This window comes from Pseudoalteromonas sp. P1-13-1a (assembly GCF_001401875.1).
Taxonomy (GTDB): Bacteria; Pseudomonadota; Gammaproteobacteria; order Enterobacterales; family Alteromonadaceae; genus Pseudoalteromonas.
The window spans coordinates 1-52,077 of sequence record NZ_LKDV01000029.1; the positions used below are offsets into that span (position 1 = coordinate 1).

At 40.7% G+C, this 52,077-nt stretch carries 45 protein-coding genes, 5 tRNA genes and 1 pseudogene; 24 read left to right on the forward strand and 27 right to left on the reverse strand.

Annotation, left to right across the window (positions count from 1 at the left end; all coding sequences use genetic code 11):
* Position 1 precedes the first annotated feature (1 nt).
* Positions 2 to 86, forward strand: a tRNA-Tyr gene (locus tag AN391_RS15655).
* Positions 87 to 148: 62 nt separating this feature from the next.
* Here the strand turns inward: AN391_RS15655 and AN391_RS15660 are convergent.
* A complete protein-coding gene (locus AN391_RS15660; protein ID WP_082429338.1) occupies positions 149 to 799 on the reverse strand; it encodes a M48 family metallopeptidase in 651 nt (216 codons plus the stop codon).
* A 298-nt stretch (positions 800 to 1,097) separates the two neighbouring features.
* Between AN391_RS15660 and AN391_RS15665 the strand changes: the two genes are divergently transcribed.
* Complete coding sequence (locus AN391_RS15665; protein ID WP_055016267.1) at positions 1,098 to 4,430, forward strand: MHYT domain-containing protein; 3,333 nt, start codon at positions 1,098 to 1,100, stop codon at positions 4,428 to 4,430.
* A gap of 9 nt (positions 4,431 to 4,439) precedes the next feature.
* On the forward strand, positions 4,440 to 5,435 hold the full coding sequence (locus AN391_RS15670; protein WP_055016268.1) for a two-component system response regulator: 996 nt from the start codon (positions 4,440 to 4,442) through the stop codon (positions 5,433 to 5,435).
* Here AN391_RS15670 and AN391_RS15675 read toward each other — a convergent pair.
* Both AN391_RS15675 and AN391_RS15680 read right to left on the reverse strand, forming a co-directional pair.
* Entirely contained in the window at positions 5,432 to 5,860 is a 429-nt protein-coding gene (locus AN391_RS15675; protein ID WP_055016269.1) for a VOC family protein, read from the reverse strand. The two genes, AN391_RS15670 and AN391_RS15675, sit on opposite strands and share 4 nt — an antisense overlap.
* Position 5,861: 1 nt before the next feature.
* The gene (locus AN391_RS15680) at positions 5,862 to 6,518 is read right to left on the reverse strand and encodes an HD domain-containing protein (protein WP_055016270.1); all 657 of its coding nucleotides are present in this window, start codon (positions 6,516 to 6,518) and stop codon (positions 5,862 to 5,864) included.
* Positions 6,519 to 6,657: 139 nt separating this feature from the next.
* Between AN391_RS15680 and AN391_RS15685 the strand changes: the two genes are divergently transcribed.
* Positions 6,658 to 7,848: a class I SAM-dependent methyltransferase gene (locus tag AN391_RS15685; protein ID WP_055016271.1), complete on the forward strand. Its 1,191-nt coding sequence runs from the start codon at positions 6,658 to 6,660 to the stop codon at positions 7,846 to 7,848.
* A 97-nt stretch (positions 7,849 to 7,945) separates the two neighbouring features.
* Here the strand turns inward: AN391_RS15685 and AN391_RS15690 are convergent, their stop codons facing one another.
* From AN391_RS15690 to AN391_RS20785, 11 genes are all read right to left on the reverse strand, one after another.
* Positions 7,946 to 8,242: a PilZ domain-containing protein gene (locus AN391_RS15690; RefSeq protein WP_055016272.1), complete on the reverse strand. Its 297-nt coding sequence runs from the start codon at positions 8,240 to 8,242 to the stop codon at positions 7,946 to 7,948.
* Positions 8,243 to 8,251: 9 nt separating this feature from the next.
* A complete protein-coding gene (locus tag AN391_RS15695; RefSeq protein WP_055016273.1) occupies positions 8,252 to 8,632 on the reverse strand; it encodes a PleD family two-component system response regulator in 381 nt (126 codons plus the stop codon).
* A gap of 74 nt (positions 8,633 to 8,706) precedes the next feature.
* Positions 8,707 to 12,594, reverse strand: a complete 3,888-nt coding sequence (gene hrpA, locus AN391_RS15700) for an ATP-dependent RNA helicase HrpA (RefSeq protein WP_055016274.1) — start codon at positions 12,592 to 12,594, stop codon at positions 8,707 to 8,709.
* Positions 12,595 to 12,687: 93 nt separating this feature from the next.
* On the reverse strand, positions 12,688 to 13,722 hold the full coding sequence (locus AN391_RS15705; protein ID WP_055016275.1) for an isoaspartyl peptidase/L-asparaginase family protein: 1,035 nt from the start codon (positions 13,720 to 13,722) through the stop codon (positions 12,688 to 12,690).
* A 124-nt stretch (positions 13,723 to 13,846) separates the two neighbouring features.
* Entirely contained in the window at positions 13,847 to 14,554 is a 708-nt protein-coding gene (locus tag AN391_RS15710) for a SapC family protein (RefSeq protein ID WP_055016276.1), read from the reverse strand.
* A 338-nt stretch (positions 14,555 to 14,892) separates the two neighbouring features.
* On the reverse strand, positions 14,893 to 15,603 hold the full coding sequence (gene pgl, locus AN391_RS15715) for a 6-phosphogluconolactonase (RefSeq protein ID WP_055016277.1): 711 nt from the start codon (positions 15,601 to 15,603) through the stop codon (positions 14,893 to 14,895).
* A 3-nt stretch (positions 15,604 to 15,606) separates the two neighbouring features.
* A complete protein-coding gene (gene zwf, locus AN391_RS15720) occupies positions 15,607 to 17,079 on the reverse strand; it encodes a glucose-6-phosphate dehydrogenase (RefSeq protein ID WP_055016278.1) in 1,473 nt (490 codons plus the stop codon).
* A gap of 267 nt (positions 17,080 to 17,346) precedes the next feature.
* Positions 17,347 to 18,993 carry a glucose-6-phosphate isomerase gene (pgi, locus tag AN391_RS15725; RefSeq protein WP_055016279.1) on the reverse strand — a complete coding sequence of 549 codons (1,647 nt, stop codon included), beginning with the start codon at positions 18,991 to 18,993 and terminating at the stop codon, positions 17,347 to 17,349.
* A gap of 340 nt (positions 18,994 to 19,333) precedes the next feature.
* The gene (locus tag AN391_RS15730) at positions 19,334 to 21,559 is read right to left on the reverse strand and encodes an aminotransferase class V-fold PLP-dependent enzyme (RefSeq protein ID WP_055016280.1); all 2,226 of its coding nucleotides are present in this window, start codon (positions 21,557 to 21,559) and stop codon (positions 19,334 to 19,336) included.
* A gap of 126 nt (positions 21,560 to 21,685) precedes the next feature.
* Positions 21,686 to 22,762: an AI-2E family transporter gene (locus tag AN391_RS15735; RefSeq protein ID WP_055016281.1), complete on the reverse strand. Its 1,077-nt coding sequence runs from the start codon at positions 22,760 to 22,762 to the stop codon at positions 21,686 to 21,688.
* Complete coding sequence (locus tag AN391_RS20785; protein WP_055016282.1) at positions 22,755 to 22,973, reverse strand: hypothetical protein; 219 nt, start codon at positions 22,971 to 22,973, stop codon at positions 22,755 to 22,757. Before AN391_RS20785 ends, AN391_RS15735 begins: the two co-directional genes overlap by 8 nt.
* Positions 22,974 to 23,120: 147 nt before the next feature.
* On the opposite strand from AN391_RS20785, the gene AN391_RS15745 reads away from it, so the two are divergent.
* The 5 genes from AN391_RS15745 to AN391_RS15765 are packed head-to-tail and all read left to right on the forward strand — an operon-like array spanning position 23,121 to position 26,641.
* The gene (locus tag AN391_RS15745; RefSeq protein ID WP_055016283.1) at positions 23,121 to 23,786 is read left to right on the forward strand and encodes a hypothetical protein; all 666 of its coding nucleotides are present in this window, start codon (positions 23,121 to 23,123) and stop codon (positions 23,784 to 23,786) included.
* Between the two features lies 1 nt (position 23,787).
* On the forward strand, positions 23,788 to 25,245 hold the full coding sequence (locus AN391_RS15750) for a M48 family metalloprotease (RefSeq protein WP_055016284.1): 1,458 nt from the start codon (positions 23,788 to 23,790) through the stop codon (positions 25,243 to 25,245).
* Between the two features lie 54 nt (positions 25,246 to 25,299).
* A complete protein-coding gene (gene arsC, locus AN391_RS15755) occupies positions 25,300 to 25,647 on the forward strand; it encodes an arsenate reductase (glutaredoxin) (protein WP_055016285.1) in 348 nt (115 codons plus the stop codon).
* A complete protein-coding gene (gene wrbA, locus AN391_RS15760; protein WP_055016286.1) occupies positions 25,647 to 26,201 on the forward strand; it encodes an NAD(P)H:quinone oxidoreductase in 555 nt (184 codons plus the stop codon). Before arsC ends, wrbA begins: the two co-directional genes overlap by 1 nt.
* The gene (locus tag AN391_RS15765) at positions 26,198 to 26,641 is read left to right on the forward strand and encodes a DUF2069 domain-containing protein (protein ID WP_055016287.1); all 444 of its coding nucleotides are present in this window, start codon (positions 26,198 to 26,200) and stop codon (positions 26,639 to 26,641) included. The genes wrbA and AN391_RS15765 overlap by 4 nt, the downstream gene beginning before the upstream one ends.
* A gap of 113 nt (positions 26,642 to 26,754) precedes the next feature.
* On the opposite strand, the gene AN391_RS15770 is transcribed toward AN391_RS15765, so the two are convergent.
* Positions 26,755 to 28,092, reverse strand: a complete 1,338-nt coding sequence (locus AN391_RS15770) for an ankyrin repeat domain-containing protein (protein WP_055016288.1) — start codon at positions 28,090 to 28,092, stop codon at positions 26,755 to 26,757.
* A gap of 209 nt (positions 28,093 to 28,301) precedes the next feature.
* Positions 28,302 to 28,895, reverse strand: coding sequence for a phospholipid-binding protein MlaC (locus AN391_RS15775; RefSeq protein WP_004589167.1), 594 nt, complete (start codon positions 28,893 to 28,895; stop codon positions 28,302 to 28,304).
* A gap of 246 nt (positions 28,896 to 29,141) precedes the next feature.
* On the opposite strand from AN391_RS15775, the gene AN391_RS15780 reads away from it, so the two are divergent.
* On the forward strand, positions 29,142 to 29,678 hold the full coding sequence (locus AN391_RS15780; protein ID WP_055016289.1) for an acyloxyacyl hydrolase: 537 nt from the start codon (positions 29,142 to 29,144) through the stop codon (positions 29,676 to 29,678).
* 120 nt (positions 29,679 to 29,798) lie between these two features.
* Here the strand turns inward: AN391_RS15780 and AN391_RS15785 are convergent, their stop codons facing one another.
* Together AN391_RS15785 and bamC are read right to left on the reverse strand one after the other, a co-directional pair.
* Entirely contained in the window at positions 29,799 to 31,169 is a 1,371-nt protein-coding gene (locus AN391_RS15785) for a YjiH family protein (protein ID WP_055016290.1), read from the reverse strand.
* 70 nt (positions 31,170 to 31,239) lie between these two features.
* The gene (bamC, locus tag AN391_RS15790) at positions 31,240 to 32,298 is read right to left on the reverse strand and encodes an outer membrane protein assembly factor BamC (RefSeq protein WP_055016291.1); all 1,059 of its coding nucleotides are present in this window, start codon (positions 32,296 to 32,298) and stop codon (positions 31,240 to 31,242) included.
* A gap of 360 nt (positions 32,299 to 32,658) precedes the next feature.
* Between bamC and AN391_RS15795 the strand changes: the two genes are divergently transcribed.
* Complete coding sequence (locus AN391_RS15795) at positions 32,659 to 33,195, forward strand: glycine cleavage system protein R (protein WP_055016292.1); 537 nt, start codon at positions 32,659 to 32,661, stop codon at positions 33,193 to 33,195.
* 10 nt (positions 33,196 to 33,205) lie between these two features.
* Entirely contained in the window at positions 33,206 to 33,685 is a 480-nt protein-coding gene (bcp, locus tag AN391_RS15800) for a thioredoxin-dependent thiol peroxidase (RefSeq protein ID WP_055016293.1), read from the forward strand.
* A 126-nt stretch (positions 33,686 to 33,811) separates the two neighbouring features.
* On the opposite strand, the gene AN391_RS15805 is transcribed toward bcp, so the two are convergent.
* Together AN391_RS15805 and AN391_RS20905 are read right to left on the reverse strand one after the other, a co-directional pair.
* The gene (locus AN391_RS15805) at positions 33,812 to 34,354 is read right to left on the reverse strand and encodes a lactoylglutathione lyase family protein (protein ID WP_055016307.1); all 543 of its coding nucleotides are present in this window, start codon (positions 34,352 to 34,354) and stop codon (positions 33,812 to 33,814) included.
* A 33-nt stretch (positions 34,355 to 34,387) separates the two neighbouring features.
* Positions 34,388 to 34,468, reverse strand: a pseudogene (locus AN391_RS20905) (twin-arginine translocation signal domain-containing protein); the annotation flags it as partial.
* Between the two features lie 524 nt (positions 34,469 to 34,992).
* Here AN391_RS20905 and AN391_RS15810 point away from each other — a divergent pair.
* Positions 34,993 to 35,913 (forward strand): hypothetical protein, encoded by a 921-nt coding sequence (locus AN391_RS15810; protein WP_055016294.1) that lies wholly within the window; start codon positions 34,993 to 34,995, stop codon positions 35,911 to 35,913.
* On the forward strand, positions 35,907 to 36,461 hold the full coding sequence (locus tag AN391_RS15815; protein ID WP_055016295.1) for a hypothetical protein: 555 nt from the start codon (positions 35,907 to 35,909) through the stop codon (positions 36,459 to 36,461). The genes AN391_RS15810 and AN391_RS15815 overlap by 7 nt, the downstream gene beginning before the upstream one ends.
* A 262-nt stretch (positions 36,462 to 36,723) precedes the next feature.
* Here AN391_RS15815 and queE read toward each other — a convergent pair whose 3' ends face one another.
* A complete protein-coding gene (gene queE, locus AN391_RS15820; protein WP_055016296.1) occupies positions 36,724 to 37,389 on the reverse strand; it encodes a 7-carboxy-7-deazaguanine synthase QueE in 666 nt (221 codons plus the stop codon).
* A gap of 145 nt (positions 37,390 to 37,534) precedes the next feature.
* On the opposite strand from queE, the gene queC reads away from it, so the two are divergent.
* Entirely contained in the window at positions 37,535 to 38,191 is a 657-nt protein-coding gene (queC, locus tag AN391_RS15825) for a 7-cyano-7-deazaguanine synthase QueC (protein WP_055016297.1), read from the forward strand.
* A gap of 70 nt (positions 38,192 to 38,261) precedes the next feature.
* Here queC and AN391_RS15830 read toward each other — a convergent pair whose 3' ends face one another.
* Positions 38,262 to 38,711 carry an isoprenylcysteine carboxylmethyltransferase family protein gene (locus AN391_RS15830; RefSeq protein ID WP_055016298.1) on the reverse strand — a complete coding sequence of 150 codons (450 nt, stop codon included), beginning with the start codon at positions 38,709 to 38,711 and terminating at the stop codon, positions 38,262 to 38,264.
* A 197-nt stretch (positions 38,712 to 38,908) separates the two neighbouring features.
* Here AN391_RS15830 and AN391_RS15835 point away from each other — a divergent pair, with 197 nt between their 5' ends.
* The gene (locus AN391_RS15835; protein ID WP_024034198.1) at positions 38,909 to 39,151 is read left to right on the forward strand and encodes a hypothetical protein; all 243 of its coding nucleotides are present in this window, start codon (positions 38,909 to 38,911) and stop codon (positions 39,149 to 39,151) included.
* On the opposite strand, the gene AN391_RS15840 is transcribed toward AN391_RS15835, so the two are convergent.
* The 5 genes from AN391_RS15840 to AN391_RS15860 form a co-directional block, all read right to left on the reverse strand.
* Entirely contained in the window at positions 39,148 to 40,185 is a 1,038-nt protein-coding gene (locus AN391_RS15840) for a hypothetical protein (RefSeq protein WP_055016299.1), read from the reverse strand. The genes AN391_RS15835 and AN391_RS15840 overlap by 4 nt on opposite strands.
* A 101-nt stretch (positions 40,186 to 40,286) precedes the next feature.
* Positions 40,287 to 40,958, reverse strand: a complete 672-nt coding sequence (locus AN391_RS15845; RefSeq protein WP_055016300.1) for a tRNA (adenine(22)-N(1))-methyltransferase TrmK — start codon at positions 40,956 to 40,958, stop codon at positions 40,287 to 40,289.
* Positions 40,959 to 41,897 (reverse strand): class I SAM-dependent methyltransferase, encoded by a 939-nt coding sequence (locus tag AN391_RS15850; protein WP_055016301.1) that lies wholly within the window; start codon positions 41,895 to 41,897, stop codon positions 40,959 to 40,961.
* Positions 41,898 to 43,892 carry an excinuclease ABC subunit UvrB gene (uvrB, locus tag AN391_RS15855; RefSeq protein ID WP_055016302.1) on the reverse strand — a complete coding sequence of 665 codons (1,995 nt, stop codon included), beginning with the start codon at positions 43,890 to 43,892 and terminating at the stop codon, positions 41,898 to 41,900. It lies immediately after the preceding gene.
* A 4-nt stretch (positions 43,893 to 43,896) separates the two neighbouring features.
* Positions 43,897 to 45,267, reverse strand: coding sequence for an MATE family efflux transporter (locus AN391_RS15860; RefSeq protein WP_055016303.1), 1,371 nt, complete (start codon positions 45,265 to 45,267; stop codon positions 43,897 to 43,899).
* Between the two features lie 1,061 nt (positions 45,268 to 46,328).
* Here AN391_RS15860 and AN391_RS15865 point away from each other — a divergent pair.
* From AN391_RS15865 to rsxC, 8 genes are all read left to right on the forward strand, one after another.
* Positions 46,329 to 46,405 (forward strand) — tRNA-Asn (locus AN391_RS15865).
* Between the two features lie 21 nt (positions 46,406 to 46,426).
* A tRNA-Asn gene (locus AN391_RS15870) sits at positions 46,427 to 46,503 on the forward strand.
* A 21-nt stretch (positions 46,504 to 46,524) separates the two neighbouring features.
* Positions 46,525 to 46,601: transfer RNA gene (locus AN391_RS15875), tRNA-Asn, on the forward strand.
* Positions 46,602 to 46,627: 26 nt separating this feature from the next.
* Positions 46,628 to 46,704 (forward strand) — tRNA-Asn (locus AN391_RS15880).
* A 148-nt stretch (positions 46,705 to 46,852) separates the two neighbouring features.
* Positions 46,853 to 48,796 (forward strand): EAL domain-containing protein, encoded by a 1,944-nt coding sequence (locus tag AN391_RS15885; protein ID WP_055016304.1) that lies wholly within the window; start codon positions 46,853 to 46,855, stop codon positions 48,794 to 48,796.
* Positions 48,797 to 49,009: 213 nt separating this feature from the next.
* Complete coding sequence (rsxA, locus tag AN391_RS15890) at positions 49,010 to 49,591, forward strand: electron transport complex subunit RsxA (protein ID WP_055016305.1); 582 nt, start codon at positions 49,010 to 49,012, stop codon at positions 49,589 to 49,591.
* A 1-nt stretch (position 49,592) separates the two neighbouring features.
* Positions 49,593 to 50,147, forward strand: coding sequence for an electron transport complex subunit RsxB (gene rsxB, locus AN391_RS15895; protein ID WP_004589479.1), 555 nt, complete (start codon positions 49,593 to 49,595; stop codon positions 50,145 to 50,147).
* An 8-nt stretch (positions 50,148 to 50,155) separates the two neighbouring features.
* On the forward strand, positions 50,156 to 52,077 hold a 1,922-nt coding region (rsxC, locus tag AN391_RS15900; RefSeq protein WP_055016306.1), incomplete at its 3' end, for an electron transport complex subunit RsxC.

Consider the following 52,077-nt stretch of genomic DNA (forward strand, 5'->3'; position numbering starts at 1 on the left):
TGGAGGGGTTCCCGAGCGGCCAAAGGGATCAGACTGTAAATCTGACGGCTCAGCCTTCGCTGGTTCGAATCCAGCTCCCTCCACCACTTCTTATCTTAAGTATCTTTTTCTATCTCTTTTTCATCACTATTTAAATTTCATTTTTAGACTAATTATCAAATACCCACTGTAATGTTGCCCCATGGTTTTTAAGCCATGCTGATGCCAATTTATAATCGGGATAGAATTTAGCTACGCGCTTCCAAAAAGCGCTGCTGTGGTTTAAATGCGTTAAATGAGCCAATTCGTGCACAATAACATAATCAATTATATGATGCGGTGCCCCAACAAGGTTTAGGTTAAAGGTTAGTTCTCGTCGAGAATTACAACTCCCCCACTTACGTTTATAACTTCCAATCGTCAATTTAGTCGGTAATGCTTCTGACATCTGTTGGCAATAATAAGCTAAACGCATTTCAATGTAGTTTGTTAGCATTTCTTCAAGAGCAAGGCAAAGTAGCTGCTTACGTTTTTCGAGCTGTTTTTTTACTCGCTTAGAAGTGTAAATAATAAACTCGCTGTCGGACTGCTGAACATATGAGCGTGTCCCTTTAGCGAAAGTAATAGTATATGGTTTATCAAACACCGTAACTTTCTGACTTTTAAATGGGTATTGCTGAACATCAATAGCATTAAGTTGTTTATGTAATTGCGCAGCTACCCACTCTTTTTTACTGAGCAGCCATTGTTCTATATGTATTTTTGATACGTGCGTAGGTGCATAAACAGTAACTAATTGTTGGCTCACTTTTATTGCCACTGTTTTACGCCTTGTACTTCGCTTTAACTGATACTCAAACAAGGTGTATGCTCAAAATCTAAAAAAGCCTATTATAAAGCCTTATCTATTCAATGTAGTTATTTAACGATAAATAAATAGGTTCAGTATTTTTTACTAACTCAAAATAACGTTTTATTAATGAAGTGCACTGCGTATGTTAATATTTTTACAAGAAAAAGTAACCTCACAGATTTATAGTATAAATTATTAGATTAACAGTTTATTTATATAATAAATCTATTAAACTAGTTTAATAAAGATACTAATTTGAGTCGTTATGCTCTCTGCATTTTTTATAACCGATCAAGATCCGAGCCTTATTATCAATGGTGCATATAACCCTATACTGGTTAGTTTATCGGTCGTTACCGCTATTTTTGCAGCCTTTTTTACCGTATGGTTAGTTGATGTAGCTAAGCAAACACAGTTCGAAAGCTATAAACGCCTAGCCAATATAACCGGAGCCACTGTTTTATCGGCCGGCATATGGAGCATGCACTTTATAGGTATGTTGGCTTTTTCGCTATGCACAGATATAAGTTATGATCCGCTGATAACCCTTTTATCTTTTTTACCTGCATTTATTGCATGCCAATATGCCTTTTCGATTTTAGTAAAATCGCAAGGCTCTTTCAAACACCTTATTATTTGCTCTATTTTACTTGGCTCAGGTATTGGCACAATGCATTACAGTGGCATGGCTGCTATGGAGCTGGCACCGTTACTACGTTACGACCCTGCCATGTTTGCTTTATCGATTGTAGTCGCTGTTGGTTTATCGTTTATAGCACTTTTTACCCGTTATTATTTAACGCGTTTGCTACCTAATTTATCACAGATACAAGCGCGTGCTATTACCGCTATTATTTTAGGTTCAGCAGTGGCAGGCATGCACTACATGGGTATGGCCGCTACTCGATTTGTTGCAACCACACCGCTTTTACCTGATTATCAAGAGTCAACCACTGAGCTTGCTTTTGTGGCTATTGCCGTAGCTACCGCGACGGTTGCTATAACTTGTGTTATTGCAGTTATAAATGGCATGGTTAGATACCGCTTATTGCTTGAGGAGAAATCGGCGGATGAATCGCGCTTAAATGCTATTTTAGGCACTGCTATTGATGGCATTGTAACTATAGATCACACCGGCATTATATTGAGCTTTAACGAAGCTGCCAGCAAAATTTTTGGTTGGCGAGAAAGTGACGTTCAGGGGCAAAATGTAAAAATGCTGATGGCCGATGAAATCGCTCGCCACCACGATGGCTATTTGTCTAACGCCAAAAATGTAGATCTTGGTAAGGTAATTGGTATAAATAGAGATGTCTCTGCTAAGCACAAAGATGGCCACCTCTTCCCAATACGCTTAGGCATAGGAGAAGTTAACCAGCCCGACCAGATGCCATTATATGTTGGTTTTATTACAGATTTAACCGAACAACGCGCCTTGCAACAAAGCCTTATTGAAAAAGAGCAAAAGTACCGCTCTTTGATGGATAATATGCCTGGCGCTGCTTTTCGTTGTAAATACGATGAAAACTGGAGCATGTTATTTATCAGCCCGACCATAACGGAGCTCACTGGCTACACGCCAGAAGAGTTCACAGAAAGCTGCATTGAATTTAATGATCTCATTTTAAAAACAGATCAACCAACGGTTAACGAAGCCGTAGCACAAGCCATGACCTCAAGCTTAAAATACTCGGTAGAATACCGTATACGCCACCGCAACGGTAAAGTCGCCTGGGTACTCGATAAAGGCAGTATAACCCTTGATAAAGAGAATAACCCGCAGTGGATAGATGGGGTATTAGTAGATATCACAGAGCAAAAAGAATACGAAGACAAACTAGAACAAGCTAAATTGCAAGCTGAAGAAGCTGCGCACGCTAAGCAATCGTTTATGGCTAATATGAGCCACGAAATTCGCACACCAATGAATTCTATTATCGGTTTTAGCGACCTACTCATGGACACACCGCTAAACCAAGAACAGCAAAAACATTTGGTTACAGTCAATAATGCGGCGCGTTCATTATTGAGACTCCTTAATGAAGTGCTTGATACCGCAAAGCTCGAGCGCGGAAAGTTAACGATTGAACCAGTACACTTTAGTTTGAAACAGGTACTCGATAGCATTATTTCGACATTTTGGCTTGAAGCAAAAAAGAAAGACCTACGCTTAAAGTTAAACATTAAAGACTCTGTTGCCAGCACCTACTATGGCGACCCAGATAGATTAAGGCAAATTTTAACCAACCTAATCGGTAACGCTATTAAATTTACCGAGCAAGGATCGGTTGAGCTCACTGTAAGCACCACACAAACCGAGCAGCTCTTTTTTGAAGTGCAAGATACCGGTATAGGTATTGCTAAAGACCGTGTTAAAGCTATTTTTCAGCCGTTTGTTCAGGCCGATGGCACCACAACTCGTCGCTTTGGTGGTACAGGACTTGGCACAACCATTAGTAAACAATTAGTAGAGCTGATGGGCGGCACCATAAACCTAGTCAGTGAAGAAAACAAAGGTACCTGCTTTTATTTCTCTTTACCTCTTAAACAAGGCGATGCAGAGAAAATAGATCATTTCGATGGCCTACACACCCAGCTACCCTCACTAAGAGTGCTGGTGGTGGATGATATCGAGCAAAACACCGAGTTACTCTCTTTGTTACTTTCTAAAGATCAGCATTTAGTTACCAAGGCAAGCAACGGTTTAGACGCTGTGGAAATATTCGAAAAGCAAAGCTTTGATGTCATCCTGATGGATATTCATATGCCTGAGTGTGATGGCATAGAAGCCACCACGAAAATTCGAGCTATCGAAAAACAAAGACAGTTGAAATTCACCCCTATTATTGCCCTAACGGCCAGCGTCCTACAACAGGATAAACTTACAGCTAAACGAGCTGGCATGAACGGCTTTGCTAATAAGCCTATAGATATAAATCAACTTAACCAAGAAATTGCGCAGGTGCTTGGCTTAGGTATTGCAAAAGATATGGTGATTCGCCAATCAGACCCAGAGTCTAAACACATCGACTTTGAAAAAGGTGTGATGCTTTGGGGTAATAAATGCAAGCAGTTAACCGAAATTGCCAAATTTATAAATGACAGTAGTAAACGATTTGATATTTTATTTAATACTAAATTATCGCAGATTAAAAACGAGCATAGCCTGATACACACCCTTAAAGGAGTCGCAGGTAATTTAGGCCTTACAACATTAATGACTTTATTAGCCAATTTAGAACGCGAGCAAATACCTGAGCAATCTCAAGCGTTAGTTACACAAATAAAAAATGAATTAGAGACAATAACGCAATTAATTTCAGGCGATGAATGCACACAAATCACACCTACTGAAAGTGAAGATATTGAGCAAAAAAGCACGCTAAGCACAGCTGAATTAAAGTCACTGTGTGAAACGCTGCACCATGAAGCGCAAAGTGCTGAGCTCAACGATGATTTACTTGCACAGCTTGAAAATAACGCACCTGCACACTTACAAACTAAAATTAGTGAGGTTGTAAACGCATTTGATGAATTTGATTTTGATCAGTCGCAACACATACTAGACGATTTAATTAAAGAGTTTACCGAAGAATGAGAATATTGAATGGATTTTAGCAAAGACAAGCCACGTATTTTAATCGTTGATGATGAACCTGCTAACTTAAAAGTTATGCGAGAAGTATTAGGTAATCAATACCGCATGTCTTTTGCTAAATCAGGCGCTGCAGCACTTGCCCTACTTGAGAAAGAACAGCCTAAGCTCATATTACTCGATATCATGATGCCCGATATGAATGGGTTTGAGGTATGCCAAATACTTAAAAGCACACCCACGCTTTCCCATATCCCGATTATTTTTGTAACGGCTCTTGGCGATGAAAGTGATGAGTTTAAAGGGTTTGAACTTGGCGCTGTTGATTACATAACTAAACCTATTAGTCCTGCGATTGTACGCGCACGTGTTAAAACACATTTATCGCTTGTACAAGCTGAGCAATTAAAGCAAGCCCATGTTGATTTAGTACATCGCTTAGGCCGCGCTGCAGAGTACAAAGACACAGACACTGGTGAGCACATTGCTAGAATGAGCCAATACAGTAAATTATTAGCATTAGAGTTTGGTATGGATGAACACCAAGCCGAGCTACTTCGCCAGGCTGCCCCCATGCACGATGTAGGTAAAATAGGTATTCCGGATGCTATTTTATTAAAGCCTGGGCGATTAACCTCTGAAGAATTTGACCACATGAAACAGCACGCGGTTATTGGTGCACAAATTTTAGCAAATTCTTCATCTCCGCTATTACAACTTGCCCATAAACTAGCTATAGAACACCACGAAAAGTGGGATGGCAGTGGCTACCCTCATGGTTTAAAAGGCGAACAAATATCGGTTGAAGGGCGTATTGTAGCTATTGCTGATGTATTTGATGCCCTTACCTCAAAACGCCCGTATAAAGAGGCTTGGAGTGTAGAAGAAGCACTTGAGCATATGCAAGCACAAGCGGGTAAACACTTTGACCCCCACCTTATCAATTTATTTGTAAATAAGCTCGATGCTATAATCGCAATTAAAAATACATATCAAGAGCAAGACTAAGTATTGCGCTTGTGCGAGCCTTGTTTTACATCGCCATATACCGCTTTTATGTGCGGGTAGTCACGAGAGGTTATTTCGTGGCTATTCCCACTGTTATCTTTAAAATAAAGTGAAAACGTAACACCGTGATCGGCCAGTACTGTTTTTATATTTAAGCCATTTAAATAATCAACCCAGCAAATAAACTGTGCGCCGGTGGCAGCAAACGCAATCCCTTTACTCCGACCTTGTGCTTCAAACAACGCTAAACGCGTTGTTTTTGCGGTATCTTCAAGTGTGAGTGGCCCCTTGCCATTTTCATTCCAAAAGGCAAGCTCTTCAACTACGCTAAAGCCTAGTACCCGCTTATACCATTTTAGCGCTTCTTGGATGTTTTCAACATTTAGGTGGCAGTGATCTATGCCCGATAATAATGGAGCGCTCATACTATTGGCCAATTTCTGATTTTAACTGCTCTAAAAACGCATACATATACGCTGTGCGTCGCTCTGCCTCAGCTTTAGCTGAGGGCGTATTCATGCTCTTAGCAATATGAAGCAATTTAATAAAAAAATGATCAAGGGTATAGGTTTTATCATCTGCTTCGCGGTTAACACAAAACGGATCATCAGGGTTGTACAGTAAGCGACTGATAGAACCCCCTACTTTCATACAACGGCTGACACCTATTGCACCGAGTGCGTCCATCCTATCGGCATCTTGCACGATTTGAGCTTCTAAAGTTTTAACCGCTATATTGGCGCTAAAGCTATGGGCGGCAATAGCATGATGAATATCATCAAACAAACTCGCGTCATAGTTAATTGACTTTAAAAACGCAATGGCTTTATCTGCCGCCATGGTTGACGCTTTTGCTCTGTTAGGATGGTTTTTTGCCACTGCAACACAGTCATGCATCCATGCAGCGGGCAAAACAATATTCATATTGGCTTGCTCGGCGTGACACAATTGAATAGCAACACGTACTACGCGCTCTATATGTGTTATGTCGTGAGCTACATCAGCATGTATTAGCGAAGTAATAAATGTACGACATTGAGAGTCTAGTTGTTGTAACTCAGGGGTTAAAACAGAGTTGGCCACAGTTATGTTCCAAAAACAAATTAATATAAAAATTGTTCATACTTTACCGTGCTTTACACCTTCCTTGCAAAACATTCATTGTATGTTGCTCTTTGCTTGACTAAAATACAGCGCTTATTTATTACTACTGAGAAGCCTTATGTCATCTGCCGTTTACCTCCAAGCTGGTCGCGAAAAATCATTAAAAAGAAAACACCCATGGTTATTTTCTAAAGCCATCAAAAAAATTAAAGGTAAACCAGGCCTAGGTGATACGGTAACAATACACGACAGTGAAGGTAAATTTCTTGCCACCGCAGCTTATAGCCCTCATTCACAAATAAGAGCGCGTGTGTGGAGTTTTGATGAAAAAGAATTAATAGACCAAGAATTTTTTGAGCGCCGCTTACGCCGTGCTTTACACGCGCGCGAGCATGCAATCGCCGAAGGCGGTTTAACTGGATTTAGATTATGTGCTGCTGAGTCTGACTATTTACCTGGTGTTACTATCGATAAGTTTGATAACACCTTAGTATGTCAACTATTAAGTGCTGGTGCTGAGCGCCATAAAGGTGAAATTGTAGGCGCATTAATGGCTATTTTTCCTGGTGCAAATATCTATGAGCGCTCTGATGTAGACGTGCGCACCAAAGAAGGTTTAGAGCCCATCAAAGGCGTTTTGTGGGGAAACGAGCCTTCAGCACCTGTGCTTATTGAAGAAAATGGCCTAAAGCTTGAAGTGGATATTTTAGAAGGTCACAAAACAGGCTTTTACCTTGACCAGCGTGATAGCCGCGCAGCACTTGAGCGTTTTTCAAAAGATAAAACCGTATTAAATTGCTTTAGCTACACGGGTACATTTTCATTGTATGCCTTACGCGGTGGTTGTAAACACGTTACTAATGTTGATGTATCGCAACCAGCGTTAGATACCGCTAAGCGTAATGTAGAGCACAATAACTTAGATTTAAATAAAGTCGATTTTGTAAAACAAGATGTGTTTAAACTATTGCGCCAGTATAGAGATGAAGGCAAACAGTTTGACACTATTGTGATGGACCCACCAAAGTTTGCAGATAACAAAGCACAGTTAACTGGAGCGTGTCGTGGGTATAAAGATATAAACATGATTGCTATGCAAATTTTAAAGCCAGGCGGTACATTACTTACCTTTTCGTGCTCTGGATTAATGGAGCAAAATTTGTTTCAAAAAGTGGTAGCAGACGCTGCGCTAGATGCGGGTAAAGAGCTATTGATTATGGAACGTTTAAATCAAGCGGCCGATCACCCTATTGCGGGCAGTTACCCTGAAGGCTTTTACTTAAAGGGCTTAATTTGTAAGGTTTACTAAAAATTATTGTAATTACCTACAAGGACGTAGGTAATAAAAATCGAACGTAATTTAACTCCCGCAATAGCAAAAGCCACCAGCTAGGTGCTTATTTAATTTAGTTAAACTGGACTATTTCTAATCCTGCTGTAATAGTGCCATCGTCCTCTTTGCTAGCACGTATAACCTTGGCCGTTGCGTTTAAAGAGGCAATACTTGGGTGAGTTGACTCTATATTAACCTGTAGCAAAGTATCGAGTTCAAGTAAATCATCTAAATGAAGTGATAAACCAGTGGCACTTAAATCCACACATTCTGCGGTATAATTTAGCCCTGCAATAGGCTCTATTGTTGTTAATTGCGCAGGCGTATTAACCTGCATACGTCTAAAATTGCGCTTATCTTCAGTAAACATTCATCACCTTTAAACAACCGTGTTTATTTGCTCAAATAAAGTACCCATCGAAAACGGTTTTACCACATAGGCATCACACCCTGCATCAAACCCCGCCTGCTTTTCCGAAGGCGACTCTAATCCCGATACCATAACAACGGGTATATTTTTAGTCTCAGGCGTGTGCTTAAGCATCCGACATGTATCATACCCATCTAGGCCTGGCATACATACATCAAGCAAAATAATATCCGGCGGGTTAGCAATGGCAGACGCCAAACAGCTTTTGCCTGAGTCGGCATAACTAACTTCAAATTTTGAAGTCAGCGCAGATTTAAGCATTTCATAATTAAAATACTCGTCATCTACAACTAACAACCGCTTAATCTTATGTTCAACCGATGAGGACATAGGTATGTCGCTTCCTTCTCAACCAAAAATAAATCCTTCTATTAAGGTACTAAGCTTAATAGAAAATGCAAGTTTTATTCTATCTCTTTTATCGCATTCATAACGCGTTTTGCAGAAATAGGATATGGGGTACCTAAGGTTTGCGCAAACAGTGATACTCTAAGCTCCTGCTGCATCCAAAAAATAGCCTCTACCTCTTGCGGGATAGGTAAGCCTTTTGGAATTTTATTTACGAGCTTTTTGTACTCTTGCGCTACTTTTTCAAGCTCTAAAACACACAGTCTATCGCGGTTAGGATCAACAGGCAGTTTTTCTAAACGTTTCTGAATCGCTTTTAAATAACGAATTAGGTCAGGCATTTTATTTGCACCGTGAGCACTCACAAACCCTTTGAAGATAAGAGACTCAAGCTGCGATTTTATATCGCCATGGGCAGTTATCATAGTTAAATCGACGCGCCCTTTCATTTTTTTATGTAACGCGTGAGCAATGCTTAAAACTTGTTCAACCTGTGTGGCAATTTCTACCACAGCATCGCCTAGTTCGCCCCTAATATGCTCTTTAACTTTATCAAAAGCCTCTTCATCGCGTATATCACCATGCTTTAATAATAAGCTGTCTACACCGGCTGCAATACAATCGTCAATTAAATCTGCAATTTTACCAAACGGATTAAAGTACAAGCCCAGCTTAGCTTTATTGGGCAAGTTTTGCTGAAGGTACTTTATTGGTGAGGGTACATTTAATAATACTAAACGACGTAAACCTTGCTGATGTGCTTGCTGTGCTTTTTCTTCGCTATCAAAGAGCTCAATTGCCGCAGTGGATTTTTTATCTACCAGCGCTGGGTAAGCTTTTATTTCGTATTGGCCTTGCTTTTTAACGTATGAGGCAGGCAAAGCGCCAAAATCCCAGTGTGTTAAATCGGCTTTTTCAATGCCTTTATCGGCCACTTTTGACAGCGTATCGGTTACTTTGCCTTGCAGCTGTGCTTTTAGTTTTGCTAAATCGAGACCGCGTGCAAGCAATTTATCGTGCTCGTCACGTACCTCAAACTGTAAGCGTAAATGAGGCGCCAGTGCGTTTAAATCCCACGCTTCTATCTCTACTTTTACGCCTGTCATTCTTAGTAAGCGTGTAGTAAGTGCATCGAGTAAGCTGCCTTGCATAGGCTCAATGGCTGCCAGTACAGCATCAGCGTAATTAGGAGCAGGTACAAAGTTACGACGTAACGACTTAGGCAGCGATTTTATTAAACCACTTATTAGCTCATGCCTAAAGGCGGGTATGTGCCAATCAAACCCAGTTTCTTGCACTTGGTTTAAAAGTGCGACCGGTATTTGTACAGCCACCCCATCAACGGCTTGTCCAGGGTCAAAATGATAGCTCAGCGGTAAAATAATATTATCTTGCTGCCATGTATCTGGGTAATCAAACTCAGTTATATTACTTGCACCGTGTTGCATAAGCTGTTCACGGGTCATGTATAGGTAGCGTTTGTCTTTTTGTTTTTGCGTTTTATACCACTTTATAAAGGCTGCACGGTTGTTGATTTCTTTAGGTATTTTTTTATCGTAAAATTCAAATAACGTTTGCTCATCAACCAAAATATCGCGACGTCGCGATTTATGCTCAAGCACCTGAATATCTTCTATTAGCTCGCGGTTGTACGCTAAAAACTGCTCATTTAAGCCAAGCTCTTGCTCTACCAAGGCGGTGCGTACAAACAGCTCACGGCTAACTTTAGGGTCTATATTGCTATACACACAGCGGCGTTTATTAACCACTAATAGGCCGTATAAAGTTTGTTGCTCGAACGCGATAACAGCGCCTGGTTTTTTCTCCCAATGCGGCTCAGAATAACTTCGTTTTACTAAATGCTGTGCAAGGGGCTCTACCCAATTAATATCTATTTTGGCATTAATACGTGCGTATAGTTTACTGGTCTCTACCAGCTCTGCCGACATAATCCATTTGGGGCTCTTTTTAAATAATCCAGACCCCGGAAAGATATGAAATTGGCTATTACGAGCGCCTTTATATATTTGCTTTTCGTCTTTAAAGCCAATATGACTTAACATGCCGCTCAGTAGCGCTTTGTGAATTAGCTCAGAGTCAGCCACTTGGGTGGTGGCTTTAATTTTCATTTCGCTGCACACAGTGCTTATTTGATAAACAATGTCTTGCCACTCACGAATACGCATATAAGCTAAAAAGTCTTTTTGGCACAACTTTCTAAATTGGCTATTGGTCAGCTCACTTTGCTGCTCTTCTAGGTAATTCCAAAGGTTTAAAAAAGCAATAAAATCCGAGTAAGGGTCGTCAAAGCGGCTGTGTTTTTCGTTCGCAGCGGCACGTTTTTCTTGCGGGCGCTCTCTAGGGTCTTGAATCGACAGCGCAGCCACAATAATAATAACTTCTCGCAGTGCACCGAGCTTATTAGCCGTGAGCACCATTTTAGCTAGGCGCGGGTCGACCGGTAAGCGGCTAAGCTCACGACCTGATTGCGTTAAACTCGTTTGATGGCGTTTTTTACTCGGCTTAATCGCCTGTAGTTCTTCAAGTAGAGTTAAACCATCGTTAATATTGCGACTATCTGGCGCTTGTACAAACGGAAACTCGCTCATATCGCCAAGCCCTAATGCCAACATTTGCAAAATAACAGAGGCTAAATTGGTACGCAGTATTTCTGGGTCTGTAAATTCTGGGCGAGATATAAAGTCATCTTGCGAGTATAAACGTATACAAATACCCGCTTCAACACGGCCACAACGCCCCATACGTTGGTTGGCACTTGCCTGAGAAATTGGCTCAATAGGTAAACGCTGTACTTTAGTACGATAGCTGTAACGGCTAATACGCGCTGTACCTGGGTCTATTACATAACGAATACCTGGCACCGTTAATGAGGTTTCGGCCACGTTGGTTGATAAAATGATATGGCGGCGCGAATGCGGGGCAAATATACGGTTTTGCTCTGCGTTAGATAAGCGCGAGTAAAGTGGTAGTACGTCGGTATGCTTTAAATTACGTTTAGAGAGCGCCTCTGCGGTATCGCGTATTTCGCGCTCGCCATTTAAAAATATAAGGATATCCCCAGGCCCTTCAGCGCACAGTTCATCTACCGCATCAAAAATACCTTGCAATTGGTCGCCTTCGGCTTCCATAGCGTCTTTATTTATATCGCTTATTGGGTTATAGCGCACCTCAACGGGGAATGTACGTCCCGATACTTCAATAATGGGCGCATCATCAAAGTGCTTTGAAAAACGTTCAGGATCAATGGTCGCCGAGGTAATAATAACTTTTAAATCGGGGCGCTTTGGCAGTAAGTTTTTTAAATACCCTAAAATAAAATCGATATTTAAGCTGCGCTCATGGGCTTCATCAATAATGATGGTGTCGTACTGATTTAAAAAACGGTCTTGTTGTATTTCGGCGAGCAAAATACCGTCGGTCATTAGTTTTACATACGTATTATTAGAAACCTGATCGCTAAAACGTATTTTAAAACCAATTTGTTGGCCGAGCTCACATTTCATTTCCTCAGCAATGCGATTAGCTACACTGCGCGCGGCTAAACGCCTTGGCTGAGTATGCCCAATAAAGCCATCAACCCCACGGCCAAGCTCTAAACACATTTTTGGTATTTGCGTGGTTTTACCTGAGCCTGTTTCACCAGCAATAATCACCACTTGATTATTCGCAATGGCGTCTTTAATGACGTCCTTTTTTTGACTTACCGGTAATTGTTCAGGGTACGTTACAGCGGGCAGCTCAGCTAAACGTTTTTCACGTAGCTGCTGGCTGCGGGTAATATCAGCCGCTATTTTTTCAAGGACATTGGCCTGCTTAGTCTCGTCTTGTATTTTTTTTACGCCATGTAAGCGTTTTTTAAATATAAACTGATCTTTTTTTAAGCACGTTTTAAGCTCGCCAAACAACTGACCTAGGTTTACCACCCGCACACCTTATAAATTTAATAAATGAGGGCTAATAGTATCAAAATAAACGCGCAGCGTTAATCCTACAATCCCTATAAGGCTTATATATCGCTATTGGTTTTTAAAAATTCCTACAAAGGTTGCTTGCGTGTTCGATTTGCTCGCTCGGTACATACCCGAGGTATTAAATGGCATACTAATATGACCTTTAGCATTCACAATAATAACACCACCTGTACCACCTATAGGCGCAAGCACTTGGTTAATAACCTCATCCCCTGCCTGCTCAATGGTTTTATTTTGATATTTAACACGTGCACAAATATCACTGGCAACACTGTAGCGAATAAAATACTCACCGTGACCGGTGGCCGACACCGCACACGTCTCGTTTTCAGCAAAGGTACCCGCACCAATCACAGGGGCATCGCCAATACGGCCAAAGCGTTTTGCGGTCATGCCACCTGTAGATGTACCTGCCGCTAAATTACCATTTTTATCCAGAGCCACGGCCCCTACTGTGCCCATTTTATAACTTGTTGGCAGGGCTTTATGTGCAGCTTGGTAGTTTTTGCTGGTTGCTTGCTCTTTTTCTAATTTTTGCTTCGCTTTTAAAAGCGCTTCATAACGATGTTTAGTATCAAATATATTGTTTTCTATCAGTTCAACGCCCTGCTCTTTGGCAAATTCTTCAGCCCCTTGGCCACTAAGCATTACGTGTACTGAGTTATCCATTACTAAGCGAGCCAATTCAATTGGGCTTTCTATGTGTTTTACACCAGCAACTGCACCTGCTTGACGGTTTCGTCCATCCATTATTGAGGCATCTAGTTCATGGCTGCCATCATAAGTGTACACGGCACCGCGCCCGGCATTAAAATAAGGTGACTGTTCTAATACTTTAATGGCAGTGGTTATTGCATCTAAACTTTCGCCGCCTTTTTCAAGCACACTGTAACCAGCCTCTACTGCTTCGGCTAGTTTAGCTCGGTAGGCTTTTTCTTTCTCTGGGGTAAACTTGGCTTTTTCAATTGTGCCTGCGCCACCATGAATCGCAATGGCAAACGGGGCTTGTTCACTTAACGCTAGTGTACTGAATGTTAAGCAACTGCTGGCTAAAACCGATAATAAGACTGTTTTTTTCATCGTGGGCTCTTTTTACATATAGGTTAAAAACAATGTGAATGGTCACAACAAAAATTTCAACTAAAGCAAGATTAATGGCATAAAAAAAGCGCCATTAGGCGCTTTTTATTAAACGTGTATGTAATTACGCGCTTTGCTTTGCTTTTAAACGTGCTAAACGTGCTACTTGGTGAGTAGATGTTAAGAACGAATAAATAGGTGCTAAGTAACCGCGCTTACGAAGCTCTAAAAAGTCTTCATCGCTTAGTGAGTTTAGTTTTTTCTCATCGATAAGGTAAATACCGTTGATGTCTTTTTTCTCACCTTTAATGTCTACGGTTAGCGTTTGCGCTACTAGTAGCTCTTTATCAGCTAAGTATTTAGTGAATGCTTCTGTTACTTGAGAAAACTCAATGAAAGACACTAAAGACTCTTTACGGCGCTTTAAGTACTCTGTTTCTTCACCGTTTTCAAATAATGCGTTGCCTTCCTCTTCACCCACAAGCGAGCTTGCTTCATCAATAACAATACCGTACTGATCTTGCTCAGGGTGCTTTACTAGACCTAATGGGTAACGTGTAGATGCCATAGGTGCAAAAGCTGCTGTCCATTTACCATCTTCTACAAACAGGTTTTCACCTGGCTCTAGGCCAAACATTGCAACTGCTTGAAAAGTACCGTTTTCGTTGTTTTTAACAAAAGACATTGGGAATTCATTTGCTACGCGTGCAAACTCATGTGCAACGACTGGCACTAAATGTTGAGTTTTCATAAATTCAACGTTGATGCCGTTTTGAATTTTAGTGTTGGCATGCTTTTCGTTGTGTAAAGGCTGTACTTGTTGCTCCGCCATGTTACTGCTCCGTTTATTTTTAATATATATGTTTCATTGTTAATGCCTTTAGGCTAATGCTTTTGAACGAAAAAAGGAAGGGAAAGTTTTATGACAACCGTCATGAAAAAATAAAGTTTAACTAAATCTGTGCGTTGCTAAAAAACAGACAATAAAAACTTAGAAAATACGCTCAAAAACAGTACAAATAACGAGTAATTTTAATACAATCCCATAAAACCCATTAACATTGGTTAACAGTTTAACCGTATTTTTTGAATAGCTTTAGTACGTTATTTAAGCAAATAAAAAGGCAGCTTAATTAAGCTGCCTTTTTAAACTGTAAACAAGTGGCTAAATTAAGGCGCCCAATACACTTCAATATTTATGCTTGGATGGTTTAGCACAGCGCGAAGTGGCATGTCGTTTACATCGCCCCCCGCTTTAGCCTGCTTGTAAACCGCTAGCTTTTCTTCACCACTGATCAGGAGTTTAACCACTTTAGAGTTAGCTATTGCATTTAACGTAAGTGTCATACGCTCTGTGATGCTACCCGTTACTTCACTTTCAATTGCATTAATAGCGCACACAGTTTGCTGTGTTGTTAAACCGTGCTCAAGGCCCTGTGCATGCGGAAATAAAGACGCTGTATGGCCATCTGGGCCCATGCCTAAAATTGTTACATCGTACGGTGCTTTTAAAGCGCTATAAGCGGCTTCACATACTTGTGTGCCCTGCTCGGCCGTTGCTGCATCATTTTTCATGGTAATGAAATTTGCGGCCCTGCCATGATTTTGTAACAAGGTGCTTTTTATAAACGCTTCGTTACTTTTTTCGTGGCTTGGCTCAACCCAACGCTCATCAACCATGGCTACATCTATATTTTGCCAATCTAAATCAAGCGTTGATAAGTGCTTGTACGCCGGCGCCGGAGACGAACCGCCCGATACCATAAGCACGGCTCGGCCATCACTTTTTATGCCATCGCGTAAAGACTGCTCAAGCGTCTGAGATAGCTCAGCGGTTAACTCATCTTTTGAGTCAAAAAATTTTTCAACAAGTGTTGCCATACTTTACGCCTTATCGCCTGTGTTAAACCACACGTGATTGTTTTCAGCTAATAATTCATCAGCATCATCTGGCCCCCAGCTACCAGCACGGTAAAGTGCAGGTTTGCCTTTGGTTTGCCAGCGCTCAATAATTGGATCTATCCACTTCCACGCTTGACGAACTTCGTCACGGTGTATAAATAACGATGGGTTATTAGCGGCAGCATCAAGCATTAAGCGTTTGTACGCATCAGAATGGAAACCATTACTATATGCTTGAGAAAGCTCAATATTCATCGTTACCGGCTCTAATTGCATTTCCAAGTTATCAAGGCGCTTAGACATAAGCGTTAATTGAATTGTCTCTTCAGGTTGCAAGCGAATAACAAGGCGGTTTGGCTCAATATTACCCACGTTTTCTTCATAAATATTGTGCGATACTTTTTTGTATTCAACCACAATTTCTGCACAACGTTTAGCCATACGCTTACCAGTACGAAGATAAAAGGGTACCCCTGCCCAGCGCCAGTTATCAATGTGTGCACGAATAGCCACAAAGGTTTCTGTTTTGCTTGAACCTTCGTTAAGCTCTTCTAAGTAACCCGGTACAATTTTACCGTTTAAATCCCCTGGTACGTATTGACCGCGAACGATATTTTCATCTACGTCACCTTCAAGTAGCGGACGAAGAGCTTCTAATACTTTAAGTTTTTCAGTACGGATGCTATTTGCGTTTAGTTTATTAGGTGATTCCATGGCCACTAAGCACAATAGCTGTAAAAGGTGGTTTTGCACCATGTCACGCAATGCACCGGCTTTATCGTAAAAACCAGCACGGCTTTCAAGACCTACTGTTTCAGATAAACTAATTTGAATATTATCAATAGATTTAGCATCCCACATGTTTTCAAACAGTGAATTTGAAAAACGCAGCGCCATTAAGTTTTGTACTGTCTCTTTACCTAAGTAGTGGTCAATACGGAAAATTTGCTCTTCGTCAAAAAACTCTGCAATTTTACCATTGATAGCTTCTGCTGATTCGCCGCAGTAACCAATTGGCTTTTCAACAACCACACGTGAAGTGGGTGTGATTAAACCTTTCGTTGATAAAATTTCACAACATGTGCCGTAAACAGCAGGCGGAAGTGATAAATAAAATACGCGAGATTTATTGCTGTCGTGCTCATCTAAAATGCCTTTAAGTACATCCCAGTTGTCGTCAGCTTCAGTTACGTTGCTTACTACAGGCACTAAGTAAGTAGAAAATGCTTTCCAATCTTTAGCGTTATATTCGCCTTTACTTAAAAATTCTTTCAGTGCGTTGTGGGCTGTTTCTATGTAGTCAGCGCGCTTACTTTCTTCACGCACTGTAGGCAATATGCGCGAGCCTTCTGGTAAGTTGCCTTCTTGATATGCTCTGTACATTGCAGGTAGCAATTTGCGTAACGCAAGATCACCACCGCCCCCAAAAATTATAATATCAAAAGGATTAAGCATAGTTACTCTCTACGTTTGTAATACCTAAAAGCGACTTCCATAAGCCACTTGGTATGCAGGTTTAGTGCTTGAATGACAGTGGCTCTTAGTGTTAATAAAAGCCTATTGAATGTTTTACGCTAAGTTGTTGTGTTTATTATTTGACTCTTTGCACAATTAAATGAGTCTTAGGAGCCCTGTAAATCCTCTCACAAAAATACAGGCCCTAAGAACTCCAGCGCTACCCGTTCAAAGGTACTCGGTTTGCTTATTACATAAGCGAATATATTACTGCGTACGGTGCTGCTTGTAGTACGCAATTAAGCCATTTGTTGAACTATCGTGCGCATGTTTTACGCTGTCATCGGTTAGTTCGCTTTCAATTTTAGAGGCAAGCCCTTTACCAAGCTCTACACCCCATTGATCAAAAGAGCAAATTTCTAAAATTATGCCTTGGCAGAAAATTTTATGTTCGTACAGCGCAATTAAGCGTCCTACTGTTTTTGCATCAACTGTATCTAGCAGTATAGATGTAGTAGGACGATTACCCTGATGAATTTTATGATTTAGTAACTCATCAATTTGTGCTTGTGTTTTACCTTTAGCGGCTAAATCTTCTGTAACTTGCTGTGCATCTACACCGCTCATCATTGCTTCTGTTTGCGCTAAAAAGTTAGATAATAAAATATCGTGATGTTTATCTACGGCTACCTGCGGCTTAACTGAGGCAATAAAATCAGCTGGTACAATTACATTACCTTGGTGTAAACACTGATAAAACGCATGTTGGCCGTTAATACCGGTCATACCCCAAATAATAGGTACCGTTGTATAAGGTACCGTTTCGCCTGCAAAATTGACGTGTTTGCCGTTACTTTCCATCTCACCTTGTTGTAAATACGCAGGTAACATATGAAGCGCTTGGTCGTACGGTAAAATAGCTTGCGACGTAAAGCCTAAAAAGCTGGTATTCCAAACACTTAATAGTGCCATAATCAGCGGAATATTTTGCTCAAATGGCGCTGATTTAAAGTGCTCATCTACTTCAAATGCGCCTTCTAAAATAGCTTCAAACGCGTCATAACCTAGGTATAACGCAATAGGTAAGCCTATCGCACTCCAAAGTGAAAAGCGACCCCCTACCCAATCCCACATAGTGAATACGTTTTCATCGCTAATGCCAAAGGCTGCAGTTTTTTCTAAGTTTGTGCTAACAGCAACAAAATGCTTGGCAATGGCGCTGTCATCTTTTGCTGTTTGTAAAAACCAATCAACGGCCGTTTTGGCGTTGGTCATGGTTTCTGATGTGGTAAATGTTTTCGATGAAATAACAAACAATGTTGTTTCTGGGTCAATTGCTTTTAATACAGAGGCAATTTGAACACCGTCAGCATTAGATACGTAATGAACATTTAAAGTGTCATCAGCAAGTGCTTTTAGCGCTTCGGTAGCCATTTGTGGACCTAAGTTTGAACCACCTACACCAATGCTTACCACATCTTTTACTGTTTTACCTGTGTAACCAAGCCACTGACCACTGCGTACTTTTTCTACAAAGGTTTTAATTTTTGCTAATTCATTATCAACCGCTTTGGTCACATCTTCGCCGTCAACAACTAAAGGTGTATGGGCGCGATTACGTAAAGCAGTATGAAGAACAGAACGCTCTTCTGTAATATTAATTTTTTCACCGCTGAACATTTTGTCGCGCCAAGAGGCGATATCGCACTCTTTAGCAAGCTCGATCAGTTGTGCAAAAATAGTTTTATCGATACGTTGCTTTGAATAATCAAACAACACACCTGGAATTTGAGTAGAGAATGCATCAAATCGTGTATCATCTTGTGCAAATAACGTTTTTAGATGGGTGTGTTTCATCTGCGCGGCACTATTTTGTAGTGCTTGCCAACTTGCTAATTGCGAACGATTAGACATGTAAATATCCTCTAAAATATTTAAACTAATGATTTAAAAACAGTTTTAGGTAAAAAGACTTCGCTTATTGCGCGTAGTGCTAGTAAAAAAGCAAGCGCCTAGTATAACGAAAAAAGCAATAAAAATGCTGTTTTTATAATTTATGATGCAGATAATAACGCAATTTTTTACTTTTGACACCGGTATCATAAAAATTTTATGAATTAATTACCCACAAATTTTAACCATTTAATAGTTTAATCAACATTTATTAAATATTCATGAATTACGCATAAAATGCATCAGCTACACTCGCCTCGCTTTATAGGTGGTTAAAACACCCACAAAACTAGGCCAATAATTAGCTTACCAACGCCAAGCCACCCGCTACGTTATAAATATTCGCAAAGCCTAATTGCTGTAAATTTGCCGCTGCAATTTTAGAACGATTGCCACTTCTGCACAGTAATATATAGGTGTGCTGCGGGTTTAATTGATTTTGGACTATAGCGTTAGCCATACGACTCAGTGAAATATTAAGCGTATTAGCTAAAGGCGCAGCAAAAAGCTCCGCTACATTAATAACACCATGTTCATAAGGCTCACGGGTGTCAATTAAATACACATTTTTTTGCGTTAGCAACATTTTAGCATGCGCAAAGTCTAGCTGCTTAATGTCAGATTGAACCGCCGCTTGAACATAGCCACACAATTGGTTACTGGTTTGCACATGCACCTGATCGTGTTGCGCTTTTAGCTGTGCAAATTGCGTCGTACTTATTTCTTTATTTAATAATGGACTAAGTAAAGGCGTTTGTGCACGTACAGTTTGCCAGTTAATGGCAAAGCATTGCTGATAGTCATGCCCCGAACAAATAACCGTATCGTCACTTATTTGCTCGCCAAGGCTAATAAGTGAGTGTGCCATTTGCGTTGCACTGCCCCCTTCAAGCGAAGTATTGCCAAGCCCTGCAGGTAAAATTAAATCTCCGCAAAAACAATAATCGATATGATCTGTGGAGCGCTCTTTTAATAAATAACTCACGCTGTCTATACTGTGCCCTGGGGTTGGCACTGTAATTAATGTTTTTGTGCCCAGGTCAATGCTATTTTGCATCACATGCGTTGTGCCCAGTACTTCATTTAATAAAGCCACTGCGCTTGGACGGTCTTGGTGCTTATGCGTATCTAAAATTGCTTTTACATTGAGCTGTTGTGTGCTCACTATTTTTTCAAAGCGCGGTATAAGCTCTAATACGGGGTCAATAATAACGGCGCTATTGTCGTTACTTACATACAACCAGCTACACGCTCCTTTATGCCTAAATTGTGTTAATCCCAGCGCGCACACTTCTTGCTTTGGCGACGCACTGTCAGAAACAATTAAGCAGTTAGCCTCTAGCACGGCTTTTAAAGAGCTAATACGTGCACACGCTTGATCTATTTGTGCTTGAGTAGCGGCTGGGCCAAACGAAAGTCTAATCGCATTTTCGCTTTGCCAATCGGTTGCGCCCATTGCATCAAGCACAAAACTGCGTGTTGCGCCTGTGCTACACGCTGAACCACCACTGACTCTAATGCCAGCTGCGTCAAATAAATCAATCACCTCTTTAGAGGTAAGCGTATCGACAGCAAAATTAAGGGTGGTAGGGACAGACTGAGAAAAGTCATGATTAAAAGTAATACCCCCAAAGGTACTTTGCAGCGCATTAAGCAGTTGCGCTCTGTAGTTATTTAATACCTCCATCGATTTAAACGTGTCGTCGTTTTTATCTAGCAGCAAATCAAACAGTTTATTAAGCCCTGCTATGCCTGGTAGGTTTTCGGTACCAGAGCGCATGCCGCTTTCTTGCCCGCCCCCTGCAATAAATGGTGTGTAGGCACTGCCATTTTTAATGTATAAAAAACCGATACCTTTAGGTGCATACAGCTTATGGCCCGAAAATGGGGCATAGTCTATACTGGTACTACTAAGTTTAAGTGCTTGTTTACCTAAAGCTTGTACACAATCAACCATCCACGAAACCGATTTATTACGACTACGAATAGCATGCTCAATAGCGTTTAGGTCTTGATAAACTCCGGTTTCGTTATTAACCGCCATAGTGCAAATCATCAGCGCGTTATTAATGTGCTTACTAATAAACGCTAAATCTAAAATCCCTTTGCTATCCACAGGGATAGCTAATAATTGGGCGTTAATGCCTAAAACGCTATTCCAATGTTTTAACGTGTTAGGTACCGCTTTGTGCTCTGTGGCTCCGTACAATAATACGGGGTTTTGGATAGTATGATTTTTAGCATGAATGAGCGTTGAAACAATGGCTGTTTGTATGCCTTCTGTCGCGCCTGAAGTAAAAAGAATATCCCCCTTAGGCGCTCCAATAACATTTCGTGCATTTTGTCTTGTCTGTTCCAATAAATACTTAGCTTGTATTCCGCTTATATGGGGGCTTGAGGGGTTACCAAAACAAATTTGCATGGTGTGCGACACCACGTCGGCAATACAGGGTAAAACAGGTGTTGTAGCGTTTGCATCAAGATAAACCTGGGCTGCTTGTTCATCGTGCAATAAAAACTCAGACATTAAAAACGCACCTTTATTACTAAAAAATATATCTTATACCCAATAGTACATAAGTTTGTTCACATTGGGTAATAATCAATTAGTAACTTAGGTGCGTTTACTATGCTTTTTTAAACTAAAAATACGTTACTCTGGCAGCTCTTTTGTTATTTCTCCATGGGTGGATGACCATGCATTTATTAGCGCTTTTACGAGCGATGCGAGCGGAATGGCAAAAAACACGCCCCAAAACCCCCATAAACCGCCAAAAAATAGCACTGCAACAATAATAAACACGGGGTTCAAATCAACGGCCTCAGAAAACAACAAAGGCACTAATACATTGCCATCGAGCGCCTGAATGATCCCATAAATTACTAATACGGTCCAAAACTGTGTTTCGATACCAAATTGAAATAATGCCACCGCTGCAACAGGTATGGTAACCAACGCCGCCCCCACAAACGGAATTAACACCGAAAACCCAACCAGCACGCCAAGTAATGCTGCATAACGTAAATCAAGTACGGTAAAGGCAATAAACGAGGTGCCACCGACAATTAAAATCTCGAATACTTTGCCTCGAATATAATTCATTATTTGCTGATTCATTTCGTGCCACACTTGCAAAATTAACCGTCTCTGTCGCGGAATAAGCGTAGCGGCACTGCTGGTAAGCTCAAGCTTGTCTTTAAGCATAAAAAATACCAGTAAAGGGACAAGTACCAAATAAATAAGCCAAGCCACAACATCTTTTAACGAAGTGAGTGAAAACGAGACAATAACTTGGCCAAATTCGAGCGCCTTGGCCTCTACACTGGCTACAATAGCTTGAACCTGCTCGGCATTAATTAAACTGGGGTATTGCTGTGGTAGGGCCATTAAAAATGACTTACCTTGCTCTACCATGTGCGGGGTTTCTTGTACTAAATTACTGGTTTGCTTCCAAAGCACAGGGCCAATAACCAAAATAAGGGTAAGCATAACCCCGGTAAATATCAGCATAACAATGACCGTGGCGCCAAAGCGTTTTAACCCAAAGCGCTCTAAGTGTACAACCGGCCAATCAAGTAAATAAGCAATTACCAATGCCACTAATACAGGAACAATTAACGCGCCAAAAAAGTACAGCAATGCCACTGAGGCAATAAGTAAAAAAAGTAAGGTGACTGAATGAGGATCTGAGAACTTCCTTTCGTACCATGTTTTAACGTATTCAAACATGCAATGGCTCCACTCGTAATAGTCCTAGGTGTTGGTCAAATTTATATGTATATGCATTTTTGCTTAAAAAACGCGTAATATCATCAGCGCTCTCATTGTTATTAATACTAAACGTTATTGCCTGATTTGATGCCTGCGCATTTCGAAGCGCTAATTTAAATTGTACAAACTGTTGTGGGCATTTAAATTTTTTTAAGTCGCACTCTAACATAACTACTTTACTCGCCAAGTAAAATGAATAATAAGTCGTATACTGTCGGTCATTCTATTTATAAAATGTGAACAGCAGTAACTTTTTCTTAAAACCATTCCAGCAATGGTTTATCCTTATAACATAATTAGCAGTAAGGATAAGTTAATGCCTGGCACGCATAATAAAGCGCAACTACCGAGTAATCCAACTCTCAAAGAGATTAATTGGTATAAAAAGCAGATAAACTGGGGAGAGCTTCCGCCTTTTTATCACCTCGTTGCTTCTTCGGTCAGCGAAGCTGAGGGAATATTGGAGCACGGGTTTGATAACGCTGTAAAAAGCCTGCTCAATAGACGCAATTGGAACTTAGACTTACTTGAAGGCTATGAAGATAACTTTGGCGAAATACATACCAAACATAAGCCCCGTATTGCACTACACCAAGTATTTACTGACCGCGGGTTTGAGCTGTGGGCGCAACCCTATGCTAAAGATATTATTATTGATCAATACGTTAAAGATAACCGCTTTATGGAGTTTAAAGTATGGGATCCGCATTCAATGAAAAATCTGATCCGCATAAATCAGCTCCATAAGTTTATTGGCTTTTATTTTGAGCGCGGTGACAAGGCCGATAAAGCCATTATTTTACATGCACATAAGGTAGTACATAAAATTATTAAATTTTTGCAGCAGGAATTGAACGTTGTAAAGCTTGATGGAGTCACAATAAAAGAACTCTACCAATTGTGCGAAAAAGACAGCCGTGCAAGCAGCGACGAAATTGACATAGCAAAAATTGCCATTGGTGAACAAATAAACAAGGAATAAAATGCAGCTAAAATCAGCCTTTATCACTTTATGCAGTGCCGCGCTTACCTTTAGCCTACTGGTTAGTGAGCCGTTAAAGGCACAAACAAACTTTACGCTACCCGATTTAGGCACGTCTGCGCTACAAGTTTTGCCACTTGAAAAAGAACAAGCCATTGGCGAAGTGATGATGATGCAAATAAGAGGCTCATCACCGGTAGTAAACGACCCTGTTTTAGACGAATACTTAACCACACTTGGCCGAAAACTAGTCGCTAATGCAAACGACGTGCGTTTTCCTTTTTCGTTTTTTTGGGTCAATAACAACGAAATTAATGCCTTTGCTTTTTACGGCGGACATGTAGGTGTGCATACTGGGCTTATTGCGCAGTCAGACAACGAAAGCCAGTTTGCCTCTGTACTTGGGCACGAAATAGCGCACGTAACTCAGCGCCATTTAGCGCGTCGTATTCAGCAACAACAAGACAACAGTGCACTGACTATTGCAGGTATGATAGCCGGTATATTAGCAACAGTGGTGGCCCCTGATGCGGGCATTGCTATTATTTCGGCTAACCAAACCCAAGCTGCGTTTAGCCAACTCACACACAGCCGTGCCGCCGAGCAAGAAGCCGACAGAATTGGTATGCAAACCCTTAATAACGCTGGTTTTGATGCGCGTGCTTCGAGTGAGTTTTTAACTAAACTTGCAGCACAAATAAGGTATAAGTACAAGCCACCCGCTTTTTTACTGACCCACCCATTGCCAGAGAGCCGTGTGTCTGATGTACGCTTACGTGCAGAGCAATACCCTGTGCGTCACTTAAACCCAAGCCTTGAGTTTAATTTAGCAAAAAGCCGTGTACTCGCCCGTTATGCCAATAAGCCTGAAAACGCCGAGGCGCTATTTAGAAAGTTAATGCGTGAAAACACTTATAACAACACCGCGCTTAAATATGGCTTGGGTATAAGCCTGCTTGACCAAGACAAACTCGATGAAGCCGCAGAAATATTAGAGCCACTGCTTGCGCAAAACCCTAAAAATTTATTTTATATTGATACCCATACCGATTTACTCATAGCGCAAAAAAAAGCCGACGAAGCTGTAACGTTTTTGGCTGAACTAAACGACTATCGCCCTAACAACCAAGTTATTACTTTAAACTATGCAAATGCGGCATTAGAGGCTGAGCAGTTTGAATTAGCGGAAAACATTTTAAAAAGTTTTTTACTTGAAAAGCCCGACCATAACTTAGGCAAACAGCTTTTAGCCGACGCCTACAAAAAACAAGACAAGCTCGCTGCTTATCACGAAGCCAATGCAGATGTGCTTGCCCAATATGGTGCTTACATTAAAGCCGCAGACGAAATCCAAAAAGCGCTTAACTTCGTAGAACCCACAGAGCTGGTTAAACAGCAACGTTTAAAAGCCTTGCTTACTCAGTATCGCCGTTTACAAAAAGAGCTTGCAAGACTTTAAGTCTGCAAGCGCTTGCCCTAAAATAGTGGCAAATTACATTTTGGAATTAATTGTATGTCAGTGACTATTTATCATAACCCGCGTTGTTCAAAGTCGCGTGAAACCTTAGCATTACTTGAGCAAAATAATGTAACTCCCAGCGTAGTAGAGTATTTAAAAACACCGCTTAACCATGAACAAATTACAGAGCTTTTAGGACAACTAGGCTTTAGCTCAGCACGCCAGCTGATGCGCACAAAAGAAGATGCATACAAAGCGCTTAACTTAAAAGAAGAAAACAGCGAGTCTGCATTAATCGCTGCAATGGTAGAAAACCCAAAATTAATTGAACGCCCAATTGTTGTAAACAACAATAAAGCCGCGCTGGGTCGCCCACCTGAAAACGTATTAAGCGTATTATAATGAGCACCCAAATTGTGGTGCTATACCACTCAAGCCATGGGTCGGTTGAAGCCATGGCCCATGAAATAGCAGAGTCAATAGAGCAACAAGGTGCAACCGCTTTGCTGCGCACTTTTGTAGCTAAAAACCCGCACGATATTGTTATCACCAAAGATGATTTAATAAATTGTGACGGCCTTGCTTTTGGCACCCCTACCCGCTTTGGCATGATGGCATCGCAGGCAAAAACCTTTTGGGAAACCACCAGCGATCTGTGGCTAAAAGGTCAATTAATAGATAAGCCAGCCTGTGTATTTTCGTCCTCAAGCAGTATGCATGGCGGAAATGAAGCCACCTTACTTAACTTATCATTACCACTACTACACCACGGCATGATGTTATTAGGGGTACCTTACGAAGTACCTGAGTTACTAGCCACGCAAACCGGTGGTACTCCTTATGGAGCAAGCCATGTCGCTGGCAGCAGTAATACAAATACATTAAGTAAAGATGAAATTAAAATATGCCAAAGCGTTGGTAAACGCCTTACTCACATTGCGAGCAAACTTCAATGAATACTGCAAACACCCCAGCTAAAAAGCCAATTACTGTAAAGTTTCAGCGTACTGCTATTTTTGGCTATGTGGGTTTATTACTTTTATTACCTTTGTGGATGTACTTTGTCCCGCCACTAAACGGCAACGCAAGTTTTGTATCGTTGTTTGTGCCTATTATACCTTTACTATTACCCCTTAGAGGCTTTATTAAAGACAATACTTACACTTACGCTTGGGCCAACTTTGTTGTTATGCTGTACTTTATACACGGTTTAACCATGCTATGGGCTGCGCCTGATGAGCTAATATGGGTGTTATTAGAGCTTGTGTTTGCCTCAGCGATGTTTGTAGGCTGCACCTATTACGCAAGGCACCGTGGACAAGAACAAGGCTTAAAAATACGTAAGCTTAAAGAAGAGCTCGCAGAAGAAAAAGCCGCCAACGAATATACTAAATAATACTAATTTCGCAAAATAAATTATTTAAGCTGAAATAACAGCTTATACCTACAAAAAACGCGCTTAACATAACAATGTAAGCGCGTTTTTTTAAGCTTTTAGTTTGCTAAGCCTTATACCAATTCGCTCAGCGCAGCAAGTGCAACAATACTGGCTAATCCAAGCTGAGCTATTAAGCTCAATAACGAAAAAACACGCAGAACAAATAATCCCCACGGGTGCTTTATATGAGGATAAAGCGCACAGCGTTTTAAGCTTGCCGCAAAGAAAAAACACACCGATGCAATCAGTGTAAAAATTAAAGTCAACTCACTTTTAATAGCAATGCTTTCATCAAAAAAGAAATAGAGCTGAAGTGGGAATAAAATAGTCACAATGGCGTGTAAGGCATGCACCTTTTTAATGCGGTTAAACTGCCCTTCAGGCGAAAGCTCTTTTATACCAAAGTCGCGCTCAAGGCATTTAACTAAATTGGTTGCTTTAACACTTACCGCTAACCGATAACAACTTAGGCCCTCGTTATTTCGTGCTCTAAAGTCGTAACCTGCTTTTAGTAATAGCACCATAAGGGTTTCATTTTTGGCTAACACCGCATAGTGCAAGGCTGTATTGCCTAACGTATCTTGCGCTTTTAGATCCTGTTTTGCCAGCAGGGTTTCTATTACGTTTACATAGCCTTTTTCGGCCGCCCACATAAAGGCTGTTTTATTGTTTTCATCGGCCAAGGTACCGGTAGCGCCTTGCTCGATAAAACGCATAGCCATGGTTTGCTTAGCACCTTTTTGGCTTAAATGAGCTAGTAATGCTTTTTCAAGCAATACTATAGAATCAACCTCAGGCGACACTTGCGTTAACAGCGTAAAATAGTCTTTACCGTTTGCTACTTTTTGGCTGGCAAGTTCTGTAAGCTCATTTAAATCCGCGACCGATTCGGGTAAAAAAGCGCTTAAACGGTCTCTAAAATCGACCTCTTGCCACAGTGCCAGTGTGTCGTGTGCACTTAATTTACTGCCACTGTTTAGGGCATGTTCAATTAATGAAAAATAACGTTTACTAAATAATAAGCTAAACAAAGAAAGCGGCGTATCAAGAGCATTTTGCGCCGCCACACTGGCGTATTTTTCTAAGCGCTGGCACAGCATTAACGCCATGGATTCGTTGGTGTATTCGTTATCTAAATAATGATTTTTAACAGCAGCAATGTAAGCATGCGCATCTTCATCATATTCACTAATATGCTGAAAATAACACTCTTCAAAGGGTTCAAGCGGGGTTAACCATATCAAATAGTAAATGGGTGGTAGCACAGTGGTGCATACACCGTCATCTTCAATAGTAGAACGACATGCAGGCCAAGCTTCTAAAGCATCTAAAATAAAGGCACCGTTTTGTTCTACAAGTCCTTTAATAAGTAATGGGTATTCCTTTGGCCAAATCAGTACATTTTCCATTAAAACAGCACAACTCCAGTGTAGCTTGATGAGGGGTCAGTTATAGCAGTTTTTAGCTGACACCACGCTTAATCGACGTGGTGATATTCTATCACACCTTTTTTTTGCTGTGAGCTTAAAGTAGATGAATATTAAGAAAATATAAAAGCAGCCAATACACTCAAGTGCGGCTGCTTTTGTGGTTGGAGGGGGTCTTAATCAGCGAGGAACTATTTATTTTTTAGTTCAGTAATTACTTGCTCTAAACCGACATCAGAAATACGTTGAATGATCTCTTTTTGCTTAGCACTTAATAGCGAAATACCTTCGGCAACAATGTCGTATACTTTCCATTGCTGGTCCTTACCTTGGCGCAGCTTAAAATGCAGATCAATCACGGGCGCATTTGGCTCAATAATTTGCGTTTTAACCGTGGCGTACTCAGAGTCGCTTTTAGCGGTATCTTGTTCAAAGACTACTTGTTGTCCGGTGTACTTCATAAGCGCACCTGCGTAAGTACCTGTTAAATAATGCTCTACTGCATCAATAAAGCGTACAGCTTGCTCACGCTCAATGCCTTTTATGTGTTTTCCAAGCAATTTAAACGACACAAACTTAATATCTATGTTTGGCATTAAACGCGTCTCTACAATGCGCGCCATATCGGCTTTGCTTGCATCACCTTGTGCATTTACTTTTGCAATATCGCTAAAAAGCGTATCGGCAACACCCTCAAGCATATGTTGAGGTGACTGCGCAGTTTGCGCAAATAACGCGCTGCTAAAAAAAGCAGCAGCAATAAAAATAGTGTTAAAAAGTTTCATGAGCGTGACCATGTGTGTGATTAAGATGTGGCTAAATTACGCGATTTTAACTCACAAAAAAAGGCACAAAAATGCACCTTATTAATGCCAAAACAGCACCAATAAAATAAACTATTTAATTTCAGTCAGTTAAGCATCCCTTGTTAACACCCCATAAACAAGCGGTATTTTGTCCTCATTGAAAATGTAAATACCCCGCCCTTATCATTTAATTACTCATTCGACTCACACACCAATTTGGCAGTTATGAAAACGGTATATAAAACTTTCACTATTACTTTATTTTTAATTATTTCTGTATGGGGTAACTCTGTATTTGCGCAGTCTAATCATGGTTACGCCGTAGATATGCTCAAAGGCGAAGGCAACGTAAATGGTATTAAGCTAGCTTATCAATATCACGCTCCTAGTTTGCAAAACTTAGTGGGCGATGCGCGCTTTTATTTTGAAACCAGCGTTAATATGTGGCAGTACCGCCATGGTGACAACTCGCAATCTAATCTTGTGCTGGCTATGTCGCCTGTGCTGCAGTTTCCTGCTTTTAGTTTTCACAATACCCCGTTTTATATTGAAGCAGGTATTGGTGTATCGCTTATTGATGAAACTAAATTTGCGGGCAAAAACATTAGTACTCACTACCAATTTGAAGACCGCATAGGCCTAGTTGCAGACTTTGGCCACACTAACGTAGCGCTTCGGGTTATTCATTACTCAAACGCCGGATTTAAAGCCCCTAACCCGGGTTTAAACTTTTTAACTCTTTCGGTGGCAAGGCGTTTTTAACCTTCATTCGCATCTAGTATCAATTTGCCACTTAATCATGTTAAGTATTAAGCTAAATTGAAATAACTAGCCACAAAAAAGCCCCGATAAATCAGGGCTTTTTTTGATTAAAATACGCTACTAGCCAACTAACCAATGCGCCATTAAGGCAATAACCGGCAGTGTAATAAGCGTACGCAAAATAAATATAACGAACAGCTCAACAATGTTTACCGGTATTTTACTACCCAGTAAAAGTGCGCCAACCTCAGACATGTAAATTAGCTGAGTTACGCTCATTGCAGCAATAATAAAGCGCGTTACATCACTTTCAATGGTGCCTGCTGCCAAAATTGACGGAATAAACATATCGGCAAATCCCACCATAATCGTTTGTGCCGCGGCCTGTGCCTCGGGGACGTGTAACCATTCTAAAAATGGCACAAACGGCATACCTAAGTACTGAAATACCGGCGTGTACTCTGCAATAATAAGTGCAAATGTACCCACCGCCATAACTACAGGCAGTACACCAAACACCATATCAAGGGCATTATGTACGCCCTCTTTCAAGGTACCTTTAAAACCTGATGAGTTATTGGCTTTAGCTAATGCAACATCGAGCGAGTGCCCTACTAAGCTTTTACCCGTTGGGATAGTCTCAGCATCGCGATTTGGCTCACTGCCATCAATAAGCAAATCTTTTTTAAAGCAAAGTGGTGGTAAGCGCGGCACAATAATAGCGGCAACCACACCCGCTAAACATACGGTGGCATAAAATGGGGCAAATAAGTGCTCTAATTTAACTTGGCCTAAAACCACTAAGCTAAAGGTAATTGAAACTGCCGAAAACGTAGTACCAATAATAGCGGCTTCGCGTTGCGTGTAGTGCTTTTGGTCGTACTGCCTTGCGGTCATTAAAATACCGACACTGCCATCACCTAACCATGACGCAGTACAGTCAACCGCACTTCGCCCAGGTACACCAAATACAGGGCGCATTACCTTGGTAAGCATGGTGCCAGCAAGTTCTAATAACCCAAAGTTTATTAGTAAAGGCAGTAATAAACCGGCCAGTATAAATACCGAAAACAAAACAGGTAATAAGTCGTTTAATACTAAAGCGCCTGTGTTTGCTGAGGTAATAGCCTCGCTACCTAACCCTAAATGGGTCATTAGCACAAACGCCATACCAAATAAACGCACCACTAACCACACGACACTTACATCAAATAAATGTTTTAACAGGGGTGATTGGCAAATAGCGGCGGGTTTAAATACTTTAGTGATCACCGACATAACGCCAGTAATACAAATAATTAAGGTAATAATTGCTTGCGCTGAACCAGACATCAACGCTTGCACGCCTTTAGCCATTAACGCAATAGGAATGGTCATTCCGTCGGCGGTAGGAATGGGTGTCATAAATAAAAACACACCAATTAACGACGGTACTAAAAAAGTAAACCAAGTGCGCCACGTATAGTGCCCGCGAGGAGGTAACTGAGACATATTTTTTAATCCATAAAAACTACAAAAAGAGCAAAGCGCTCTTTTTGTAGTAAAAACTTATAATTAATTATTAAATTTTGATGCCGCGCTGAATAAGTGCTGCTTCTAACGCTTGTTGTAAGCCATTCATGGTGCCAGGTTCGAGTGTTTCGCCTTTATCATCCATCCAGGTTAAGCTTGTACCGCCTTCTTTGGTTTTGCTGACTAAAATTTGGTATTGGCCTTCTTCAATAGGAAGCTGCGCAACGTCATCGCCCCAAATAGAATCCCATACGCTGCTCTCTGGCTTGTTGTAGTCGGCAGTTATTAAGCCGGTATCGGTTTTAATCTCAACAATAGTAAACGATAGGCGCTCTAAAAAGCCTGAGAAGCGATCGAATACTGCATCGTATGATTGCTCAGTAACAAGTGCAGCATTGCCCTTATTATCAAAGCCCATTTCTAAAGAAATAATACCTTGGCGCTTACGGTTTTCTACTTCTAGTTGACGATAGCGATAGTCAAACTCAGCCACAACTTGGTTAAGTGCGCGTACTTCTAATTGCTGCTTAAGTAAATCAGTTAATGTGTCATCACCTTTAAAATCAATAAGTTCAGCACGTAGCGAAGCAGTACGCTGATGCGATTTTTCTTCAATTGTGAACCTAAAGCGCTCCAGGTTTTCGCTTACCTCATCATCCCACAACCAGCTTTCTTCCGCTTTAATTATGGCGTACCAATCGGTTTCGATAATACCTAGTAGCTTATCTTCTTTTGTGGTCGTTGCATTATTTTCGGCAATAACCGCTTTAATTGAATCCCATACAAATTCATCTAAATCAACAATGCCATCGTTTTTATCAAAATAAATACGCGCTTGTTTGTCGCCTTCTTCTACCCAGCTACCTTTAGCAACAGTTAAAACCTGTGCTGGTGGACGATAGTTTGTTGCCTCTGGGTTGTTATCGTATTGGCCCACATCCATTTTATAAACAGGATCTTGCGCTGGTTGAGATAACGATGGCGGGGTTTTAACACCTTCATGGGTGCGATAATTGCGTTCGTTGTGCGCTTCATTAATAAAAACATTACACCCTGATAAACTTACCAATACACTCACTGCAAGTGCTTTTGGGATCCAATACTGCACAGATATTTCTCCTTAGCATACCCTTTAATTGTTTTACACGTATATGAGTGGGTAATACCGAATTTGGTTCAGTGTAAAATCAACATTAACTTTACATTTATTATTTGGCTGTCTAATTGCAATAAAGTTCACACCTAGGTGTTATAAAATCAATCACAGCAAAAAGACAAATTTAAGCTATGGTACTTTCCTGTGCCAGTAAAAACAAGGAACACAACGTTTTAAAGCGCCTTTAATTAAGCACCTATGTAGTTTAGGCTGTTTTTTGTGTTAAACTTCGCCGCCGTGCATCGTATTGTAGGTGTAACGGGCTATATCAACTCGGTTGTTATAATTCAAAAAACGTAGGTATTAAACTTCATGACTGCATTTTCAAATCATCAAATTGTTTTAACCGCTATTGGCGAAGATAGACCGGGAATTGTAAGTGAACTTACACAACTTGTAAGTGATTGTCATTGCAATATTATAGATAGCCGAATAGCCATTTTAGGCAGCGAATTTACCTTCACCATGTTGCTAAGCGGCGATATGTCGGCCATTAGCCGCATAGAGCATACCTTGCCCACTAAAGGCATGGAGCTCGGCCTACTCACCATGATGAAGCGCAGCACCACTCGCCACACCGAGAGTGAATTTTGCGCAGGCTACACCCTTGAATACACAGGGATAGACACACCTGGCACACTGAGTAAAGTAACGCGTTTTTTTGCCGATCACCACATTAGCATTTGCTCATTAAAGTCAGACACCTACGATGAAGAAACCGACACAAAAATGCGCTGCGAAATTGAGTTTAATATCCCTGTTGAAGTTGATATAGACCAATTTAAAGTGACCTTTGAAAACCTTTCGCACACTCTTAACGTAGATTATATTTTTAAACGTATTCGCTAAGGAGCACAGCATGAACAAAATTAGCCCTCTACAAGCCGGTGATACTGCACCCGCTTTTAGCTTACAAAATCAAAACGACGAAACAGTCACATTAAGCGAGCTGCTAAAAGAGCAACAGGTACTGGTGTACTTTTACCCAAAAGCCTCTACACCGGGCTGTACGGTACAAGCCGAGAACTTACGTGACCAACAGAACGAACTTGCTAAATTTAACACCCGTGTTGTCGGTATTAGCCCAGACCCAATTAAGCGCCTTAAAAACTTTGAAACTAAAAAAGAGCTTAATTTTGATTTATTAGCCGATGAAGATCACGCCATTGCTGAAGCATTTGGTGTATGGGGCTACAAAAAGTTTATGGGTAAAGAATACGATGGTATTCACCGCCTAACATTTTTAGTAGGCCAAGACGGTAAAATTAAACACTTATTTGATAAGTTTAAAACTAAAGATCACCATCAAGTGGTTTTAGATTACTTAGCAGCAGAATAAGTAAGCTATCAGCTATCAGCTATCAGCTATCAGCTATCAGCTATCAAAAAATAGAAAAAAGCGTTGCTCTTGAGCAACGCTTTTTTATTGACGTTTTTTAAGTACGGTTGCACGTTACATAATTAATTAACCATAAGCGCCACTCGAATATATAAGCTCGTAACTGTGGCTATAAATTTCTAAAATATTGCCAAACGGGTCTTCCATGTAAATCATGCGGTATGGTTTTTCCCCTGGGTAATAATAGCGCGGCGCTTTCATACGCTTTTTACCGCCCGCAGCCACAATTTTATCAGCAAGCCCTTCTACATCAGGGTCTTGAACGCATAAATGAAATATCCCTGTTTTCCAATACTCAAAATTATTTTTAGGGTTTTGCTGATTTTTAAATTCAAATAGCTCAACGCCCACCCTATCACCTGTTGATAAATGGGCTATTTTAAAGCTGCCCCACCCCGCACCAAATACATCTGTGCACATTTCACCTATTGGTGATTTATCTTCTGTTATTTTTGTAGGCTTCATAATTAAATACCAGCCCAACACCTCAGTGTAAAACTTAACGGCTTGCTCTAAGTTTGGTACTGACACACCTATATGCGAAAACGTACGCGGATAAGGCATGCGTGAAGCAGGTAAGCCATTTGCTTGCTCACCCTTGCCACTCATTAGCGAATTTGCATTAGCATTTAAACTAGTAAACAGCATAGGCAGCGCCGCAGCACCCAACCCTGCTGCCGATAACTTCATAAAATCTCTACGGTTTAACTCTTTTTTATTCATGGCGTGTTCCTTAACGGCAAGGACGTTAAAAGTAATTAAAGGGGATTAATTAGCCATAATAAATGAATGTAACGAGGACAAAAAATTATCAAATATGATATTTATGATTACGTTTTGTGATGATGGTATGAGTTTTTAATAAGCCTAGCCACTATAGTTGAGCGGCTTATCATAGGCTTGGTATTCAAGAGCAATATAAAAAGGGATTAAAATATTTATATCAAAAAAAATAAATTACTTACTTTAAAAAGTACCATATGAGTTACTCATCACTTAAATTATTTTAGTAACTATCAACCAAGTTCCTAAACTTTTGGAAATGGTCACATGAACAACTTTAGTGTTTAATAATATATTATTAAACAGATACTTATCTATTGAGCATTGTTGATGTGGCCATTGTATTTCATGTGGATGGTAAATTTTGACTATTATTATACATTGGGGTTGTTTTAGACAATGCATCTTTTTATAATGGGTACTAAATTAAAGGATTAAATTAATTACTTAAAGGATGAAAATGCATGCCAGGTCCATTTCTGAATTATCAACCTCACAATCACCCAAGTATCAACAAAGATAAACTGCGTTCGAATCTAGAGAGTGACTTTAATAAATACCAAACAGATATTTTTGTACTTACCCACGAAGAGTTTTTAAAACTCTGGGTGGCAGTTCAATCTGCGCGTGGAAAATCTCAAGCGGAAATTGAACAGTATCTTTCAGAAGTTACAGGTTTGTCTCTTGCTCAAATATCGTTAGCAAATGCTGCTACATTTGGCTCTGCAATAAAAGACACACCTTCTTTTTTAGCTATATATAACGACTTTAAGCGTTCAGGAAACATCTTTGGTAAATACGAGCCCATTACTCGCAATGGAAAGAAATATATCGTTTTTAAAGGTAATCACAAAGTTAGGACTATCCTTAGAGGAACAAGGTATCTTGCTAATAATACACAAGTAGTAAACGTTGGTGTAGGTAAAGAGGCTTTGAAACAAGGAGCTAAAAGCGGTTTTTATATTTCAGTATTTTTTTCTGTGACTCTGAATAGCATCAATTGGCTTTTTGAAGAGGATTATCGTTGGACAAACTGGTTGGCAACAACGAGTACTGATATCGTTAAAGCTGTTATAGGGGCACTGGCTGGTATTTTGGCAGGTATAGCACTTGCTAGTGGAACAGTAGCTGTTGTAGCTATTGGTTCGGGGATTATTATAGGGGTTATTGTAAGTATGGGACTAAATTCAATTGATGAAAGGCTTAAAATAACCAAATCATTCATAAAATATCTAGAGTATAAAGAAAGACAGTTAATGAAAACTACTGGAGAAGAAATTCATAGGGTTTATATAGCCACGGTAAATTCATTCCTGAAATCTATAAAGATCAAAGCAAGAAAAGATCTCAACAGCTTTTTAAGTGAGCTAGTTAACCCATGGTAGATTCATTTAAGTTACGATTAAATAGTTTAGATCCTACTTTTATATTTGCCGTTGTGTTTACAATTCTATTAAGTGTTGGTATTAGTTGGCTAATGATTTCTTATCTTTTTAGCGAAATAATACAAGGGATTTTATACCCATATAGTATTTATCCAATAATTGTTTCGTCTACCGCTGATATTTTAATGATTCCAGGCAGTATAGTTTTATGGCTGGGGTCATTTATCGGTGTTTTTGACATTTTATCGAAGTTATTTAAAAAGCCTATTTATGAAAAAGTAAAAATGAAATTGGGACAAGCTGTTGGTGTAATGCTAGTAGCTTCAATAGTTATGCTTATTACGAATTATGTTACTTGGCAAATTGCAGCTCGCGCTAATGGTTATACCCAATGCGCAAGTGGCAGTAAACTCTTAGTTGGGAGCAAAACATCTTCAGCGTGGAGTAAAGAAGAGTACTTATGCTACGACTACAATGTAGACAGACTTTTACCAACAGGAACCCATGAACAAGTGCTTGCGGTAGCTGAATATCTAAAGAGAGATTAAATTAAAAGCCTTGCTACCCTTGCTGAGCTTTTAGCAGAAACCAATTTATTTTTACGGTATTCAATTTTTTGTGTCGGATGGCGCTTCGCTTATCCGACCTACGTGTTTAAATAAGCTGGTGTGGTGGTTTATATAAAGAGTGAGTAATGGAGTTGTGGTGTAGGGTTTCGTTTCACTCAACCCAACCTTGCATCTACGTAATATAACTTAACGCCGAGCAGCTTATCGCTTACAGCTAAGCACTTACAGCTGCTCTTTAAGTTTAGCTAATTCCTAAATATTTATGTACTTGTATTGATAGGCGCCAGTTTTTGGCAATACAGGTGTCGATGGCTAATTTGGTTGCTGATACTTTTTGGCTTATTGGCTGTAAATAAACAAGCTTCGGGTTAACACCTGTTTTAGTAAATAGTTCTTCTAGCTCTTCTACGTGCTTTTGCATGGCAACGGGGTGTTTAATTTCGTTTGCGCGCTTCATGGCGCTGGTAAGTACTTCGTAGCCGCCGCGCATGTTAATTTTAGGCGATACGGTCACCCACGTTTGCTCAGGGGCGAGTATTTCAAAAGTGCCGCTGGTTTCTATTTGCGTAGTAAAGCCTTGTGCATGTAATAAGTTACACACTGGGTTTAAATCGTACATGCATGGCTCGCCGCCGGTAATGACAACATGCTTTGCCGTATAACCACGCGATTTAAATAGCTCAAGCACTTGCTCAGCGCTGGCATCGGCCCAATGATCTGAATCGGCTTTTTTTTCTACAGTTTCATCAAGTGATACTTTGTACACGTTATCGACTTCCCAAGTTTGTTTAGTATCACACCATGCACAGCCCACTGGGCAGCCTTGCAAACGCAAAAATATTGAGGGTGTACCGGTAAAACTTGCTTCACCTTGGATGGTTTCAAACACTTCATTAATTTTGTACAAAAGAGATCTCACTTACTGCCTAGCTGCAACATTGCTACTATAAAAGACGAAAAAGCGCTGCCCAAAAATTGTTATTTAAGCTGCGGCCGTGTAGTATATCGCGCCCTGATATAAACCTCTATTAAAACTAAAGAGCAATCCAGATATGACGCAAAAAGTAGTTGTTATTTATTCCGGCGGTATGGATTCGTTTACCGTATTAAATAAAGCCTTGCAGCAAGGCCATGATGTTTATGCCCTTTCATTTGACTATGGTCAGCGTCATGTTAAAGAGCTTGAAGTAGCTGCACAAGTGTGTGAGAAGCTTAATGTGCCGCATAAAATTGTAGATATATCAGCAATTAATCAGCTTATTGGAGGTTCATCCCTCACTGATGATATAGATGTACCTGAAGGCCATTACGAAGAAGAAAGCATGAAAAGCACCATTGTGCCGAATCGTAATATGATTTTGCTTTCGCTTGCGGTTGGTTACGCAGTATCACTTAAAGCAAGCCAAGTATATTACGGTGCTCACTCGGGCGATCATGCTATTTACCCTGACTGCCGCCCTGAGTTTGTGAAAAAAATGGATGATGTATGTCGTATTGCAAACTACGATGCAGTAGAAATTTTTAGCCCGTATTTAAATAACACCAAAATTGATATTTTAACCGACGGTATAAAAATGGGCTTAGATTACAGCCAAACGTGGACCTGTTATAACGGCCGTGAAAAAGCCTGTGGAAAATGTGGCGCCTGCCAAGAGCGTTTAGAAGCATTTAAGCTTAATAACGTTACTGACCCGTTAGAATACGAATAGCGTACACTAACGCATGCGTAAAACGCAAAAAGGCTATCATTTCGATAGCCTTTTTTGTTATTGCTTAAAGTTAAAGCCAGCGTTTTACTTTGTTTTTATACTCAGTGAATTCTTGGCCAAATAATTTAGTTAACGCCCGTTCTTCAGGAATTATTTGAAAAAGCGTTAAATACACAATAAAACCAATGATGCATAAAAGTGCCCACAGCGAACTCAGCCATATACCCCACCCCGCTAAAATAAATGCAAACCCAACATACATAGGATTGCGCGAAATTTTATAAATGCCACTGGTTACCAACTTTGATGCCTGCTCGGGCTTATTAGGGTTTACTGTGGTTCGGGCAAGCTTAAAGCTAACAACGCCGGCAATACAAAACACGCAGCCAATGATTACTAAGCTTGCCGCTAAATAGGTAATAAACGCTGTAAAATCAATAACACTATAATGCGCGATTAAAGCCATAACGCCTGCAAAAAACAGGACCACTATAACCGGTGGAATTTTATTATTTAACATAGCAACTCACTGTATTAATTATAAAATACGTACTTTAATGTTTTATCAGTATTAAACAATAAACCGTATGTATCAATGATGAACACCGCTTCATGCAGCCACAATCGACAAATAAAGTTACAATTGTCAGGTTTAACCACTTTAAAATACGGTTATACTTTACACAACTAAAGCGATGAATATAAAAGGAAGTGGTTATGTCAGGCACTACAATGATAGTACTTATTGTGCTTATTTCGGTTGGCTCTGGGGTTATTTACGATATGTACAAAAAGCACCTTGAGTTTAAACACAAAATGCAAGATAGCAACCAAGATGCGAATAAACAGCTTGCCGAGGTAAGTGCGCAAGTGGTTGCTTTAAAAGAGCGCGTGCAAACGCTTGAGGCCATAGTGACAGATTCAAGCTACACCACAAAAGAAGAAATTAACCGCCTTTAAAAACGATATAAATGAGCGTTTTCTGGCTGCTCTATGCCATGAGCAGCTAAAAACCCATCAATAGCTTGGCCGCAGCCCTGCGGCGCACGAGAGCTGTCTATTTCAAAATTAAGTTTATTAGCATGTTGTTTGCCAAGCGAACACAAGCCCAATACTTTAGGCGAGCGCATTGCGACACTAAGCTCCCCTATTTTTTCTACACAGTTGTGTTTACTAAATCGGGCAAACCCTTGGTATTTAAATTGCTCACTCACATACTCATTACTTATATCAACCAGCGCACTGATAAGACTATGTAAAAAGCTATTTTCGCTGCTATCACTGGTTAAAAATGCAAAAGTTTTGTTATTAAATTCAGCAAGCTGGCAAGTGTTGCAGTGTAATTTTAAGGTGTATAAACACTGCTGCGAGCTTATTTGCTGCATAGCACTTAGCGATACCTTAGCACTTGCAAATACCACCCGTTTTAATAACTGTTCAATAGTATGTCTTTGCCCGGTGCCCGGCGGTGCATGCGCAGTAACGAGCTCTGCATTTTGTGCCATAACCGGTAAATCATGATGATTATTAAACGGGGTGCTGGTTGTATTATCGCTGTGTGTAAGTTGAAACAACTCTCTTACTTCGTGCTCTCGCGCTATTTTAAGCGCTAAAAACGCTGTTTGAATAAGTTCTGAGGTCGGTAAGTTATCCTCTACTATCCAGCGCCTACCAAACAGGAGCTTTTTGTCGGTGCCCTCGCCCGCATAACTACTGGTTTTGTAGTTATCGGGGCTAAGTACGGCAACTTGCAAATAAAGTTGTTCATTTTTTTGCGCAGCAAGCACCCTAAAGTGCGCCGAAAAATCAATATCTTCAAGCACCTGATTAACGCTTGATAAGGTGTGTTTATAGCGTAAAAAATGCTGTGGAACTATCCAGCTTTTATTCGCAAGTTGCACTAATGGCGCATACGAAATTGGTTGCTCGTAACTGTTTTGCCACTTTTGCTCTGCACTGAGTAACGGCTCAATGCGACTTTTTTTATCTGACATACGTAAACCAAATAAGCTCGCGCAAGGCGATATAATCTATGTTGATATTACGTTTTAGCGCCTTAAATTAGATCACACAATTAGCCCTAAATAAGTCATTTTTAAGCGCCGCTGAGGTTTTTATAACCTGTTATAACTTTTTGATAATAAAGCTCATCTTTATTAAGCATATTATTATAATGAGTGAGTAACTGTTTAAGGTATTGTCTGTGCAATGCATTGTTTAAATCCCACATGCTGTTGCCAGTAGATGTAAGCAATGTGGCGCTACGTTGACTTATCTCTATAAGCTCATAATAGCGGTTGTTTTCAGTGATCAATTGCTCGCTTTCAAGGCCAAAGCCTAATTTGGCTAAGCCACTGCGCAAATGATAAGTATGGTGTATAGGACAAACTATAAAGCGGGTGCTTGCCACTGATGCAGCGCAATTGTTTTTAATAATGCCGGCGACAAGTTTTAGCATTAATTCGCCGCCAACTCCGGCGATAACCACGGTATTTAATTCATTAGGAACCAGTTTTATTTCTCTAACATCTTGGCAAAATACTTCGTATTGCACATCACTTGGCAGTGTTTGGCTAATATTTACTAGGTGCTCGCTCAGCTCTGCCATTATTTTATCTACCACATCAACAAAATTAACCTGTTTTGCAGCGCGGCGCTTTAATAGTGCAATGCCTAAGTAACCATGGTCACAGCAGCAATCCCAAATAACATCTACTGGGTTAGTAATTAACGCATTAATTGCGTTTAAACGCTTACTCAGTTTCATTTAAGTTAAAGTGTGCGCGGTTTTATACACTAACGCTTTTAGGCTTTTATTACTGTCTACTTCTACAAAACGGGCTGTGGGTGCAAGGCGCTCAACAAATTCTATTGCGCCTTGGGTGTGCTCGTTGATTAAAGCCTTAAACGCATCTTCGCTAAGCTCTGGGCTATTAGCGCATAATAAAAGCTGTGTGGTTTCGCATAAAAGTTCTGGTAATCTGCGCAGTACCTTTTGATAATCTTTAGTTAGAATAAAGCTGCCCTTTTGAAAGCTTGGCGGGTCTACAATAATTAAATCAAACGGCGCTGCTTTTTTTAATTTACCAAACGACTTTAAAATATCATGAGGTAAAAAACTCACTCCACGCTCAAAACCGTTGAGTTGATGGTTTTGCTTACCAACTTTAAGTACGCCTTTGCTCATATCCATGTTCATTACATGATCAGCCCCGCCTTGCATTGCCGCAAGAGAAAAACCACAGGTGTATGAAAACAAATTAAGTACTTTTGCATGTTTACTATTGGCAGAAACAAACTCACGGCCGCTGCGCATATCGGGGAAAATTCCGGTATTTTGGCGGCTTGTTAAATCCACTAAAAAACTGATGCCGTTTTCTTTTACCACATGTGGCGAGGGAAGATTGCCATGCACTAAACGATTATTGCTTTGTACACCCGCGCGCTGTTGATACACAAGCCCAGTAATAAGCTCGGGGTGATGCTGCTGCGCCCATGTCCAAAGGGTATTGGTCAGTGTATTTAACGTGGCGTCGTCAATTTCATCATACGAAATTAAAAATAAGCTCGGCGGGTAAAAATCTAAATTAATATGGCTTAGCGATGCCACGCTATGCCCGCGGCCATGGAATACGCGGCATAGTTCGTTTTGTAGTAATGGCGCATCTTCAAGCGCACTTATTAGAGGCGAAAAATCGGGTGTCATTTAGTTAATCAACTGTTGTTGTAGTTCGTGTATTTCGTCGCGTACCGACGCGGCTTTTTCAAATTCAAGATCGCTGGCATAAGCATGCATTTTGCTTTCAAGTTGCTTAATTTGTGTGGCAATTTCTTTAGCACTGAGTATTTTTTTAGACTCTTTACGCACTAGTTTAAGATTATCTTGTGGTGCAGCTTCTTCACCCACATCCATAATATCGGTGATCTTTTTAACCAAGGCTTGTGGCTCAATGCCGTGCTCTATGTTGTAGGCATGCTGTTTTTCACGACGGCGCTGCGTTTCACTAATCGCTTTTTCCATCGATTTAGTTACTTTGTCGGCGTATAAAATGGCGCGCCCATCAAGGTGACGTGCAGCACGGCCAATAGTTTGAATAAGCGAACGTGCCGAACGTAAAAAGCCTTCTTTATCGGCATCTAAAATGGCCACTAGTGCCACTTCAGGCATATCTAGGCCTTCTCTTAATAAGTTAATACCTACTAGCACATCAAACACACCGGCGCGTAAATCACGAATTATTTCAACGCGCTCTACGGTGTCTATGTCTGAGTGCAGGTAACGCACTTTTACGTTATGCTCGCTTAAGTAATCAGTTAAATCCTCAGACATGCGTTTAGTAAGCGTAGTTACCAGTACTCGCTCACCTTTTTCTACACATTTATAAATTTCTGAGAGTAAATCATCTACTTGGGTGCTTACAGGGCGTATTTCTATTTCTGGGTCTAACAGGCCTGTTGGGCGTATAACTTGTTCAGCTACTTCGCCTGCGCTGCGCTCAAGTTCAAAGTCGCCGGGCGTTGCCGATACATAAATAGTTTGCGGTGCTATGGCTTCAAATTCTTCAAACCTAAGTGGGCGGTTATCCATTGCCGATGGCATTCTAAAGCCATATTCAACTAGGTTTTCTTTACGGCTTCTGTCGCCTTTATACATGGCACCAATTTGCGACACAGTGACGTGCGATTCATCAATTATCATTAATGCATCGTCAGGGAGGTAATCAAGCAATGTGGGTGGTGGATCGCCCGGGGTACGCCCCGATAAATAACGGCTGTAGTTTTCTATGCCCGAACAATAACCAAGCTCGGTCATCATTTCTATGTCGTATTGAGTGCGTTGCGCTATGCGCTGCTCTTCTACCAATTTATTGGCACTTAGTAGTTGTGCTCTGCGTTCTTTAAGTTCGGCTTTTATTTTTTCTATGGCATCAAGAATTTTTTCGCGAGGCGTTACGTAGTGCGTTTTAGGGTAAATAGTGGCACGAACTATGTGTTTTTCAACCGCACCGGTAAGGGGGTCAAAAATACTGAGGCGCTCTATTTCGTCATCAAACATTTCTACACGCACTGCATAGGTGTCTGACTCGGCTGGGAATATATCTATTACTTCGCCACGTACACGGTAAGTACCACGGCTAAAGTCAATGTCGTTACGAGTATATTGCAGCTCAGCTAAGCGGCGTAGCATATCCCGTTGGTCGACCTGCTCGCCTACTTTTAAAAGCAGCATCATTTTCATGTATGAGTCGGGGTCGCCCAAACCATAAATAGCCGACACAGACGCCACTATTATGGTATCGCGTCGCTCAAGCAGTGCCTTAGTAGCACTTAAACGCATTTGCTCTATGTGCTCATTAATAGAGGCGTCTTTTTCTATAAATGTATCGCTTGCAACCACGTAGGCTTCTGGCTGGTAGTAATCGTAGTAAGATACAAAATACTCAACTGCATTATTAGGAAAAAACTCTTTCATTTCTCCATACAACTGCGCGGCTAGTGTTTTATTATGCGCCATTATTATTGTTGGGCGATTTAAATCGCTAATAATATTGGCCATGGTAAATGTTTTACCTGTACCTGTGGCACCGAGTAAGGTTTGATGCGCAAGCCCGGCTTCTAAGCCTTCTTCAAGCTGTTTAATCGCTGTGGGTTGATCGCCCGCGGGTTTAAATTGTGACTTTAGCTCAAAGTGATCACTCATTTATTTACTCCGTTACCGTGTTACTGCATATTGCATCTAGCTCTTTTACAAACCATTTGTACGCGACTAACCCTGTGAATACATTACCGATTGCGGCGCCTATAAATAAACCAATTAAGCCACCTAGCATACTGCCTATATAAGCAAAAGGCAGGTAAAAAACAAACAAACGAATAATACTTAAAAACAATGCATTCATCGGTTTGTGTAAAGCATTAAACGATGAATTTGATAAAATGATCACCCCTTGAAAACCATAACTTAGCGGTATGGTGTATATAAAGAGCTTAATAACATCAATTACAGCTTGCTCTTTACCAAATAATTGGCTTATTACCCCTGAAAGCGCAATGAGTAAAATATAATTAGCAAATTGCCATATCATCACAAATTTTAACGTACCAATGTACGCCTCTTTTACGCGACCTAATTTACCCGCCCCAAAGTTTTGGCTAACAAAAGGAGGCAACGTCATCGATAAGGCCAGCACTAAAATACAGGTAATTGATTCAATACGGCTGCCCACACCAAAAGCGGCAACCGCTTCGGGTCCATGATTAGCAACGAGTGCGGTCATTACAGCCATTGCCACTGGGGTAAGCATGTTAGCCCCCGCTGCGGGTAAGCCGATTTTAAGCACTTTTGTTATTGCACTTAGCGCTGTTTGATTACCCGCTTTTAAGCTCAATAGTCGTTTTTTAACGCCCAACACGTATAGAATAATAACAACAGCAACGCCCCAAGCGATAACACTGGCAATAGCGGCACCTTGAATGCCTAAAGCCGGTACTGGGCCCCAGCCAAATATTAAAATAGGATCGAGTATGGCATTAATAAGCCCTGCCCCACCCATTACTATACTAGGGGTTTTAGTATCGCCACTGGCTCGTAATACCGAATTACCTATCATGGGGGTAATTAAAAATACGCTGCCAATAAACCAAATATTCATATACTTATGAATAAGTGGCAGCACTAATTGTCCGGCCCCTAATAAAGTGAATATTGGGTCGATTAGTAAATATCCAACAAACGAAAGTAAAATAACTAATAGTAACGCCACAATAAGCGACACACTGGCATCAAAACGCGCCTCTTCTATTTTATTACTGCCCAAAGCTTTAGCTATAACCGCTGATGTGCCAATACCTAAGCCTATGGCTAGGCTTATTACCGTAAAGGTTACCGGAAACGTAAAGCTTACCGCCGCAAGCGGCTCTGTGCCCAACATACTAATAAAAAATGTATCAACAATGTTGAACATCATTAGTGTAATCATGCCAAAGATCATCGGAATGGTCATTTTCTTTAATGTAGGCAAGATGGGATCGTTAAGTAAATCTGGGCGTGACTGAGAATGTGAAGTTTCGCGCATGGAATAAATAAGCCTCTTTTACTGAGCTTGCCATTTTAAAGCATCATAGCAATTCAAGCCACGGATTTATCAATGGATTTTGTACTATTAATAAAGCAGCAATATAGAAATTAGGTAAAGTCGAACTTTTAAGCATTTGTAGATAAATACACTCTTAGAGCGCTAAAAAACAATAAGTGAACATTTTTATCACTTTTTTAACATTACCCCCTGCTAATTCGCTGAATTTTTACACAGCACAGTATTAATCATTATTGCAATAAATTAATTTACTCATCACCGCATGGTAATTCAGTATGTATTTATAAGCCTATGTTTTTAAATGTAATAAAAAAATTGATTTAAAAGCTTGAAATCGTTGTAGTGCCCATAAACTCTGGTCGGAACACTGTTCTTAAAGTTTCATAAACAGAGTTATCCACAGAAACCGTGGATAACTCAGTCCAGCCCGCATTTATAAAGGCTTGCACGCTGACTATAATTTAGCTTTAGCTTACCTTTTGCTAAATGCTAAAGTTAAAAACTTATCAATGCTTGCAAACAAAAAATTAAGATAAGCAAAATTTTGCCTCGGATGCTTCCATATATCACTTATTTATCTTAGCTAATTGTTTAGCAACTTATTGATAATTTTGTTTTTGTGTAGCTTTTCAAAATAAACTACTGAGAAACGTGTTTACTCGATTGGCTATGTTAAAACACTGCAGTAGAAGAAAAACCCATTACTGGATTTCTAAAAAACTTCTGCTAGCTAAATTTATACTTGGTTTTATGACAATAGGATTAAATACAAATTTACTAATTAGCTGCGATAACTTTTACTTCACTGGCATTTTTTACACATAAATTAAACAATGACTAATTCATGAGCGCTGTTTTTTTCGTATTGATGTAAGTTTAAATACAGATTTATCTCTATGATTTGCATAAATAGAGTTATAAAATGCGCAGATCGAACATAAAAACAACGAATAAAGCACTTTTTTAAATTTATGACTTTTATATGTTGACACTTTGCGGCTCCATCATTAATATTTCGCCCCGTTGAAAGGCATGACGCTTCCCCCTTAGCTCAGTTGGTTAGAGCGACGGACTGTTAATCCGCAGGTCCCCCGTTCGAGTCGGGGAGGGGGAGCCAAGTTTTTCAATCATAAACGTTTCCCCCTTAGCTCAGTTGGTTAGAGCGACGGACTGTTAATCCGCAGGTCCCCCGTTCGAGTCGGGGAGGGGGAGCCAAGTTTATGTTTATGATGTAGTTCCCCCTTAGCTCAGTTGGTTAGAGCGACGGACTGTTAATCCGCAGGTCCCCCGTTCGAGTCGGGGAGGGGGAGCCAAATCATAAAATTACATCTCTATTTGTTCCCCCTTAGCTCAGTTGGTTAGAGCGACGGACTGTTAATCCGCAGGTCCCCCGTTCGAGTCGGGGAGGGGGAGCCAATCATAAGAATTTCATAGACATTTCAGTAATTTTCCACTACTCTTCTGCTTTATAACTAAAACATAATCTCTATTCTAATGTGTTGCTATTAGTTGAATGATCAAGGACTTGATTCCTTTCCTTTTGAACTATTAAAAGATTGATAACATGGCTGGCTTTAAAAAACTTATTTTTATACAAATCCTGTCTTGGCTTGTATGTGTTGCGGCTGGAAGCTACTTCATATCTGTAAGCTTTAATAATGCAGTAAGTGAAGCACAAACTTCGGCACAAACCAGTGTAACACACTACATTAACAGCTTAACAAGCGACGAGATTTCGCCTGAAAGTATAAAAAAAGCGATTGCCGATGGTAAAACGTTTTCAAACTTTATACTAAGAGACTACCAAGGGGCTGAAGTATTTTCAGTTAACTCCCCTACCCAACTTCCCATGTTTGCTGAGTTTATTCAATCTAGCTTTAATTCAGTTCGCCCGCAATTTGCAGTTAACGACGCCGCAGACATAAAAGTAGAATTTACTCTCAACATAGAGCGTTTAGCACAGCAACTTCAAACTTCACTGTTTATTGTTATTTTTATCTCAGCGTTGTTAGTGATTATTCCTATCATATTAATGAAGTCTATTTTTCATAGCTTAAATAAAAATATCAGCATGACCGTTGCCGATGTAATAGACATTTACATTAACCAAAATCAAATTGGTGACGACTTAAACACCGCGCTCGATGCCAGTAAAATGAAAAAGCTAGGTAAAGATTTGGTCCCTAGCTTTAATCGCCTTTCGCATTTTTTAAAAAATAAAAATGATGATATTCAAAACGCTGCCCTAAGCATTAAGCAAGAAGCCTACAAAGATGTGATTACAGAATTAGGCAACCGTAATATGTTTGTTGAATATTACGAAAAGCACATCGAAAACAGTGAGCGCAGTACCTTTGGCTCGCTAGCGCTTGTGCGCTGTAGTGAGCTGCAATCGATAAACCAAAGCCGTGGCTATCAAAAAGGTGATGACTACGTTAAAGGTGTGGCCGATATAATTAAACATATAAGTGGTACCTACACAGGTAGCCAAGTATTTAGGCTAAATAGCTCAGACTTTGCCATAGTATTACCTAATACCCCACTTAAAGAAGCAGAGCGTTTTGGTGAAAACCTGCAATCGCGCTTTACCCAATACCAGCAAAATCAAGAGCTCAGCTCTGTGGCTAATACGGGCATTGTGGGCTACGAAAAAGGCAAACCGCTGGGCGAGCTATTATCGGTTGTAGATAACGCAATGAGCATGGCGCAATCTAAGCAGGTAAATGCTTGGCATGTGCAGCGCGAAACCGATTTAGTTAATAATGTAAGTGCTGGGTTTGGTAACCAAAACTGGCGCAAAGTGATTAACGAAGTAATTGAATCAAAACGTGTTCACTTAGTAATGCAAAATATTATGCCGCTGGGTAAAAGCATTAAGGCTTATGCAGAGATACAAGTACGTTTTAAAACCGAAGATAACCAAGTGCTTCCTACGGCCTCATTTTTAGCCATGGCTGAAAAGCTCGACATGGCCATAGAAATTGACCGCTTAATTATTGACTCGTCACTTGAAAAAATTAAAAGCCGCAACCTGTCTGAAAAGTTTTTTGGCCTGAACGTGACCGCCTCAAGCGCACATAACGACCAATTTGTTATTTGGTTAGAACGCCGCTTATTAAAAGATACGCATATAGCCTCTAAATTAGTATTTGAAGTAAGTGAGTTTGGCCTACAGCAAAATATTAAAGCCAGTAAACGCTTTATTGATATGGTACACCGCGTAGGGGCCCGCGTAACGGTTGAACGCTTTGGTGTAGGATTAACCTCGTTTAAGTTTTTCCGTGATTTAAAACCCGACTTTATTAAAATGGATGCTAGTTACACGCGCGGCCTAGAAGATGATAAAAACAATCAATACTTTATGCGCCTAATGGTTGATTTAGCTCACCGCATTGGTGTGAGTGTGTTTGCAGAGGGCGTTGAAAGCCAAGAAGAAAAACACATAGTAGAAACCTTATGCCTAGATGGCGTGCAAGGTTATTACATAGAAAAACCAAAAGACATTTAAGCTCTGCTTAAAAAAACACAAAAAGAGCACATGTTGCTCTTTTTGTGTTTTAACTGTTTAATTTTTCACTTACTTTAAAATCACATAAATTTTACAGCTTTGTGATCGCTTAATTATTTTACCGTGTTTATTTAACTGATAACGACTCGCATATGTTGTTTATCGGGGCAGAAAAAAGGATAATACACGGGATTTTAATAGCGCGAGGCACACATGACAGAATATGTCTTGTTATTGATTGGAACCGTTCTAGTTAATAACTTTGTATTAGTACAATTTTTAGGCTTATGTCCATTTATGGGTGTATCAGGCAAGCTTGATACCGCAATTGGCATGTCTTTAGCAACCACGTTTGTGCTTACTCTTGCCTCTGTTACAAGCTATTTAGTTAATCAATATATTTTAGCGCCGCTAGACATCGAATTTTTACGTACCATGAGCTTTATTTTAGTGATTGCCGTTGTGGTGCAATTTACCGAAATGGTTGTGCGTAAAACTAGCCCTACTTTATACCGTTTATTAGGTATATTTTTACCGCTGATCACCACTAACTGTGCGGTATTAGGTGTTGCGCTTCTTAACATAAAAGAAGATCACACCTTTTTACAATCCGCGGTGTATGGTTTTGGCGCAGCCATTGGCTTTTCATTAGTACTTGTATTATTTGCAGCGCTGCGCGAACGCCTTGCTGCTGCAGATGTTCCCACCCCGTTTAAAGGCGCCTCAATAGCCATGATAACCGCCGGCTTAATGTCAATGGCGTTTATGGGTTTTACCGGATTAGTGAAGTTTTAATATGACCTTAATGTATGCCTTGATAGCGCTTGGCTCGCTAGCGCTTGTTTTTGGACTTATTTTAGGCTTTGCAGCTATTCGCTTTCGCGTAGAAGGCGACCCAATTGTTGAGCAAATAGATACCATTTTACCACAAACTCAGTGTGGCCAGTGTGGCTATCCGGGCTGTCGCCCTTATGCTGAGGCAATTGCCAACGGAGATGAAATTAATAAATGCCCGCCAGGCGGTGAAGCAACGGTTAAAAAGCTGGCCGATTTAATGGGCGTTGAGCCTAAACCGCTTGCCGGTGGTGAGCAAGCAGAGCCGATCAAAACAGTGGCCTATATTCGCGAAGACGAGTGCATAGGCTGTACTAAGTGTATCCAGGCATGCCCTGTTGATGCCATTGTTGGTGCAACACGCCAAATGCACACTGTATTAATTGAAGAGTGTACCGGCTGCGATTTATGTGTAGAGCCCTGCCCTGTAGATTGCATTGATATGCTGCCTGTAGCCGAAACAAAACAAAACTGGAAATGGCAACTTGATGCTATTCCTGTCACGCAAATAGATTAGAGGTTTGAGTGGAAAAGTTACTTGAACAAATTAAAAAAGGCACCGTTTGGGCATTCCCGGGCGGCGTGCATCCACCACAACAAAAAACACTCTCTAACAGTGCGCGTATTGCTAGGCTCCCTCTGCCAGATAAGTTAGTTGTACCAATTAAACAGCACATAGGTGCTAACGGTAAGTTAATTGTAGAAAAAGGCCAACAGGTATTAAAAGGTCAAGCACTTACCGTGCCTGTTGCGAATTGGTCTGTGCCTGTACATGCGCCCAGCTCTGGCACTATAACAGATATTAGCCCTGTGCCTTCGGCGCATCCATCGGCTCTACCTGAGCTAAGTATTATTATTGAGCCTGATGGCAAGGATCAATGGTGCGAACTGACTCCTACCCCTAACCCAAGTGAGCTTAGCCACGATGAATTAGTCGATATTATTCATCAAGCAGGTATAAGTGGTATGGGTGGAGCAGGCTTTCCTACTTATGTAAAAGCCGATATAAAGCAACCTATTGAGTTTTTAATTGTTAATGCGGTTGAGTGTGAACCTTACATAACGGCCGACGATGTATTAATGCGTGAACATGCCAAGCAAGTAGTGCAAGGCATTGAGCTAATGCAACAAATTCTAAACCCGACACTGTGTATTGTTGGTATAGAAGATAACAAACCCGAAGCCATTGCAGCTATGAAAAGTGCCGCAGAGCACAACGCGAATATTGTCATTCAAACAGTGCCTACTGTTTACCCTTCGGGTGGCGAAAAACAATTAATTAAATTACTCACAAACCGTGAAGTACCTAGCGGCGGTATTCCGGCCGATATTGGTATTTTAGTGCACAATACCGGTACTTTGTTTGCTGTACAACAAGCCGTATACGAAGGTAAACCGCTTATTGAACGCGTTGTTACAGTAACAGGTAACACCATTCATAATGCAGGTAATGTATGGGCATTACTAGGCACCGAAGTTAAGCACCTGCTAGATTGCCAAGGTTTTTCACCCGTACCCCAGCAGCGCGTTGTAATGGGCGGGCCAATGATGGGCTTTACCTTACCGACTGTGCGTATTGGGGTAATTAAAACCACCAACTGTATTTTAGCGCCCGATCATAAAGAGCTGGCAGAGCCTGGCCCTGAAAAAGCCTGTATACGTTGTAGTGCCTGTGCAGATGCCTGCCCTGCTTCGTTATTACCACAGCAATTACAATGGTTTGCAAAATCAAAAGAATACGACAAATTACAAGAACACAACCTATTTGATTGTATTGAATGTGGCGCGTGTGCGTATGTATGCCCAAGCGAAATTCCATTGGTGCAATATTACCGCGTAGCAAAAGTAGAAATAAAAGAGCAGCAAGCCGAAAAAATTAAAGCCGATAGAGCAAAAGAGCGCTTTGACGCCCGTAAAGAGCGCCTAGAGCGCGAGCAACAAGAACGTCAAAATCGCCATAAACGTAAACCAGCGGCCAAAACACCAGATGAAAAACAAAAAGTAGCAGATGCTCTTGCCCGCGTTAAGAGCAAATCATCCGATGGCGATGAAAAATCAGCTGTAGCCGCTGCAATAGCCCGCGCCAAAGCGAAAAAACAGCAAGGTGAAGAGCTAGAGCCAGATAACAGTGAAGTAGCTAAAGAGCGCGCACTGCGTAAAGAAAAAGCGCGTAAATATAAAGAACAAAAAGCTGCCGAGGGCGAGTCATCATCAGCACCTGATGATAAAAAATCAGCCGTAGCTGCTGCTATTGCCCGTGCTAAAGCGAAAAAAGCGGCGCAAGCTAAGCAAAGCGCTGAGCCACAAAACGATGAAGCAATCGCCCCAGCTGATGACAAAAAGACTGCGGTAGCTGCTGCTATTGCCCGTGCTAAAGCGAAAAAAGCGGCGCAAGCAGAGCAAAGCGCTGAGCCAAAAAACGATGAAGCAATCGCCCCAGCTGATGA

Excerpts from the sequence above, each read along its gene's own strand:
- AN391_RS15665 (WP_055016267.1), top strand. The coding sequence starts at position 1,098 with ATGCTCTCTGCATTTTTTATAACCGATCAAGATCCGAGCCTTATTATC.
- AN391_RS15670 (WP_055016268.1), top strand. The coding sequence starts at position 4,440 with ATGGATTTTAGCAAAGACAAGCCACGTATTTTAATCGTTGATGATGAA.
- AN391_RS15675 (WP_055016269.1), bottom strand. The coding sequence starts at position 5,860 with ATGAGCGCTCCATTATTATCGGGCATAGATCACTGCCACCTAAATGTT.
- AN391_RS15685 (WP_055016271.1), top strand. The coding sequence starts at position 6,658 with ATGTCATCTGCCGTTTACCTCCAAGCTGGTCGCGAAAAATCATTAAAA.
- AN391_RS15690 (WP_055016272.1), bottom strand. The coding sequence starts at position 8,242 with ATGTTTACTGAAGATAAGCGCAATTTTAGACGTATGCAGGTTAATACG.
- AN391_RS15695 (WP_055016273.1), bottom strand. The coding sequence starts at position 8,632 with ATGTCCTCATCGGTTGAACATAAGATTAAGCGGTTGTTAGTTGTAGAT.
- AN391_RS15705 (WP_055016275.1), bottom strand. The coding sequence starts at position 13,722 with ATGAAAAAAACAGTCTTATTATCGGTTTTAGCCAGCAGTTGCTTAACA.
- AN391_RS15710 (WP_055016276.1), bottom strand. The coding sequence starts at position 14,554 with ATGGCGGAGCAACAAGTACAGCCTTTACACAACGAAAAGCATGCCAAC.
- pgl (WP_055016277.1), bottom strand. The coding sequence starts at position 15,603 with ATGGCAACACTTGTTGAAAAATTTTTTGACTCAAAAGATGAGTTAACC.
- zwf (WP_055016278.1), bottom strand. The coding sequence starts at position 17,079 with ATGCTTAATCCTTTTGATATTATAATTTTTGGGGGCGGTGGTGATCTT.
- pgi (WP_055016279.1), bottom strand. The coding sequence starts at position 18,993 with ATGTCTAATCGTTCGCAATTAGCAAGTTGGCAAGCACTACAAAATAGT.
- AN391_RS15730 (WP_055016280.1), bottom strand. The coding sequence starts at position 21,559 with ATGTCTGAGTTTTTATTGCACGATGAACAAGCAGCCCAGGTTTATCTT.
- AN391_RS15735 (WP_055016281.1), bottom strand. The coding sequence starts at position 22,762 with ATGTTTGAATACGTTAAAACATGGTACGAAAGGAAGTTCTCAGATCCT.
- AN391_RS20785 (WP_055016282.1), bottom strand. The coding sequence starts at position 22,973 with ATGTTAGAGTGCGACTTAAAAAAATTTAAATGCCCACAACAGTTTGTA.
- AN391_RS15745 (WP_055016283.1), top strand. The coding sequence starts at position 23,121 with ATGCCTGGCACGCATAATAAAGCGCAACTACCGAGTAATCCAACTCTC.
- AN391_RS15750 (WP_055016284.1), top strand. The coding sequence starts at position 23,788 with ATGCAGCTAAAATCAGCCTTTATCACTTTATGCAGTGCCGCGCTTACC.
- arsC (WP_055016285.1), top strand. The coding sequence starts at position 25,300 with ATGTCAGTGACTATTTATCATAACCCGCGTTGTTCAAAGTCGCGTGAA.
- wrbA (WP_055016286.1), top strand. The coding sequence starts at position 25,647 with ATGAGCACCCAAATTGTGGTGCTATACCACTCAAGCCATGGGTCGGTT.
- AN391_RS15765 (WP_055016287.1), top strand. The coding sequence starts at position 26,198 with ATGAATACTGCAAACACCCCAGCTAAAAAGCCAATTACTGTAAAGTTT.
- AN391_RS15770 (WP_055016288.1), bottom strand. The coding sequence starts at position 28,092 with ATGGAAAATGTACTGATTTGGCCAAAGGAATACCCATTACTTATTAAA.
- AN391_RS15775 (WP_004589167.1), bottom strand. The coding sequence starts at position 28,895 with ATGAAACTTTTTAACACTATTTTTATTGCTGCTGCTTTTTTTAGCAGC.
- AN391_RS15780 (WP_055016289.1), top strand. The coding sequence starts at position 29,142 with ATGAAAACGGTATATAAAACTTTCACTATTACTTTATTTTTAATTATT.
- AN391_RS15785 (WP_055016290.1), bottom strand. The coding sequence starts at position 31,169 with ATGTCTCAGTTACCTCCTCGCGGGCACTATACGTGGCGCACTTGGTTT.
- AN391_RS15795 (WP_055016292.1), top strand. The coding sequence starts at position 32,659 with ATGACTGCATTTTCAAATCATCAAATTGTTTTAACCGCTATTGGCGAA.
- bcp (WP_055016293.1), top strand. The coding sequence starts at position 33,206 with ATGAACAAAATTAGCCCTCTACAAGCCGGTGATACTGCACCCGCTTTT.
- AN391_RS15805 (WP_055016307.1), bottom strand. The coding sequence starts at position 34,354 with ATGAGTGGCAAGGGTGAGCAAGCAAATGGCTTACCTGCTTCACGCATG.
- AN391_RS15810 (WP_055016294.1), top strand. The coding sequence starts at position 34,993 with ATGCCAGGTCCATTTCTGAATTATCAACCTCACAATCACCCAAGTATC.
- AN391_RS15815 (WP_055016295.1), top strand. The coding sequence starts at position 35,907 with ATGGTAGATTCATTTAAGTTACGATTAAATAGTTTAGATCCTACTTTT.
- queC (WP_055016297.1), top strand. The coding sequence starts at position 37,535 with ATGACGCAAAAAGTAGTTGTTATTTATTCCGGCGGTATGGATTCGTTT.
- AN391_RS15830 (WP_055016298.1), bottom strand. The coding sequence starts at position 38,711 with ATGTTAAATAATAAAATTCCACCGGTTATAGTGGTCCTGTTTTTTGCA.
- AN391_RS15835 (WP_024034198.1), top strand. The coding sequence starts at position 38,909 with ATGTCAGGCACTACAATGATAGTACTTATTGTGCTTATTTCGGTTGGC.
- AN391_RS15840 (WP_055016299.1), bottom strand. The coding sequence starts at position 40,185 with ATGTCAGATAAAAAAAGTCGCATTGAGCCGTTACTCAGTGCAGAGCAA.
- AN391_RS15845 (WP_055016300.1), bottom strand. The coding sequence starts at position 40,958 with ATGAAACTGAGTAAGCGTTTAAACGCAATTAATGCGTTAATTACTAAC.
- AN391_RS15850 (WP_055016301.1), bottom strand. The coding sequence starts at position 41,897 with ATGACACCCGATTTTTCGCCTCTAATAAGTGCGCTTGAAGATGCGCCA.
- uvrB (WP_055016302.1), bottom strand. The coding sequence starts at position 43,892 with ATGAGTGATCACTTTGAGCTAAAGTCACAATTTAAACCCGCGGGCGAT.
- AN391_RS15860 (WP_055016303.1), bottom strand. The coding sequence starts at position 45,267 with ATGCGCGAAACTTCACATTCTCAGTCACGCCCAGATTTACTTAACGAT.
- AN391_RS15885 (WP_055016304.1), top strand. The coding sequence starts at position 46,853 with ATGGCTGGCTTTAAAAAACTTATTTTTATACAAATCCTGTCTTGGCTT.
- rsxA (WP_055016305.1), top strand. The coding sequence starts at position 49,010 with ATGACAGAATATGTCTTGTTATTGATTGGAACCGTTCTAGTTAATAAC.
- rsxB (WP_004589479.1), top strand. The coding sequence starts at position 49,593 with ATGACCTTAATGTATGCCTTGATAGCGCTTGGCTCGCTAGCGCTTGTT.